At 51.5% G+C, this 57,521-nt stretch carries 53 protein-coding genes (1 of these 53 only partly in view); 31 read left to right on the top strand and 22 right to left on the bottom strand.

Features of this window, described 5'->3' with window-relative positions; all coding sequences use genetic code 11:
- Window positions 1-11 carry the beginning of a DUF4037 domain-containing protein gene (locus ACOQPM_RS05075; protein ID WP_420628145.1) on the bottom strand. 1,105 nt of this gene lie to the left of the window's left edge, so only the first 11 of its 1,116 coding nucleotides appear in the window; its start codon is at window positions 9-11; the stop codon falls past the left edge of the window.
- Window positions 12-143: 132 nt separating this feature from the next.
- Here ACOQPM_RS05075 and ACOQPM_RS05070 point away from each other — a divergent pair, with 132 nt between their 5' ends.
- From ACOQPM_RS05070 to ACOQPM_RS05055, 4 genes are read left to right on the top strand one after another with little or no spacing between them, the layout of a single operon-like run.
- Window positions 144-1,226, top strand: a complete 1,083-nt coding sequence (locus ACOQPM_RS05070; RefSeq protein WP_420628144.1) for a tetratricopeptide repeat protein — start codon at window positions 144-146, stop codon at window positions 1,224-1,226.
- 53 nt (window positions 1,227-1,279) lie between these two features.
- A complete protein-coding gene (locus ACOQPM_RS05065; RefSeq protein WP_420628143.1) occupies window positions 1,280-1,972 on the top strand; it encodes an HAD family hydrolase in 693 nt (230 codons plus the stop codon).
- Entirely contained in the window at window positions 1,959-2,420 is a 462-nt protein-coding gene (locus tag ACOQPM_RS05060) for a hypothetical protein (RefSeq protein ID WP_420628142.1), read from the top strand. Before ACOQPM_RS05065 ends, ACOQPM_RS05060 begins: the two co-directional genes overlap by 14 nt.
- Before the next feature lie 50 nt (window positions 2,421-2,470).
- Window positions 2,471-3,352: a DUF2785 domain-containing protein gene (locus tag ACOQPM_RS05055; RefSeq protein ID WP_420628141.1), complete on the top strand. Its 882-nt coding sequence runs from the start codon at window positions 2,471-2,473 to the stop codon at window positions 3,350-3,352.
- A gap of 156 nt (window positions 3,353-3,508) precedes the next feature.
- Here ACOQPM_RS05055 and ACOQPM_RS05050 read toward each other — a convergent pair whose 3' ends face one another.
- Both ACOQPM_RS05050 and yqeK read right to left on the bottom strand, forming a co-directional pair.
- Window positions 3,509-3,799: an antibiotic biosynthesis monooxygenase family protein gene (locus ACOQPM_RS05050; RefSeq protein WP_420628140.1), complete on the bottom strand. Its 291-nt coding sequence runs from the start codon at window positions 3,797-3,799 to the stop codon at window positions 3,509-3,511.
- On the bottom strand, window positions 3,744-4,421 hold the full coding sequence (gene yqeK / locus ACOQPM_RS05045; protein ID WP_420628139.1) for a bis(5'-nucleosyl)-tetraphosphatase (symmetrical) YqeK: 678 nt from the start codon (window positions 4,419-4,421) through the stop codon (window positions 3,744-3,746). The genes ACOQPM_RS05050 and yqeK overlap by 56 nt, the downstream gene beginning before the upstream one ends.
- A 107-nt stretch (window positions 4,422-4,528) precedes the next feature.
- Here yqeK and ACOQPM_RS05040 point away from each other — a divergent pair, with 107 nt between their 5' ends.
- On the top strand, window positions 4,529-5,572 hold the full coding sequence (locus ACOQPM_RS05040; RefSeq protein ID WP_420628138.1) for a hypothetical protein: 1,044 nt from the start codon (window positions 4,529-4,531) through the stop codon (window positions 5,570-5,572).
- Here ACOQPM_RS05040 and ACOQPM_RS05035 read toward each other — a convergent pair whose 3' ends face one another.
- Both ACOQPM_RS05035 and pckA read right to left on the bottom strand, forming a co-directional pair.
- Window positions 5,573-7,744 carry a hypothetical protein gene (locus ACOQPM_RS05035; protein WP_420628137.1) on the bottom strand — a complete coding sequence of 724 codons (2,172 nt, stop codon included), beginning with the start codon at window positions 7,742-7,744 and terminating at the stop codon, window positions 5,573-5,575.
- Between the two features lie 395 nt (window positions 7,745-8,139).
- A complete protein-coding gene (gene pckA, locus ACOQPM_RS05030; protein ID WP_420628136.1) occupies window positions 8,140-9,726 on the bottom strand; it encodes a phosphoenolpyruvate carboxykinase (ATP) in 1,587 nt (528 codons plus the stop codon).
- A gap of 258 nt (window positions 9,727-9,984) precedes the next feature.
- On the opposite strand from pckA, the gene coaBC reads away from it, so the two are divergent.
- Window positions 9,985-11,217, top strand: a complete 1,233-nt coding sequence (gene coaBC / locus ACOQPM_RS05025; RefSeq protein ID WP_420628135.1) for a bifunctional phosphopantothenoylcysteine decarboxylase/phosphopantothenate--cysteine ligase CoaBC — start codon at window positions 9,985-9,987, stop codon at window positions 11,215-11,217.
- Window positions 11,218-11,221: 4 nt separating this feature from the next.
- On the opposite strand, the gene ACOQPM_RS05020 is transcribed toward coaBC, so the two are convergent.
- Together ACOQPM_RS05020 and ACOQPM_RS05015 are read right to left on the bottom strand one after the other, a co-directional pair.
- A complete protein-coding gene (locus ACOQPM_RS05020; RefSeq protein ID WP_420628134.1) occupies window positions 11,222-11,803 on the bottom strand; it encodes a hypothetical protein in 582 nt (193 codons plus the stop codon).
- Window positions 11,803-12,372 (bottom strand): hypothetical protein, encoded by a 570-nt coding sequence (locus ACOQPM_RS05015; RefSeq protein WP_420628133.1) that lies wholly within the window; start codon window positions 12,370-12,372, stop codon window positions 11,803-11,805. Before ACOQPM_RS05015 ends, ACOQPM_RS05020 begins: the two co-directional genes overlap by 1 nt.
- Window positions 12,373-12,539: 167 nt before the next feature.
- Between ACOQPM_RS05015 and ACOQPM_RS05010 the strand changes: the two genes are divergently transcribed.
- Window positions 12,540-12,854: a hypothetical protein gene (locus ACOQPM_RS05010; RefSeq protein ID WP_420628132.1), complete on the top strand. Its 315-nt coding sequence runs from the start codon at window positions 12,540-12,542 to the stop codon at window positions 12,852-12,854.
- Between the two features lie 70 nt (window positions 12,855-12,924).
- On the opposite strand, the gene ACOQPM_RS05005 is transcribed toward ACOQPM_RS05010, so the two are convergent.
- Window positions 12,925-14,067 (bottom strand): hypothetical protein, encoded by a 1,143-nt coding sequence (locus tag ACOQPM_RS05005; RefSeq protein ID WP_420628131.1) that lies wholly within the window; start codon window positions 14,065-14,067, stop codon window positions 12,925-12,927.
- An 8-nt stretch (window positions 14,068-14,075) separates the two neighbouring features.
- Window positions 14,076-21,275 carry an RHS repeat-associated core domain-containing protein gene (locus ACOQPM_RS05000; protein ID WP_420628130.1) on the bottom strand — a complete coding sequence of 2,400 codons (7,200 nt, stop codon included), beginning with the start codon at window positions 21,273-21,275 and terminating at the stop codon, window positions 14,076-14,078.
- A gap of 290 nt (window positions 21,276-21,565) precedes the next feature.
- Between ACOQPM_RS05000 and ACOQPM_RS04995 the strand changes: the two genes are divergently transcribed.
- The 7 genes from ACOQPM_RS04995 to ACOQPM_RS04965 all read left to right on the top strand — a co-directional run bounded on the left by ACOQPM_RS04995 (window position 21,566) and on the right by ACOQPM_RS04965 (window position 26,474).
- Window positions 21,566-21,931 carry a hypothetical protein gene (locus tag ACOQPM_RS04995; RefSeq protein ID WP_420628129.1) on the top strand — a complete coding sequence of 122 codons (366 nt, stop codon included), beginning with the start codon at window positions 21,566-21,568 and terminating at the stop codon, window positions 21,929-21,931.
- Complete coding sequence (locus tag ACOQPM_RS04990) at window positions 21,924-22,298, top strand: DUF423 domain-containing protein (protein ID WP_420628128.1); 375 nt, start codon at window positions 21,924-21,926, stop codon at window positions 22,296-22,298. The genes ACOQPM_RS04995 and ACOQPM_RS04990 overlap by 8 nt, the downstream gene beginning before the upstream one ends.
- 1 nt (window position 22,299) lies before the next feature.
- Entirely contained in the window at window positions 22,300-22,656 is a 357-nt protein-coding gene (locus ACOQPM_RS04985; RefSeq protein ID WP_420628127.1) for a rhodanese-like domain-containing protein, read from the top strand.
- A 262-nt stretch (window positions 22,657-22,918) separates the two neighbouring features.
- Window positions 22,919-23,845 (top strand): hydroxymethylglutaryl-CoA lyase, encoded by a 927-nt coding sequence (locus tag ACOQPM_RS04980; RefSeq protein WP_420628126.1) that lies wholly within the window; start codon window positions 22,919-22,921, stop codon window positions 23,843-23,845.
- A 107-nt stretch (window positions 23,846-23,952) separates the two neighbouring features.
- Window positions 23,953-24,543 carry a leucyl/phenylalanyl-tRNA--protein transferase gene (aat, locus tag ACOQPM_RS04975; RefSeq protein ID WP_420628125.1) on the top strand — a complete coding sequence of 197 codons (591 nt, stop codon included), beginning with the start codon at window positions 23,953-23,955 and terminating at the stop codon, window positions 24,541-24,543.
- Between the two features lie 65 nt (window positions 24,544-24,608).
- Window positions 24,609-25,589 carry a ribose-phosphate diphosphokinase gene (locus ACOQPM_RS04970; protein WP_420628124.1) on the top strand — a complete coding sequence of 327 codons (981 nt, stop codon included), beginning with the start codon at window positions 24,609-24,611 and terminating at the stop codon, window positions 25,587-25,589.
- Window positions 25,590-25,661: 72 nt separating this feature from the next.
- Window positions 25,662-26,474: an alpha/beta fold hydrolase gene (locus tag ACOQPM_RS04965; RefSeq protein WP_420628123.1), complete on the top strand. Its 813-nt coding sequence runs from the start codon at window positions 25,662-25,664 to the stop codon at window positions 26,472-26,474.
- 497 nt (window positions 26,475-26,971) lie between these two features.
- Here the strand turns inward: ACOQPM_RS04965 and ACOQPM_RS04960 are convergent, their stop codons facing one another.
- Window positions 26,972-28,387: a peptidoglycan DD-metalloendopeptidase family protein gene (locus ACOQPM_RS04960; RefSeq protein WP_420628122.1), complete on the bottom strand. Its 1,416-nt coding sequence runs from the start codon at window positions 28,385-28,387 to the stop codon at window positions 26,972-26,974.
- 142 nt (window positions 28,388-28,529) lie between these two features.
- Here ACOQPM_RS04960 and folK point away from each other — a divergent pair, with 142 nt between their 5' ends.
- The 9 genes from folK (at window position 28,530) to ACOQPM_RS04915 (ending at window position 37,297) form a co-directional block, all read left to right on the top strand.
- On the top strand, window positions 28,530-29,033 hold the full coding sequence (folK, locus tag ACOQPM_RS04955) for a 2-amino-4-hydroxy-6-hydroxymethyldihydropteridine diphosphokinase (protein ID WP_420628121.1): 504 nt from the start codon (window positions 28,530-28,532) through the stop codon (window positions 29,031-29,033).
- 66 nt (window positions 29,034-29,099) lie between these two features.
- On the top strand, window positions 29,100-29,705 hold the full coding sequence (locus tag ACOQPM_RS04950; protein WP_420628120.1) for a TetR/AcrR family transcriptional regulator: 606 nt from the start codon (window positions 29,100-29,102) through the stop codon (window positions 29,703-29,705).
- Window positions 29,706-29,707: 2 nt separating this feature from the next.
- A complete protein-coding gene (gene folP, locus ACOQPM_RS04945) occupies window positions 29,708-30,556 on the top strand; it encodes a dihydropteroate synthase (RefSeq protein ID WP_420628119.1) in 849 nt (282 codons plus the stop codon).
- Between the two features lie 61 nt (window positions 30,557-30,617).
- A complete protein-coding gene (locus ACOQPM_RS04940; RefSeq protein ID WP_420628118.1) occupies window positions 30,618-31,709 on the top strand; it encodes an acyl-CoA dehydrogenase family protein in 1,092 nt (363 codons plus the stop codon).
- Between the two features lie 71 nt (window positions 31,710-31,780).
- Window positions 31,781-33,064 (top strand): acyl-CoA dehydrogenase family protein, encoded by a 1,284-nt coding sequence (locus ACOQPM_RS04935; protein WP_420628117.1) that lies wholly within the window; start codon window positions 31,781-31,783, stop codon window positions 33,062-33,064.
- A 96-nt stretch (window positions 33,065-33,160) separates the two neighbouring features.
- Window positions 33,161-33,421, top strand: a complete 261-nt coding sequence (locus tag ACOQPM_RS04930) for a type II toxin-antitoxin system prevent-host-death family antitoxin (protein ID WP_420628116.1) — start codon at window positions 33,161-33,163, stop codon at window positions 33,419-33,421.
- Window positions 33,418-33,675 carry a type II toxin-antitoxin system mRNA interferase toxin, RelE/StbE family gene (locus ACOQPM_RS04925; protein ID WP_420628115.1) on the top strand — a complete coding sequence of 86 codons (258 nt, stop codon included), beginning with the start codon at window positions 33,418-33,420 and terminating at the stop codon, window positions 33,673-33,675. The genes ACOQPM_RS04930 and ACOQPM_RS04925 overlap by 4 nt, the downstream gene beginning before the upstream one ends.
- Before the next feature lie 44 nt (window positions 33,676-33,719).
- Window positions 33,720-36,104 carry a 3-hydroxyacyl-CoA dehydrogenase/enoyl-CoA hydratase family protein gene (locus ACOQPM_RS04920; RefSeq protein ID WP_420628114.1) on the top strand — a complete coding sequence of 795 codons (2,385 nt, stop codon included), beginning with the start codon at window positions 33,720-33,722 and terminating at the stop codon, window positions 36,102-36,104.
- 11 nt (window positions 36,105-36,115) lie between these two features.
- Window positions 36,116-37,297, top strand: a complete 1,182-nt coding sequence (locus ACOQPM_RS04915) for an acetyl-CoA C-acyltransferase (protein WP_420628113.1) — start codon at window positions 36,116-36,118, stop codon at window positions 37,295-37,297.
- A gap of 100 nt (window positions 37,298-37,397) precedes the next feature.
- On the opposite strand, the gene ACOQPM_RS04910 is transcribed toward ACOQPM_RS04915, so the two are convergent.
- Window positions 37,398-38,066, bottom strand: a complete 669-nt coding sequence (locus ACOQPM_RS04910; RefSeq protein ID WP_420628112.1) for a sensor domain-containing protein — start codon at window positions 38,064-38,066, stop codon at window positions 37,398-37,400.
- Between the two features lie 155 nt (window positions 38,067-38,221).
- Between ACOQPM_RS04910 and thpR the strand changes: the two genes are divergently transcribed.
- The gene (thpR, locus tag ACOQPM_RS04905) at window positions 38,222-38,788 is read left to right on the top strand and encodes an RNA 2',3'-cyclic phosphodiesterase (RefSeq protein ID WP_420628111.1); all 567 of its coding nucleotides are present in this window, start codon (window positions 38,222-38,224) and stop codon (window positions 38,786-38,788) included.
- On the opposite strand, the gene ACOQPM_RS04900 is transcribed toward thpR, so the two are convergent.
- The gene (locus tag ACOQPM_RS04900) at window positions 38,772-39,512 is read right to left on the bottom strand and encodes a hypothetical protein (protein ID WP_420628110.1); all 741 of its coding nucleotides are present in this window, start codon (window positions 39,510-39,512) and stop codon (window positions 38,772-38,774) included. The two genes, thpR and ACOQPM_RS04900, sit on opposite strands and share 17 nt — an antisense overlap.
- 118 nt (window positions 39,513-39,630) lie before the next feature.
- Here ACOQPM_RS04900 and ACOQPM_RS04895 point away from each other — a divergent pair, with 118 nt between their 5' ends.
- Together ACOQPM_RS04895 and ACOQPM_RS04890 are read left to right on the top strand one after the other, a co-directional pair.
- Window positions 39,631-41,394 carry an ABC transporter ATP-binding protein gene (locus tag ACOQPM_RS04895; protein WP_420628109.1) on the top strand — a complete coding sequence of 588 codons (1,764 nt, stop codon included), beginning with the start codon at window positions 39,631-39,633 and terminating at the stop codon, window positions 41,392-41,394.
- A complete protein-coding gene (locus ACOQPM_RS04890) occupies window positions 41,391-41,618 on the top strand; it encodes a hypothetical protein (RefSeq protein ID WP_420628108.1) in 228 nt (75 codons plus the stop codon). Before ACOQPM_RS04895 ends, ACOQPM_RS04890 begins: the two co-directional genes overlap by 4 nt.
- A gap of 37 nt (window positions 41,619-41,655) precedes the next feature.
- On the opposite strand, the gene ACOQPM_RS04885 is transcribed toward ACOQPM_RS04890, so the two are convergent.
- From ACOQPM_RS04885 to ACOQPM_RS04860, 6 genes are all read right to left on the bottom strand, one after another.
- Window positions 41,656-43,884 (bottom strand): RelA/SpoT family protein, encoded by a 2,229-nt coding sequence (locus ACOQPM_RS04885; protein WP_420628107.1) that lies wholly within the window; start codon window positions 43,882-43,884, stop codon window positions 41,656-41,658.
- Between the two features lie 220 nt (window positions 43,885-44,104).
- Window positions 44,105-44,479, bottom strand: a complete 375-nt coding sequence (locus tag ACOQPM_RS04880; protein ID WP_420628106.1) for a YtxH domain-containing protein — start codon at window positions 44,477-44,479, stop codon at window positions 44,105-44,107.
- An 89-nt stretch (window positions 44,480-44,568) separates the two neighbouring features.
- Window positions 44,569-45,033, bottom strand: coding sequence for a hypothetical protein (locus ACOQPM_RS04875; protein WP_420628105.1), 465 nt, complete (start codon window positions 45,031-45,033; stop codon window positions 44,569-44,571).
- Between the two features lie 123 nt (window positions 45,034-45,156).
- Window positions 45,157-45,432: a hypothetical protein gene (locus ACOQPM_RS04870; RefSeq protein WP_420628104.1), complete on the bottom strand. Its 276-nt coding sequence runs from the start codon at window positions 45,430-45,432 to the stop codon at window positions 45,157-45,159.
- Entirely contained in the window at window positions 45,429-46,601 is a 1,173-nt protein-coding gene (gene mnmA / locus ACOQPM_RS04865; RefSeq protein WP_420628103.1) for a tRNA 2-thiouridine(34) synthase MnmA, read from the bottom strand. Before mnmA ends, ACOQPM_RS04870 begins: the two co-directional genes overlap by 4 nt.
- Before the next feature lie 26 nt (window positions 46,602-46,627).
- Complete coding sequence (locus ACOQPM_RS04860; RefSeq protein ID WP_420628102.1) at window positions 46,628-47,338, bottom strand: hypothetical protein; 711 nt, start codon at window positions 47,336-47,338, stop codon at window positions 46,628-46,630.
- Window positions 47,339-47,550: 212 nt separating this feature from the next.
- On the opposite strand from ACOQPM_RS04860, the gene ACOQPM_RS04855 reads away from it, so the two are divergent.
- The 3 genes from ACOQPM_RS04855 to ACOQPM_RS04845 are packed head-to-tail and all read left to right on the top strand — an operon-like array spanning window position 47,551 to window position 49,083.
- Window positions 47,551-47,832: a type II toxin-antitoxin system RelE/ParE family toxin gene (locus ACOQPM_RS04855; protein ID WP_420628101.1), complete on the top strand. Its 282-nt coding sequence runs from the start codon at window positions 47,551-47,553 to the stop codon at window positions 47,830-47,832.
- 9 nt (window positions 47,833-47,841) lie between these two features.
- Window positions 47,842-48,147, top strand: coding sequence for a HigA family addiction module antitoxin (locus tag ACOQPM_RS04850; RefSeq protein ID WP_420628252.1), 306 nt, complete (start codon window positions 47,842-47,844; stop codon window positions 48,145-48,147).
- 21 nt (window positions 48,148-48,168) lie between these two features.
- Window positions 48,169-49,083, top strand: coding sequence for a glutaminase (locus tag ACOQPM_RS04845; RefSeq protein WP_420628100.1), 915 nt, complete (start codon window positions 48,169-48,171; stop codon window positions 49,081-49,083).
- A gap of 43 nt (window positions 49,084-49,126) precedes the next feature.
- On the opposite strand, the gene ACOQPM_RS04840 is transcribed toward ACOQPM_RS04845, so the two are convergent.
- The 4 genes from ACOQPM_RS04840 to ACOQPM_RS04825 form a co-directional block, all read right to left on the bottom strand.
- On the bottom strand, window positions 49,127-50,431 hold the full coding sequence (locus ACOQPM_RS04840; RefSeq protein WP_420628099.1) for a sensor histidine kinase: 1,305 nt from the start codon (window positions 50,429-50,431) through the stop codon (window positions 49,127-49,129).
- Window positions 50,432-50,621: 190 nt separating this feature from the next.
- Window positions 50,622-51,800, bottom strand: coding sequence for a cysteine desulfurase family protein (locus ACOQPM_RS04835; RefSeq protein WP_420628098.1), 1,179 nt, complete (start codon window positions 51,798-51,800; stop codon window positions 50,622-50,624).
- A gap of 69 nt (window positions 51,801-51,869) precedes the next feature.
- A complete protein-coding gene (locus ACOQPM_RS04830) occupies window positions 51,870-53,957 on the bottom strand; it encodes an ATP-binding protein (protein WP_420628097.1) in 2,088 nt (695 codons plus the stop codon).
- Between the two features lie 125 nt (window positions 53,958-54,082).
- The gene (locus ACOQPM_RS04825; protein WP_420627395.1) at window positions 54,083-54,916 is read right to left on the bottom strand and encodes an IS982 family transposase; all 834 of its coding nucleotides are present in this window, start codon (window positions 54,914-54,916) and stop codon (window positions 54,083-54,085) included.
- A 361-nt stretch (window positions 54,917-55,277) separates the two neighbouring features.
- On the opposite strand from ACOQPM_RS04825, the gene eno reads away from it, so the two are divergent.
- A complete protein-coding gene (gene eno / locus ACOQPM_RS04820; RefSeq protein WP_420628096.1) occupies window positions 55,278-56,564 on the top strand; it encodes a phosphopyruvate hydratase in 1,287 nt (428 codons plus the stop codon).
- Between the two features lie 140 nt (window positions 56,565-56,704).
- Window positions 56,705-57,298, top strand: coding sequence for an ATP-dependent Clp protease proteolytic subunit (locus ACOQPM_RS04815; RefSeq protein WP_420628095.1), 594 nt, complete (start codon window positions 56,705-56,707; stop codon window positions 57,296-57,298).
- Window positions 57,299-57,521 lie beyond the last annotated feature (223 nt).

Raw genomic sequence — 57,521 nt, 5'->3', positions numbered from 1 at the left:
ATTTCGCTCATTTCCAATTCCTTAATCTAGATGAATCCTGCTATAATATTACCAAATTTGGTATATTATCTATGTAAATCTGTGTAAACCTGTACGCAATGTAGAGGCGGATAATTTACCAGAACCCCGGTGCGGAGATTCAAATGAGTAAGCAATATCCAGAATACGTTTTGCGGCTGTTGGCCCAGGCACGCAGTTTGCTACAAGAAGATGATTATGGCCAGATGGACGCGGCAGCGCTTTGCTTTGAAGTGCTGGCTGATTACCCAGAATTGGACGAAGCGGCCGATCTGGTGCTGGAAGCGTTTAGCGATCCGTGGCTCATTCGGGACAATCGCAAGGCAATTGGGCGGCATGTGGATGAGTGGGACGACCGCCCCTGGCAGCAGCGGCGGCGGCTGGCGCTTTCGTTTCGCTACACCAGCCGCTGGGAGGGACGCCACCAGCAATATGATGAATTTGTGGATATGGATGATGTGATGCCCGCCGACGTACGCGACATGCTAGATGAAGGGCGTGGCCAACTGCTGCAAGATTATTTGCTAGGGCAATCGCGCGGTAGCGAGATGGCTTGGCCTATCTTTCTGGAAGCGTTCAAGCGCACGGCCAAGCCACAGGCCGCCATGCTCTGGGTGGGGCTTCTGTATGCTGAACAGGGCTATTTTGCCGAGGCGGTGGACGTGTTGGAGATGTTGTTGGCGCAGTTTCCCAATTCGCAAGACGGCCGTCGCCTCTGGGCAGAGGTTCGCTGGTGGCGTAACTATCAAGATCGCATCCCCTGGATTCCACCGCGCACCAGTTCACACGGCCGTCGCTACCGCCAGATGATGTCTCAAATTGATCCAGAGCTTGCGGCCGAGCCAGATGTGTCTGACGAGCCGTTTGAGCATATTCCCCCCAATGTGGACAATTTACCAGACGATTTTGCCATGCCCAAGCCAGCACAGGTGGATTTGATTGCCCGGGTGGACGAGGTTTTGGCTGGGTTGCCGGAAGAACGGGGTTGGGAAACGGCCGTAGATTGGAGCTACCTAGACAAGCTAGAGAGCGGCGACATTGACACCAGCCAATTCCCCGAATGGGCGCAATATTTACTGCTCGAAATTGACGATCCGCAGCAAGAACTATTCCTCAAGCAATACCTGCTTAGTTACCTCTCCAACCCGCCCCTCTTTGATGACAGCGATGAAGAGGACTTGGATTTTCTCTCCGATTCGTCTACCTAATCTAATTTGCCACAGAGCTCACAGAGATTTTCTCATTTCTCTCTGTGTCCTCTGTGACCAAACCCAGTATAATCCCCGCCATGATTCACGCGATTATTTTTGATTTTGATGGTCTCATCTTCGACTCCGAAACCCCTGATTTCATTTCCTGGCAAGAGACGTATGGCGCCCACGGCGTAGAGCTTTCCCGCGAACTGTGGAATGCACATATCGGCACCATTACCTTTGATCCGTACTTGCACCTGGAAGAGCTGCTAGGACGGCCGATTGACCGGGATGCAGTCTGGGCCAAGCGCAAAGCGCGAGACAACGAGCTTTTGGCGGCCCAAACCATCATGCCTGGCGTGGAAGATTATTTGGCTGAAGTGAGGGAACTGGGGCTAAAATTTGCCATTGCCTCTAGCTCCAAGCACAGCTGGGTAGATAGACATCTGAAGCGGCTGGGCTTGTTTGAGCAGTTTGACCTTATTTTTTGCTCTGACGACGTGGGGAACGTGGGCAAGCCAGACCCGGCCGTGTACCAAGCCGCTATTGCGGCATTGGGCATTGCTCCACAAAATGGTTTGGCGTTGGAAGATTCGCCCAACGGGGTGACGGCCGCAAAGGGGGCTGGGTTGTGGTGTACGGCCGTACCCAACCGAATGACCCGCGACCTTAACTTTGATCACGCCGATTACCGTCTCAACGCCCTCACAGATATGCCCCTGAGCCAGCTCATCACCGAGGTTATGAATGGAACCAGCTAAGCTCTCCGCCCCCCAACCAGGGCTAACCAACGCCCAAAAAATTGTGGAATTTCATAATGCCGTGGGCGCACCCGTGCCAGAAAAACCGCGCGTGCCGCCGCTGGACATCTTGAAGCTGCGCCAAAAGCTGCTGCAGGAAGAGTTTGATGAGGCAAGTGAAGCGTTGGAACGGTTAACGGCCGTTCTCCAATCCAACAACCCCGCCCAGCCAACCGACGTGACCGATTGGGTGCATGAACTGGCTGACCTGCTCTATGTAACTTACGGTGCCATACTAGCCTGCGGCATCAATCCCGACCCCATTTTTGCCGAGGTACACCGCGCTAACCTGAGCAAAGCAGGCGGCCCCCGTCGCGCCGACGGCAAAATTCTCAAGCCCCCTGGTTGGCAGCCCGCCGACGTGCATGGCGTCATTGAGAATCAGGTGAATGGCGAAAATGGAGATTAGAGATTGGAGACTGGAGATTATGAGACCCAATCTCCAATCTCCAAAAAAATATGAAACTGAGTGAACGCGCCCTAAAAGACCAGCTTTATGACATTGCCGACAACGAGTTTGCTCTGCCAGATCAGGCCAAAGCAATGCCTCGCGCTCTAGAAATGTTGCCACACCTGGGTAGTCCGGATGCGGAACTGCGGGATGATTTAATTTACAGCACGCTGGCCACCTGGATTTTGGCCGACAAGTTTGAGGATGACGATCTCAAAGCGTTGTTGAAGCAATTAGTGGGTGAAGACCATCTTTTTTACAGGCTGGATGAATCTGGGACGGATTCAGTTTTTATGCGGAGCTTTTCTGTACTACTGGTACCGTTGATTTTGAGTCGGCATCGGGTACGGCCGTTCCTGATGCCCTATGAATTGCGCGAACTCAAAGTAAAATTGCTGGATTACCTGGAACGTGAGCAAGATTTGCGCGGCTTTGTGCTGGATGAAGATGAAGCGGGCGAGCCGAAAGGTTGGGCACATGCCGTAGCGCACACGGCCGATGCGCTGGACGAGCTGGTGCAGTGCAAAGATATGGGGAATGAGGAGCTTTTGGAAATTTTACAGGCAATCCGCCGCAAAGCTGCTGAGCCGACGGCGGTTTTTGTTCATGCCGAGGATGAGCGGCTGGTAACGCCCGTCATTGCTGCGTTGGGGCGCAAGGTGCTAAAGCCTGCTGACGTACAAAGTTGGTTAGATGGTTTTGTGTCGCTAGCCCAGCAAAAGGAGCCGTTCCCCGACTGCTACCGCCAGGCGCAGAATGTGAAGTGCTTCTTACGCAGCCTGTACTTCCGCGCCCGCAAGCCGGAAACGGCCGACCAAATTGGCGAAAACAGCGCCAATGCTCTGGCTGACCTGGTTGGCAAAACGCTACAGACCATTGCTCTATTTTAATAGTATAGGACTTACGCGCTTTTTGGGCTGTGGCCGGCGTCTCGCCGTGCCACTTAGCGTAGCTGCATAAGTCTTTTATGTCTTCAAGGTGCCAGGCACAGGCTGAAATTATTTGATTTGGCAGATCGCGCTTGCCCGTGCCCGGCACCAAGACCGCTAAAGAACCGCCTCGTAATGCTCTACCGTGGGGAATGGATCGTAAAAGTGGTGTAGCAGTGCTTTCCATGCTTGATATTCGGCCGATTGGCGAAAGCCGGTGGTATGATCTTCCAGCGTTTGCCAGCGCACGAGCAAAATGTACTGGTTTGGCTGTTCAATACATTTTTGCAATTCGTGGTTCACGTACCCGCCCATCCCCGCAATGATTGTTTGGGCTTGAGCAAAGGCAGCTTCAAAAGCGGCCGTTTCTCCCGCCTTTACGTTCAAAATTGCTACTTCCAAAATCATGTTCTTCTCCTCTAATACTCAGCAGCTCAGCGCGGGAATCCAAGAACCAGGGATGGGCAAAGCGGAGGCTGTCTCGCTGCTGCCAGAGATAATCATGGTAAACCAGGCAAGCGTCATCTATGTCGTGGGCAACGGCCGTTTCCAAAGCATCTAAATACGGCGGCTCACCCGGCTGGTCCCACTTGATCTTGTCCGCAATGAAGACGATTTTGTCTAACAAGCTGGCGACGGGCTTGAGGGTGGTGTGGCAGCCAATGGCGCTAAGAACGGCTGGTTCCACCACGCCAAAAACCTCATGCGCCACCACGACACTTAGCTTCTGGTGCAAAATCATGGGGAAACCTGCTTCACCAGGCAGGACGGAAACGCTAAATGCTTGGCACATCTCTACGCGCACCCGATTGGGAATGATGGCGCTGATGTCGTGTAGCCACCCGGCTGTCTCAGCCCCAACTGGGTCTGCACCAAATTGTAATGCCAATCGCCTGGCCTCTCGCGCGACGCGGTTAACGTGTCCGGCTACTTTAGGAAATTGATGGTGGGTGAGAACGGCCGTTACGTCCTGTGCCAAATTGCCCGAAAAAACAATGTTCTCAAAGTAAGGTTTCAATAACGCATTCACGCCGCAAGCTTACCACAAATCGTAGGTTGACCTGTTAGAATATTTAGCCAGACTTATACCAGTATTTAGTAATCGGTGTTCGGTTATCAGTAATTGTGGAGATGGAAATGAGTCAAATGAAAAAAATCGCTGCCTGGCTATTGGTTTTACTTTTATTAACGAGTTGCGGCATTTTGGAGAGTGATGATGCTGAAAACGGCGAAGATGCCGCTGCTGAAACCAACACAGCGGTGGCCGAAGCGGAGTTGGAATACGATGGCGATCCGCCAGCCGAGGGCAAAGGCAACGTTTTTGGCGAAATTCGCTGGAACGGCCGTGGCGCAGAAGGGTATGAAGTAAAGTTGTGCCAGGATTTTTCATCTTTCAGCGGGTGCGGTGGGGAAGAGCTTATTAGGGAAACTGACTCCGACGGTCAATATCTTTTTGAAGACATCGCGCCAGGCATTTACGCGCTTTCGGTAAAGGTGGATAATGAAAACTGGCTCTATGTCTCAAGTGGCATTCTCAGTTCGGCCGAATTTGAGGTAGAAGCCGGCAAAACGTTGACCATCGGCATTCAGGACATCTTTAAGCTGAACGTGAAGCTGGAAGAACCGCGCAATGGCAGCAAAGTAGCGGGTGAAGAAGTGCTGCTCAATTGGCAAGATTATCCCGACGCCGATTATTACAAAGTGACGATGTACCCAGATGAGGGGGATGCGATTCTGATAGATAAGCGCGCCAACGAATCTTCCATGCGAGCCGATTTGCTGCCGGTAAGCTGCGGCTATCGCTGGAGCGTAGAAGTGTTTAACAGTGACCGGATCAAGATTGCAGAAACGGCCGAAGATTTCGACTTTGTGGTAGATAGTTTGGATGGCTCTTGCCAACTGATTATTCAGGAACCAAGCGACGGTGCCGAAATTCGTGGGGATGACATTGTTTTGGATTGGGAAGACAGCCCGGTGGCCGTCACCTACAAAATCCTGATGTGGAACGATGATGATCCTGACCGAACCAACGTGCTGGATTTTGTGGAGGTAAATGAATCCAGCTACCGATTTGACATAACGCTAGAACCGGCCCGCTACGTCTGGTCTGTCACAGCCTACGACGAAAGCGGCGACAAAATCGGCGGCACGGAGATTTTTGACTTTACGGTACGGCCGTAACTACTCATTCTCTTCATACGGCCGTTTCCAAAGCAAAAACAGCGTTAGCAGCAGCACCAGGCCAATCAGGATGAGCTGCACCGTGACAGAAGTGGCATCAATCCCGGCGATCCCTGCGCCACCTGATTTAGCTGCGGGGACATTTTTGTTGAAGACGGCCGTTCCCGCCTCCCCAATTACCGTTGGATTTTCAGCCACATCAGCGCCATCCAGCACCAGCAAATAATCCACAATGGCCTCAATTTGCGCCTCCATGAGCCGCTGACCATAATCTTGCGGCATGATGTTGGGCAGGCAAGGCCCATTGGGGCAAACCGGAGCCAGCGCAAAGTTGGGTTCCACGATGGATTGGCGCAAATATTCTTCCGCCGACATGCCCGGAATGCGCCCCGTCGCCTCATAGCCAATCGTAGACAGGTCTGACCCCACTTTGCGCCCCTCACCAATGGAGCCGATAGTGTGGCAGGCACCGCAGCCTGCATTCAGCATCACTTCCTCGACGGTATCGCCCTGCACCGGGCGCGGCGTGGGGGTGGGTGCAGGCGTGGGCGTCGGCTCGGTGGATTCTGGCGTGGCGGTGGCGGTCATTTCTGCTAGCTCTTCGGCGGTGGGTTGGGGCAGTTTGGCCGTAATTTGGGCGCGTAAAATCGCTTCGCACTGGTTGATGTTCGGTTCCGGGTCTGGCATACACCAGAGCGGCTCCGTTTTGCGCGTTTTTAGCAGCGGCACATACCACAGCACAATATTCTCACCAGACAGTGGTTCATCGTTTAGCCATTGGCGGGGCGGCTGAAAGGTATCGCCGGGGCCAGGCGCAAGCGGCTGTTCACCTTCCAGCTCGTTTTCTTGCAGCACAAAAAAGTAGGCTTCATCAAGCCCTAGTGGGTCGGTGGCCTGCATTGTCCAGCGGTAAAGTAGATCATCGCTGCCGGTCGCCAGCTTATAGCCATCTGGCCCCAAATTGTTGATGAAGGGGTACAGCTCAGTTTCATTTTCCAGTTCCGCCCATTCGCTTTCTTGCCATTGCCAAACCTGGTGTGATTCTGCACCTTCTAAATCGAGATCAATGCGCCAAAATGGGCGATAAATTGACAAATCATCGCAGCCGGGGCCGTGGGAGACAAAGCGGGGCTCAAAGCTGCCGTCGGCGAAGAAGCGGATGATTTGCTCGTAGCGGTAGCAGCAGATGCAGTTGGGCCAGCGGGTAAATTCGGTGAATAGCTGGCGCACCTCAAAGCCATCGTCTAACTCGTTCACGATGGTGTCGCCAAAGGGCGGCACGGAGGCAGAAAAGCCAATTTCGTCCCGATAGCCGCCGGGCCAGCTAGGGTACCAGGCTTCAATTTGGGTGATTTTGATGCTGCTGAAGATGGGGGTTTCGTTGTAGGTAGCGTCGCGGAAGAGGATGCCGTCGTGGGCGGTCATCTCCCAGCAAACGTTCCAGCCGTCTTGCTCGTGGCAGCCGTCTGTGAAGGCGGCGCGTTGTGAGGCGGGGGCCGCAACATCCAGGTCTGGCCGGGCGCGGGTGTAAAAGGTGCGGGCGACGGTTTGCTGACTCATGTTGACGAAGACGTGGTAAATACGGCCGTCTCCATTGGGACTATGAAATGTTAAATCCACACACCAGTCGTCCCGGCAAGCGTCGTCGGCTAGCCAGGCAGACATGGGAATCATGGCGGGGTCTCCTGCGCCGATGTCACCGAGAACGGCCGTTACTTCCGGATCATTCGCCGCAATTTTAATCGCGTCTTCAGCCACGAAGCGGCTACCACCGGGGCGGCTTAGGGCATCGTGCCATTCGGCCAGGATGGTGTCGTCTGTGAGGTGCAAAATTTGGTTGACGGTACGGCCGTTGGCCGGATCAAAGTAGGTGAGGTGAACACAGCTGTTGGCGGTGCAGCCCTGCGCTTGCCAGGGGCGGGCTTCGGCCAGCGTGAGCGGCAGCGCATCTACAAAAGTGAGATTGGATACGGCCGTGTCCAGACTGTTCAATGTGGCACTGTCTAAGCCCACGGACTGGCCATCGGCCGTTTGGTAAAGCTGCTGCCCTTTGGCAATAGCCAGATTGATAGCTGCTTGCTGCTGCCACAAAGTCCTGATCAGATTCCCAATCAGCAAGATTAGCAGGACAAAACAGATACGCAGGACAATACGGTGCAGCTTTGGTTTCAACGGAACACTCCCGGATATTTGTAACACTATCTTTGCAGGTACAACCTAGCCAATGGTCGTGTCATACCCGCGTAGGCGGGTATCCATCCTATTTGCCTGCGTGGATTCCCGCATTCGTGGGAATGACAATCAAAAGTGCAAATATAGTGGTGTGGATAGATGAGATGGGATTATAACGAAATACGGCCGTTTGGCAGGGAAGTAAGCCACTTTCTCATCTGCTTTTTTGGGCCGATAGCTGGTACTTTTACAACCACGAATGCCACAAATAGACAAATAGCACGAATATTTCAAAAAAAATACGTGTTTATTCTGGCGGAAATAAAAACGCCCTGCCTTTTCCAGCAGAGCGTTTTAAAAATAGCCGAGGGTTGAATCCCTCAGGAAATTATAAATTACAGTTTCGGCCCAGCGTTGATGATGGCCTCGCTGCTACCTTCTTTGTAAGCTTCAAAGTTGTCAATGAACAAATTGGCCAATTTTTCTGCCTGTTTATCGTAAGCGGCTGCGTCGCTCCAGGTGTTCTTGGGGATGAGCAAGTTATCGGGCACGTTGGGGCAGCTTGTGGGTACAGCCAAGCCAAAAATTGGATCAGTTACATAGTCAACATTGTCTAAATCGCCATTGTGGATGGCATCTATGATGGCACGGGTATAGGGCAAATTGATGCGGGAGCCTATGCCAAACGGGCCACCAGTCCAGCCAGTGTTGACCAGCCAGGCAGATGCACCATGTTCTTCCATTTTTTCGGCCAGCAGTTCTGCATATTTACTAGGATGCCACACCATGAAGGCTGCACCGAAGCAGGCGGAGAAGGTGGCTTGTGGTTCAGTAACGCCCATTTCAGTACCGGCAACTTTGGCGGTGTAGCCGCTAATGAAGTGGTACATCGCTTGCTCTGGCGTGAGCTTGCTCACTGGCGGCAGCACACCAAAGGCATCGGCCGTGAGCAGGATGATATTCTTGGGATGCCCACCTACGCACGGAATCTTGGCGTTAGGAATGTATTCGATGGGGTACGATGCGCGCGTATTTTGGGTGTAAGTCGTGTCAGAATAATCTACAGCGTGCGTGTAATCGTCGTACACGACGTTTTCCAAAACGGTGCCGAATTTGATAGCTGCGTAGATTTCTGGCTCTTTTTCAGCAGAGAGATCAATCGCTTTGGCGTAGCAGCCGCCTTCGATGTTGAAAACGCCATCATCTGTCCAGCAATGCTCATCGTCACCAATAAGCTTGCGCCGGGCATCGGCGGAGAGGGTGGTTTTGCCAGTGCCGGACAGCCCGAAGAAGATGGAAACATCGCCATCATCCCCTTCGTTGGCGGAGCAGTGCATGGAAAGGACGCCTTTTTTGGGCATGATGTAATTCATCACGGTGAAGATGCCTTTTTTCATTTCCCCAGCGTATTCTGTGCCTAAAATGACCACTTCTTGCTCTTCAAAGGAGAGGTCTACGCTGGTTTTTGAGGTCATGCCCATGGTGTACCGATTGGCGGGGAATTGCCCGGCGTTGAAGACGACGTAATCTGGATCACCAAACTCTGCTAGCTGCTCTGGTGTGGGGCGGATGAGCATATTCCACATGAACAGAGCATGATACGGCCGTGTGCAAATAATCCGCACCTTAATCCGCTCGTTTTCATCCCAGCCACCAAATCCATCTACGACATATAGCTTGTCTTTGGTATTCAGGTAATCAATGGCTCGTTCCCGGTTAATTTCAAACGTGTGTTCGTCTACGGCGACGTTGACCGACCCCCACCAAACATCCTGTTCTGAATCTGGGTGTTTGACAATGCGCTTGTCGCTGGGGCTGCGCCCTGTTTTCTCGCCAGAGCGCACCATAATTGCGCCAGAATCGGCAATGGCGGCCTCTGGTTCATAAGCCAGAGCTTCCTGATAGAGTTTGGCAGGTCTGGCGTTGCGTACAATGTTGGTAACTTCAATATTATGCTGTTGGAGCGTGAAACTGTTCGTCAAGAGGAACCTCCCTTTGTGAATTGAACGAGTTGATTTTTTTGGAAATTTAGGGTTTCTGGTTGGGTAAAATGATGCAAGGTATTGTTGTGCCAGAAAGATCGCTGCAATTATAACAAAAAATCTGGCGTTATTATTGCTAAAAGTAATGTGAATCATAAACAAAACTCATGAACAATCGTTATTTTGCGTTTTGAGGCGAGGGCTCATTCCTCAGATTTCTCTTTGCCTCTGTGGCTTTTTCAGATAGATTCTAGGTTTATGAGCAAAATCAATTTATTGACGGGAAAACGAATTTTATTGGGCGTTACGGGGTCAATTGCCTGTTACAAGGCAGTTGACTTGGCCTCGAAGCTGACGCAGGCTGGGGCTGAAGTAGACGTCATTTTGACGGAGGGGGCGCAGCGATTTGTGATGCCGCTTACGTTTCGGTCTGTGACGGGACGGCCGTCTTACACTGATATGTGGAGCTTAGACGACCATGTGCGGCATGTGGGGCTGGGTGAAACGGCCGATCTCTTTGTGATTGCCCCCGCCACGGCCCACACCATGGCAAAATTGGCAACTGGCCTGGCAGATAACCTGCTCACGGTGACAGCGCTGGCGGCGCGCTGCCCCATCCTCATTGCTCCGGCAATGGACGGCGGCATGTACGGGCATCCCGCCACGCAGGCAAATGTGGCCACGCTCCGAGAGCGGGGCGTGCAGTTTGCAGGCCCCGCCGTTGGGCGCATGGCCTCTGGCCTGGCCGGGCTGGGGCGCATGGTGGAACCAGCGGAGTTGCTGGGATTCATTCGGCAGGCGGTGGCGCAGGGCGGCCCACTGGCTGGGCGCAAGGTAGTGGTTTCTACCGGCCCCACGCGCGAGCCGCTAGACCCGGTGCGCTTCATCAGCAATCGCTCCACGGGCAAGCAGGGGCTGGCAGTGGCTCAGGCGGCTTTGGATGCAGGCGCAGACGTAACGGTGGTGCATGGACCCATTTCTGAACCGATTCCGTTTGGGGCAACGGCCGTTCCCGTGCAAACCACAGAGCAAATGGGCGAGGCGGTTTTATCTGCTGCCAAAGACGCGGATGTGCTTTTCATGGTGGCGGCGGTGGCCGATTTTCGGCCAAACACCCAATCAGACAAAAAAATCAAGAAGACAGATGAGCAGTGGGGGCTGGCCATTGGTCTGGAAGTAACGCTGGATATTTTAACGGCCGTCAAAACAGAGCGGGACAAAAGTGGCTACCCACGGATCGTGCTTGGTTTTGCAGCAGAAACCCACAACGCATTTGAATACGGCCGTGACAAACTCCTCCGCAAAGGGCTCAACTTTATCGCCGTGAACGATGTGACCGACCAGGGCGCTGGCTTTGCCGTGGACACCAACAAAGTGCTGCTGCTCAGTTCAGCCGGGGTGGTGGAAGAGATGCCCATGCAAAGCAAAACGGCCGTTGCCGAGCGCCTGGTGCATCATGTGGCCAATAGTTTGAACGGGTCAGCCCATTAACAATTCATAATTGCAACGGCCGTTGGTTCCCTTCCCATAGCGAGCGCCACACGCCTAGTAACCCTAACTGAGCAGCAGCAACATCTATCCTGGCCTGCTCTAGCTTCTTGCTCTGGAGGCGAATAATCGAGGCGATGTCATCTAGATGGCGGGTTGATTCACTGCTTTCATAAGCCCGCAACTTTGCCACGATGATAGAGGTGGGGGTCATGTAAGCCGCCCGGCGCATTTCATCAAAGGGTAGCATGACCCGATCGGTCAGCATAGCCAGCAGCTCCGGCTCCGTCGGCACGTAAAAATCCGTTTTGATGTGATATCCCAGGTGAATGACGTTGAAAAAACCGCCCCCTAACGCCTGATTGACTGCAATCTCATCCACATGGTAATGGGTTTCCTGCAGTCGTCGTACAAACAGCGACGCAGAAAACTGCTTGGGACTCAGCACAATGTCCATATCTTGCGTAAAGCGTGGCTCACCGTAAGCCACCACGGCCAGGCCACCCCAAATGGCGTAGGTTGCCCCAATCGCTTCTAGCACATCAATGATGCTGCCAAAGGCCTGCCCTTGTTCGTAAGCTGTGCTCATCAGGCAACCTCATTTTCTCCAAACACTAGGCGACGTGCTGCTTGCTCTACGTCGGCGTCAGGCCAACCTGGATGGGTCTCAGCAAGCAGCAGTTTCTTCTGCTGCAGGGCAAAATCGGCAGCGGCAAAGGTGCGTTTGTTTTTCTCTGGGACAGACAACTCCCCGACGGCCTCAATGAGTTGCCAGTTGGTGGCTTCATATGGGGGGGAAGACGGCCGTTCCAACCGCGGATATTGCAAATAATAGCCAGCAATTTCTGGACGGCGGGCATAGGCAATCCGAATGCCCCCCTGCCTCAAGGCAGCCAAATCTCGTGCCAGGGCTTCCTGAGGCACCTTGCCCCAGCAATCAGCATCGAGCTGCGAGGCAACGGTTTCCCAGATTTCTTCGCGCGTGTGTGGACGGCCGTCGGCGAGGAGATCGATGAGGGCGGCACGTCGGGCAGCAATTTTATCAATCTGCATATGCCCGGCCATAGCGGCCAGGCGCAGTCTCGTAGGTGCTGTTTTCTCGGCTTGTTTAGCGGCTAGTTGCCATTGGGCGGCTGGATGCGTGGAGATAGATTTCATGCCGCTATTATAAGTAAACATGTATCAAAACACAATCTTGCCAAAAGTCATCCGGTAGATTTTTTGCTTTCCTGTTGTGGAGCAGTCTCCGGCCAGCGCAAAACCTCACCCGGCTGCGGCGTGGCGTCTCGCCACGCCGCCTACTTCGTCTTGCTGGATATTTTCATTTGAGCATAAGTATGGTGGCAACGGCCGTTTCCTACACAGCAGCATCAGGTACAAGGCAAACGGCCGTTCTCTATACAAACTATTCCCGCTCCATTACATTCCATGCAGGCAAAAAAAGTGGCGAGGCGGGACGCCTGTCCACAGCACAGAGAGAAGACCTGTCCGGAGCGCGAGCATATGCCCAGCCATGGCAGCCAGACGCAGTCAGGTACAAGGCAAACGGCCGTTTCCCATCCAAACTATTCCCGCTCCATTACATTCCATGCAGGCAAAAAAAGTGGCGCGGCGAGACGCCGTGCCACAGCCTACCGTGAAGACCCGTCCCCAGCAAGGGGACGCCGGCCACAGCCACCGTGAAGACCCGTCCAGAGCAGAGGATTAGTTTCAAGAGGGTCTAAGCATTCCTAACAAATAATAATAATTGGAGGGCAAGTTTAATGGGATGGGTACTAAATCATTCATATGAATTACAAATAGTTCTCCATCCTGTGCAAAAAGAATTTGTAAACTGTCCGGTAGCCAAATCGGTTTTTCTATTGGCATCCACATCTCATATTCTCTCGGTGCAACTAACAGAGGTTGCATAGATTCTAGATTTAAAACAAACAAACCGCTTTCTTGATTTTGCCGATTAAAACCATAAAAGGCTATGAATTGCCCATCAGGCGACCAAGCTGGACGACCAGCTTCAATATTTTCTGTAACTTGTTGTAAGTTATTCCCATCAATATCGATGATAAAAATATCCCCGTGTGCACCTTCAGGAAACAATCTGATGAAGGCCATTCGAGAACCGTCAGGCGACCAAGCTGGCCAAACACCCTTTGTTAAAAACTGAACATTGTTCTCTTCCACATCCAGGATATGGATTAAGTATTCCCCAGCTTCCGGCTGTGAAAAAGCAATTTTTGTCCCATCTGGGGACCATGCTGGAGATAGCCTGTTAGCTTCACCAACCACAGGAGGGTCTAATTTTAAAACATCTGTTCCATCACTATTCACAAGGAACAATTCTTCAATAAGAGTATTTCGATTCATTGCAGAAAACACTAAACGTCTGCCATCCGGTGACCAATTTACACTTGATACATCCTCATATAACAAAATACTTTCCTGGGTCGTTAGGTTAATAATACGGAGGTCACCGTTAATACTAAATTGTGGATGACGTCGATCTGTTGTTAATATCGCTAAATTGCCTTGAATTATTGGAATGGGCGTGGCAGATGGAACCGGAGTGGGTGGTGTGGTTGATGAAGGGTGCGGGGTTGAAGTAAAAGTTGGTACTGTTATTGGAGAGGGTGTATGTGCGGAAAGATCGGTAGTATTATCCTCTGAATTTGTTGAGGAAATTGGAGTCAATGGAGTAACAGAAACTGAGAGAGCTTCTATCTCACCCATATTAGTGTCGTTTACTGATACTTGTTTGCAGCCAGTTATAAAAATACTTAGTATTGTAAAAAATACTGCGCCCAATTTCTTTGCAGAAGGCCAGTTAATAGTCAAAACTTTGTTAGTAAACATCATATCCGTCCTTAATAAGGTTGAGGCGCTAAACTATTGGGCGGTGCCGATAATTTTGGAACTGCAACCCAAAAATATACATTTGCTGATGCTCCACCATGAATGTTATAAGATGGGAAATTAGTAAGAGGGTCTCTAGCTAGAATATCAATTTGTAATGGGTTACATCCTGGGCACTCATCGCGTGTCTCGACAACGATAGCAAAGTCTTTGCCATCATTTATTTGAACCAAGACAATGTTTCCTTGCCCCATAGGAATCGCACTGCTATTGTTAACGGCACCAGTTGTTGGATGTTGATAAGGATCTTCCCCATTTATCTGGGAGCTAAATTGATACGGAGTAACACATTGAGTTGCTGATACAAAGCCACCTTGACAGACGGACTGACCTGTGTTTTGCGTCCAGCGATTTTCATCAACTCTATAATTCCAAGCTTGACCATTTAACATGACAGACCCCTGAACTTGATAGTAATTGTAATCGCCTATTCCTTCTCGATAGGGCAATTGATCTGGATGGGTAATGTTTGGATCATTTATTATTGGATAATCATACCAACTTACTCTTCCATTCCCGCCTGGAGTCATAAGAGCCCATTCATAACCTTGCGGAGGAGCAAAAGCAGGGCTAGGTGCTGGCCTCGATCGCCCATGCTGCTTTGCAGCGGGATCAATTGTTGCTGGATCATCTGAACAAATAGATCCATCAGAATTGCAAACAGGGTTATGGCCAGATGGGTCTGAATAATTTATGGGATTGTTGTAGGCGTAGGAAAATCTGTTGAAGCTTTGCGGGTTGGCCGGATCGGGTACAATCGTATCCGCACTGGCAAAGCGGTTAAGAGTTGGCACGTAAAATCGGGCGTTCATGTATATCAACCCAATATCCAAGTTCTCCTTGTGACCAGTGTACCCTCTATCCGTCAAATCCTGTGTTCCGGCACCTCCCCTATACCCTCCAAATGGCAAATACCGCACCAGACTATCGCCACGGATATACCCATCACTATCTTTCGTTAGCACAACCGTGCTGCCCAGATGGTCTGTAAAGATATAGAAGATGCCATTATTCGTGCTCGTCGGGTCGCCATCAACCTTTACCGCAATTGGCTGGCCGGCAAACATAAACGTCAACCGCTGAATCGTCACCTCTGTTGGCGGTGGTGTCGTTGGCGTGGGTGACGGGGTGGGCGTTGGCCCCACACTCGTCGCCGTCGGCGTTGGGGTATTGGTTGGCGTATTCGTCGCTGTTGGCGTAGCGGTAGACCCACCACTGCCAGAAACCGAGACATTGTCAAACGTCCCCGTCGCCAGCGTCGTGGTGCTGTTGCCTGTCACCGCCATCCCCATGTAAATCGTCGTTCCCATCGTAATCGTTCGGGTCTGCATCACCGTCCAGCTGCTGCCGTCATTCGAGCGCGACAAAGTAAAGGTGTTGCCACTGCGCTCAATCCGCAACCATTCCGGCGCACCCTGAGAGTGTCCCTGTACATCGGTGGTGCTGCCGCCCGTGGTGGCTCTGTCCAGCACCCGAATCCGGTTGCCCTGCACCACGGCTGAGACATGGGCTGAATTGTCAGCCAGGCTCTCCCGCATCATCAAACCCGCTCTGGGGGTGCTGCCCCCACCCGTCAGGGAAGCCACATTGGCCGTAATCGTGCCGTCCCCACTCAGGCTCTGATAGACAAAGTGGAAGGCATCCACGGTGCCAGCAATGTTAGCCCCGGCGCCATCTAATGTAAAGGTCCCACTTGTTTCATCGGCTGAGCCAGCCACCCCCACAGTGCCAATGTCGGCACTCACCCACGGGGACTGCACAGCACCGTACATTGGGCTTTGTGGGTCACTCAATTCACCGTTTGTTGCTTGAACAGAGTGGGTCAGACCCAAGCTGGCAATGACAATGGTCAGAATAAATAACCCTGCCAAAGTTCGCCACGCTAGATGTACCTGACGGGGAGAAAGCATCTGTCTTTGGGTTAAAACGTAAATGCCAACCAAGAAAAGTGAAGCAAAGAAGACAAATAGCAAAGGCAGCGTCTCGTCCAGTTGAGAGAGGTGTGCGCTTGTTGTGCCATTGCCGTTGGCAGTTGTGCTGGTATCCTGGCCTGCTGCCGGGACAGCAACCAGGGTGCCATCAGATTCAAGACCAGATTGTCCGCTTGGCTGCACTTCTTCTTCATAGAAGGGGAAGGGGGTGTAAATTACGGTGCCATCGGGCTCCACAGTCTTGACCCTAAAGCCGCTGGCATCGTAGCTGAAGGTTGTTGTATCTCCACTGGCAACAACGCTCGTCAGGCGATTTTGCACGTCGAAGTTTTGGGTATAAGTCACCCCGCCTTCAGTGCGGGAAGTCATGTTGCCGTTATCATCGTAGGCATAGGTATTTGAGCCAACAGTTGTCACCGCATGAATATGATCTGCATCTCCGTAGGTGTAGGTGTCCCCATTGAACGAGGTGATATTCCCCAATATATCGTAGGCATAGGTGTGGTTATAGTGACCGTTACTGGAACCGGTCGTGCAATTACTCCCACTTAAGGTACAAGCAGATGTTAACCGATTGAGACTATCGTAGGTGAAGGATTGCACATCTGTGCCGTAATAGCTTGCTGAGACCGTGTTGGTGATGGTGGTAATGTTGCCAATGTTGTCGTAGGCAAATTCAAAATCTGGCCGATTATCCCCAGCGGTGCCGTGGGCAATTTTCTCAAGCCGGAAATTGTTAGTTGCGGAGCCGTAGGTGTAGGTGGTATCGGGATCGGTATTGGGAATGTCGTTGCTGCGGTCAATATGTACCATCTGGCCAAAGGCGTTGAAGGTAATATCTTCAACCAACACCGTATCATCACCGGGCAGGGTGAGCGTTAGCGTGTTTTCCCCCTCCCTATCGTAGCCAATCGTGACTTCGTCCCCATTGGGATACACCATTGTGAGTGGCCGATTGAGCGTATCAAAGCTGGTTGTGGCCATTGTATAGAGCCGGTTATCAATCCACCTGTCTTGCTGTGTCACCCGTCCCAGGCTATCGTAGGTAAACTCATCCTTGTTTTGGGTGGGGTCTGGTCCCCAGCTTACAGAATCAATTTGACCTGCACCATTGCCCGAGGTGTTGTAATCGTAGCTGACAATATGGTATTGACCACTCGTCGGCGGGGTTGTGGGACAGGCACTTCCAGGAGAGCTGTCCTCAACCTGGCGCGTCAGGCGGTTCATCTCATCGTAGTAGAAGCAAAGCACATCGCCGTTGGCATCTATCTGTCGCGTCAGATTGCCTGCGGCATCATACTCATAGCTCCAATCCCCCATATCCGGGTCTTCCATGCCTGTTTTGCGGCCAAAATTGTCGTAGGTCATGGTGACTTCCCGCAAAAAGGTGCCAGGGTTTGAGTTTTGAGACCCACTGGTCCCTACAGTCACTAAATTACCCAGTAAGTCGTAACTGTACCGGGTATCGGCATACCAGCCATTGGTCTCGTTTAGTTCGCGCACCAGCACCAATTCCCCTCTGGCGTTAGAGAAGCGGCGGATGCCCTGGCCATTGCCATCTATCGTTTCTACTTTGCTAAGTATGTTGTAGCTATCTACGGTAACGGTGTCGAGGACGCTATAGCTGTTGGTTGTTGTCGTTCCATCTGGGGCTGTGATGATCAACGGGCGTCCCAGAGCATCGTAGGTGGTGGTTGTGCGGTCTTTGCTGCTACAGCTATCTGTGACCGTACCGGCTGAGGTGGACACATAAAATGGCACACTGGTGCAGCTAACCTGTCCCAGAGCATTGTACTCGTTGACAACAACTACATCTCGCTCGCCGACCCCTGCTACATTCACGTACCGCTGCCTGACCTGAATTTCACGCCCTAACCCATCGTAGTAATGGATAGTGGCATGTTTGGAATCATTGGTGTCTGGGCCTGGATAGTCATCGGGCCTTTCTTCAATCGTTACCGCAAATGGATCTAGCGTTGTCCACGAATCATTCCAGGTGGTATCCCAATAACGATACCGGTTGAGCGGATTGCCATCCCAACGATTGGTATTGCCAAATCCTGTTGTGTCAGAAGAATCATAGACGGCAAACAGACGGCCAAAGGGATCATATTCATAATCTACTGTGGCGCCATTGGGACTCACCACCCGTTTGAGCAAGCCAGCATGAGATTGAAAACCAGATAAGCTGACTATACTCCCATAAGAGTTCTTAAAGCCATAGATGGCAAATCTGGTGATTTGATTAGCAGGATCGGTGACCATGACGGGATACAGATTGTAATCTGCTTCGTAATCAATATCTGTAGTTTGTAGGATACCTGAAGGTGGTACGTCTCGCAGGGTGTAATCTGTGTCAGGTGAGCCTGGCGTATTGAGCGTATCTTGGGTTTGGTAGCCATAATCCGAATAGGAGCTCTGACTGGTGACGTTGCCATACGCATCGTAGGCAAAGGTTTGCTCGGAAGTTAAATACGCCGTATCGCAAACATACCCACCCCCACTGCCATCACCACCGGGCACATCGCTGCAGGAAATCTCGCCCGGTAGAAGATTGCGAGTTCGGGTCAAGGCACCTTGCGTTAACTCACCGCCATGATCTGTTAAATTGTCATAGTAGTTCCAGGTGGAATGAATTTGATTCCAAGAGTTCGTTTCGTAAACACCTATAGACGTATTACGAATAACCCAACGCTCATTTTTACTGTTGGCGCGGTACCATTGTCGGGTTGTACGGAATGGGGTTGAGGTGGAGGCACTATCAAATTCTTCGATATGAGTGACTTGCCCCAATTGTCTACTAACGGGTTCAGAGGGGCTGCCGTCATAGATGTTTTGGTAACTGGCATTGTACGCATACCTCACCTTGCTTGAAATGTCGGTTGAGTTACTGCCGCTATGGTAGTGCTTTGTTGATTCTTCATAGGTGTAGGTAAATTGAACGTTGTACGATGAGTAGGTGCTGACCGTGTAGACGTACTCATTTCGCGTCAGGAGTACGCTATTGCCGTCCATGATGTCAGTTTGTTCGGGACGGCCGTATTTATTGGCTTCCTGATGATAATACGTCTTGCGGATGAGCAACGGGGTTGTGCCATCGTAATCATAGGTTGTGACCGTAACTTCGCCAAAGCCTCCCATGCTACCCCGCGTTGTGGTCGTGTCCGGTTGCGGGCAGATAGGCTCATTTTGATGCACTTGCGTCTGGTCATAACAAATATCCTGATAGTTGTAGTTTGTGATGACGGGGTCAGGATTTTGTCCGTCATATACTTTGACCTGGGTAATCCAATAGTTGCGCCCCTGGGATGGCAAGACAGCTGGATCGCATTGGGCACTCCCCCGACAGTTATCATAATCGCCAACCTGACGGCCGTTGGTGCCATAGGTAAATTCTACCTCACCACCATACCCATTTTCATAGGATGTCATATATTTGTACTGAAAACAGGCAGCGTTATTTGCCAGCGTATGTGTGTAATGATGGTAGAAGGTATAAGAAAATGTCGTCGCGGGTAAGGCAATCCATTGGCTGCTGATAACATCGTACCCTTGTTCTTCAATTGAGTTAATGACTCGTGTCCACGTTTTTGACGTCGTATATTGGCCAGCCCCTCCGCCATAAGTATCGCAATTTAATGGGTTGTTTTTAACCTCGTTTGTGGCGTTAATGAGGTATTTCCGAATCGGCAAGCTGCCGTCCCCATGATATATCTTAATTTCGGTTAGGCGTTGGTCTGAAGAGCCGTAAACCACATGAATATGCGTGGCGTAGGTGGCTGTGCCGGAATCTATTTTGCGGTTGACATTGTGGGCAGATGGGGAACTGGTGATGCGCTCATCAAAGTTATAATAGATGTGTGCGACTTGGCTATTGTAAGTCCAAACTTCCCAAGAGCAGTTGCCTCCCCAGGGACACCAAAATCCCCAATTGTCGTAGCGCGCAGGGCGATTATATGTATAGTTAATCTGGTTGCCGAACGCATCTGTTACGGTGTCCACATGCCAAGCCGTAATCTCCCTATCGATCCCCCCATTATTAAGTTCTGTATCCTGGAGTGAATAGGAGTCCTCCGTATAGCCCAAGCGGTAGGTGACACCGCTGCCATCCCGAACAATCCAATAGGTATTGCCGCTAACCTCTTGATCCCATTTACGTCCACCATAGTTCAGCACTTGAATATGGGGCATGTCTTCGACGTAAAAGGTGGTGACGCCACTTGTGGTGTCCCCTTTTACGAGCCGTCCGCCAGTGCCGTTGATGGTGAGCCGGAAAGTGTCGGGATATGTCCAAGCTGATTCGCCATTTTTAATACCTGTTCGGGTAATGCTAATGTCACTTAGCGACCAACCAGTGGCCACTGAGCCATACGCTACTTGCCTGACTGCTCCCCGCAAGGATGCGCTGTTGTAAGAAAGTGCCACGGTTGGCTGTAAACCTGCTCGTCCTGCGGGGATGTTGAATGGATATTGATAACGGGCAGTGCCCGTAAACTCATTAACGGTAGGGGGTCGCCATTCCAACGCCCATGCTTCAGGTCGCCAGCCAGATTGCCAGTTGGAAAAGTGGGCAACCTCAGCACTGATGAGCCCGGTCTTGCCATAGGAATCTGTAGGAACTTCTATCCAGGTGCCGGGGTTGTTTTCATCTTCGTAGGCGAGGTAGAAGTAGCCGCCAACTTCTTCCAGGTCAATCCCAAAATGGCGCATATCCACAACAATGCGCGACATGCGCTCAAACTGTTGCACCTCATCGGTTTTGAGTTGATCTACCGTTTCAACGTGAAACTGGATGGTGTAGGAGGGGTCTGGCTTGACTTCTGCGTCGGCTTCTTTAGAGATGGTGGTTGAGTCGGTGGACTCTTTAAACTCCAGAAGGGTTCCATTAGGAATTGTCCCTGCTTCCATGATGATACCGATGTGATCACTGTTAAAAGCAATGGCATTCCCTTTATCTGAGTCTAGTGTGTAGGCACTATCTTCGCCTTTGGCGACATCGTATCTGACCAGCTCCACTCCTGGAGGCACAAAGTCTTCGATTTTGTCTGCATCTGATGGGGGTTGAAACGCCATGCTAGGGAGTGTGGTATCTGCAACAGGTGCTGGGCCAGGGTCAATGGTTTGGGCTGCTACAGTAATGAGGGCTGGCAGTTGCAGGACAAAGAGAGTCAACAGTAAGAAACAGAAAGCGCGGACACAAAGACGAGCAAAACGACGCATGGGAACCCTCCTGAAAGCGTTCTTGTGAAGGTGAAAAATTTTTGAAAAGAGAATCTTTGCAATACAAAGTTGATGCAGTGCTGGCTAGAGAGTTTGAGAGCTATTCAGAGCGACAAGACCTGAACAACCTGTGCCAACTTTACTTTGGAGGGGGTCTTTACAGAAGTGCAACTAGGCCACAATGGAGGGTGACAAATGTCATGTTCAGGGAAATGGCTTGCTCGTCTGCCTACACAAAAAACCAAGTTGTGTTCTTTAATATTGCCGGAAGTCAGGGTAGAATGGACAGCATGGATAGATTTAGGCTGCGGGATGATTTGGTTACGGTGTTTAACCTGGAAGAGATTCAGGCATTGTGTAGGCGGTTGGGTGTGGCGTATGACCAATTGCGGGGGAAGACGCAGCGTGATAAAGCTGGGTTGTTGATTGGCACGATGGAGCGAAACGGCCGTCTTCCTGAGTTAGTGCAAGAAGTGGTGCGAGAACGGCCGCATCTGGAAGAAACGTACGCCGCCTACATCGCCATCGAAACGGCCGCGCCTGAAGACCCACTGAGCTGGCTAGACCGCCTGGCTCAGGGGGAAGGCCCCGCTATTGAGGAGCCACCCACCATGCGCTGGCAAACTGAAATTAACGAGGAAGAAGAGGATGAGTAAGATTTTTGTGATTTTAGGATCACTATTCATGATACTGGGTGTTGGAGCTGGTGCATTTGGCGCACACGGACTTAGCAGCTATTTTGAGAAGTTTCCAAATCTGGCGGGGACGTATGATACGGCCGTTCGCTATCACGTCTATCACGCCCTGGGCCTCTTTGCCGCCGCTTGGCTAGCCGATAAATATCCCGTAAGCCTCACTACCTGGGGTGGCTATCTGCTGCTGGCTGGCATACTCATTTTTTCTGGCAGCTTGTACCTGTTGGTATTCACTCGGCAAAGTTGGCTAGGTGCCATCACCCCCATCGGTGGTGTGGCATTTATTGCAGGCTGGGGGTGTTTGTTGCTAGCGGCCTGGAGAGCGTGATATGAACCCTTACGGCGTCCCCGGCCTTTCTGTGCAGGAAGTGGCCCAAAAACGAGAAAATGGCGACAATTTTATTCTGCTAGATGTGCGTGAGCCAAACGAACTGCTTTACGCAAATTTAGGCAGTGGCGTATTGACTGCCCCCTTGAGTAAATTGGCTCGGCAAGGCCCCGAATCCCTCCCAGAAGCCGTGCTGGCAGACAAAGACGCTGAAATTGTGGTGCTGTGCCATCATGGAAACCGTAGCGCCCAGGTAACGGCCTGGCTGCGCCAGCAGGGGTGGACCAATGTGTTAAACATGGATGGCGGCATTGATGCCTACGCCATCGCTGTTGATCCCTCCGTGGGTAGGTACTAAGGCTAACGCCTTGTTGGGCAAATGGGTACTAATCTACTTGCTACTACCCACTAAATCTATACCGATGTATGGTAAAATTGGCATAACTATTTCCCACAGGCCATTCCCCATTGCGGCCTGTGCAAGTCAATTTATGTAATCGGCAAGAAGTTCTTGAAATTAGCGAGCCGTGATTTTGGCCGATTACCTGAGTAAGCCGCAGAGCAATGGCTTCTTTTTCATCCGAAAACTTTCTGCGGTTTACTTAACGGTATGGATATTTATGCCCGAATCTCTAAAAATTTATGAGGTTGGCCCCCGCGATGGTCTGCAAAATGAAGTCCAGCTAATTGATACCGCGCAAAAAAAAGCGTTGGTGGCTGGTTTGGTGGCGGCTGGCTTACACCACATTGAGTTGACCAGCTTTGTGCATCCCAAAGCGGTGCCACAAATGGCCGATGCAGATGAGTTGATGGCCTACGGCCGTACCACATACCCCCAAACAGATTTCATCGGACTCGTGTTCAACCAGCGTGGCTATGACCGTGCTTTGGCCTCAGGCTGCCGCTCGATGGCCTTTGGCGTCTCTGTAACCGAAACGTTTAGCCAAAAAAACACCCGCATGTCGTCGCAGCGGGCTTACGAAATTACCCGAGACCTCATGACACAGGCGCGACGGGATGGCATCTGGACGCGGATTTACGTGATGACCGCCTGGGTCTGCCCCTTTGAGGGCAATACACCGCCGCAGCGCACCATTGCGATGGCCGAAAAGCTGTGGCAGCTAGCGCCAGATGAGCTAGCCATTGCCGACACCATCGGCCACGCCAATCCGCTGGATGTGGGGCGGCTGATGGAAAATTTGGGGCGACGGCTAGGCATGGAGAAGCTGGCGGTGCATCTGCACGACACGCAAGCGATTGGGCTGGCTAACGCAACCACTGCGCTGCAAGCTGGTGTCCGCATTTTTGATAGCAGCGTGGGGGGCTTGGGCGGCTGCCCGTTTGCTCCGGGCGCGGCTGGTAATTTGGCAACTGAGGATCTAATCTTTTTGGCGTATAAGATGGGTTTGGGAACCGGTGTAGATTTTGCCCGCCTGTGGGATGTAGTCTACCAGATTGAGGGGTACGTGGGACGGCCGATTGGTGGTCGGATTCGGCAATGGTGGGAAAGCCAATGTGCCCAGGAGCCAGCGTTGACGTTTGGATAGTACAGTCCGGCAAAAATCCGAAAAAGGTTATATGATAAGTTTGCCGGACTGTTTAACTATTGCGTCGCCGTTATTAATCTTATGCGAACTTTGGGGGCGCAATAGTAGTGGATAGCTTTCTTTCTCCTCAGGTTTTGCTCTCGGCGTATTGCCAGGGCGTGTTCCCGATGGCGCATGAAGACGGCCGTATTTACTGGTACGATCCTGACCCTAGAGCTATCATTCCCCTGGATCGTTTCCATATTTCTCGCTCTCTCCGTCGCACGATTCGCAAGCAGCAGTTTGAAATTCGTATAGACAGTGCATTTACGGCCGTCATACAAGCCTGTGCTGCCCCCACACTGGGTCGGGAAGATACCTGGATTAGCGAAGAGATCGTGCAGGCCTACGTCCGGCTGCACCAGTTAGGCTTTGCCCACAGCGTGGAGGCGTGGCAGCAGGGCGAACTGGTTGGTGGTTTGTACGGTGTGGCCATCAGCGGCTTTTTTGCTGGAGAGAGCATGTTTAGCAGTGTGCGAGACAGCAGTAAGGTGGCACTTGCCTTTTTGGTAGCGCACCTGAATGAGCGTCAGTTTAGCTTGCTAGACATTCAATTCATGACCGAGCATTTACGCACGTTTGGCGCAGTCGAGATACCGACAGCAGCCTACAAACTCAAACTCAGCCGGGCGTTGCTGCTACCAACCACCTTTCGTTGAGAATGCACCCTATTGCGTATTCCGTTTTTTACGCAATACGCAATACGCTCTATTTGGAGGAGAAGATGACCCGAAATTTAGACCCAGATGATGTGCGGCTGTTTAGCGGCCGTTCCAATGTGCCACTGGCGCAAAAAATTGGTGAGCATTTGCAGATTCCACTTGAGGAGACCAAATTTTCCAGATTTAGTAACGACAATTTGTTTGTACAGCTAGGCGCCAGCGTACGCGGACGCATTGTGTACATTGTGCAATCTTTAACCCCGCCGGTGAGCGACCATTTGGTAGAATTGCTGATGATGCTGGATATTGCCAAAAGTGCGGCTGCACGGGAGATACATGCCATCATTCCATATTTTTCCTATGCGCGTTCAGACAAAAAAGATGCGCCGCGCATTTCCATAACGGCTCGACTCATTGCTGACCTGCTGCGCTCATCTGGGGCGACGCATGTGATGACGATGACGCTACATTCGCCCCAGGTGCACGGCTTTTTTAGCATTCCTGCCGATCCGCTGACGGCGCGGATGACGTTGGAGCAATTTATTCGGCAACGGCCGTTAGACCCAAACCGGGATGTGGTGGTTGCGCCAGACATGGGCCGCGCCAAGCCTGCGGCCCGCTTTGCGGCGGGGCTGGGCTTGCCCATCGCCTCTGCCGATAAAACGCGCGTTTCAGACACCGAGGTGAAAATCGGCGGCCTGATTCGGCGGCAGGTGCAGGGGTTCAAACATGCCTATGTGTACGATGATGAGATTGCCACGGCTGGTTCTGTAGTCGAACTGAGCGAGGTTTTGGTGGAGAGTGGGGTTGAGCAAATCTCTCTCATTTGCACCCACGGGCTGTTTTTGGGGCCGGCAGTGACACGCATCAACTCCATCCCCCAAATCCAGGAAATTATCACCACAGACACGGTGGAAAGGCCGCCTGACCGCCAGCCGCCCAATCTCAAAGTACTCTCCGTTGGCAACGTCTTTGCGGAAGCCATTCGCCAAAATTACCTGCGCCGTTCCATTGGCGAACTGTTTGAGGGCATGGAAACATAAAAATTGTGGCTAGCTACGAGTGATTCGTTATTAGCAACCAGCCACTAACGACGAACAAAGTTGAGGACAAAAATGAGTGAAAATGATAACGATTTTGTAATGGCGTTTCAGGATTCTTGCGACAAGCCAGCTTTGCTGCTAATTCACGGCTTCCCGTTGAGCAGCAGCATGTGGACACCCCAAATTGAGGATTTGGGTGACTATGCCAGGGTCATCGCGCCTGATTTACGCGGCTTTGGCAATACCGACAGCGTGCCGGGCCCATATTCCATCACCCAATTGGCAGATGATTGTGCCGACTTGTTGGGGCATCTCAACGTGGCGACACCGTTTGTGGTGTGTGGCCTCTCGATGGGCGGGTACATCGCCCTGGAATTTTATCGTCGCTACCCAGAGCATGTGTCTGGGCTGATTTTGGCGGCTACCCGCGCTGGTGCCGATTCGCCAGAGGGCAAGGCAGGCCGAGACAAAGCGGCAGAGCTGGCCAAAAATGAGGGGGCAACGGCCGTTTCCGCTGGCATGCTGCCCAAAATGATGGCCGCCAAAACGTATGAAAATGACCCGGAACTGGTGGGCTTTGCCCAGGAAATCATGAGTAGCGCTTCGCTCAACGGGGTGGTGGGTGCGCTGGCGGCCATGCGCGACCGCATAGATTCTACCCCCACGCTAGGCGACATTGACGTGCCGGTTCTAATCATTCATGGCGCGGACGATACGCTCATTCCGCCCACGGAAGCGGAGGCGATGCACAAAGCGATCCCCAATTCTGAACTGGTTCTCGTGCCAGATGCAGGCCATCTGCCCAACTTGGAGCAGCCAGACATCTTCAATGATGCTGTGATTGACTTTCTTGAAGATTTGTTTGGTGATGTTGACGAAGAGTAAATGCTGAATTTTTGGATTTAGTTTGGGTGGGAAACGGCCGTTTCCCACCCAAGCAGCTGTCGCTTACCTCAAAATCCATGCTGGAAAAATAAGTGGCGAGGCGGGACGCCTGCCATAGCTCGCCATAGGGACTGCACCGCAGCAAGGGATTAGAAAATAGTAATGTTCAAAAAAAGAAGGTACCAAGGAAAAGAAAGTACGCTAAGAAAATATGCTATGCGACGAAGGCGTAAACGGGATTCACCGCGCAAACTAGCGATTAAAGCAAATGCAAGAGCAATAGCACATGCAATTCCTAATAAAATAGGTGAATAGATAATCAAAGCATCCCCCAAAAAGCTATGGCTACCTCTGGGTACTAATAAAACAATCCACACATAGATTCCCCAAGCAATAAAGTTACCGCCACCACTAAATGCTAATGATGCAAATGTAAATATCGGTTTTCGTGTAATGTTAACCTCCGCGTTTCAACAAATAACTCAATATTTTTCTTATCATTCACACGGCCGTTTCAACCCTGCCAAAATCCAGCAGGCCATGTCTTGTTCCAGCCAGGCTTCGGCATCCACCCAAACGGCATCCACCAATAAATCCCAGTGGAGATGATTGCCGGTTGACAGCCCGGTTGTCCCCACTTCGCCAATGATTTGGCCGGGCGTGACCAGATCGCCAGGCGCAACGGCCAGGCTAGATAGGTGATAGTAGCCGGAATAAATGCCCAGGCCATGATCAATGATGACCGCACCGCCGCGCACGTACAAAAATTCGGCGACGACGACCGTGCCGCTAGCGGGGGCCAGCACGGGCGTACCGCCGTAGGCTGCAAAATCCACCCCCTCGTGGTAGCTGCGGTACGGCCCGCCGTTGTAAGAGCGGCGTACCCCAAAGACGCTGCTAATTTCCAGATAGTTGTTGATGGGTAGCTGGAACGAATTTTGCCATTGGGCGGGGCCACTGTTTTGCTCCCAAATGGCAAACAGCCGCTCCCGCTCTTCAGCGATGAATTGCTGATCAATTTGTGCGGCCGTTCCCGTGAGCGTCAGTTGTTGATATTCCCAGGCGTCGGGGTCGCGGAACTGCCAGGGTTGCCGCCAGGGGGGTGCGTTACCAACTTGTATCGTCAGTTCTGGCTGTTGTGTGCCAAAAAATGCACCCGTGCCGGTTAGCCCCACCAGGTAACGGCCGTTCGCAAAAACATCCAGCGCATTGTTGTCTAGAACGGCCGTCACCGTCTGCTGCTCTACCATTTCTGCCCGAAACCCAATGGCTTGCCCCGGTATGCCAACCAGTTGAGACAGTTCCAGCGTGGAAAAACCAATCGGCAGTTCGCGTGGGGTGATGTTTAGCGCAGACACAAAAATGGGTTGGTAGGGGGCCGGATGGTGCGGGGATGGCCGATTGTTGCGTATAGCGATTAACCAGGGTGAAATATTGTGGGCAACGGCCGTTGCTAGCAAACCCCCCTGCTGCCGCAAAAAATGGCCTGATTGCTCAACGGCCGTTTCTGGCAAAATTAGCTCCGTACCGATAGTGGGCTGGCGGGTTGGGTTTATGTGGGGATTGAGTTGGCGCAGCGTTGCTGCATTCACCTGAAAGCGCACGGCCAGTGCCGCCCAGCTGTCTCCTGGCTGCACCAACAGGCGAGATGACACTGTTTGAGCTGTGGTGCGCTGCGTCATTAAACCCAGCAGCACAAATGCCAGAATTGAGAGAATAAGTCCGCGTTTCATCCAAATGATTGTATCCAGACTGGTCATTTTGGCACGATTGCGCGATCTGAAGGAGATTTTCCAGCTAAGAAACCATATTTCTGGGGTGCCTACCAGAGTAAATGGCGTTGATTTAAGGCATACGATTTCTGAATCATTCAGCCAGCCCGCGCGTGTGAGGGACGGCCGTTTACAGGGCATCTGCGGCGCCTCCATTAGTTTTTGTTATGGAACAGCCTAAGAAAAAGATTGACATAGATGACGCGCTGTGTTATAAATTTTGCCATATGACGCAGGGCATCATTTTGGTCATTTTGACCGAACTTGGTTAACAACGACGCACATGCAGACGATTTATCTAGGTTTAGGCACAAATTTGGGTGACCGCGCCGCCAATTTGCAGGCAGCCATTGAGGCATTGGCTGAGGCAATGGTGATTACGGCCGTTTCTCCCATTTACCAAACGCCGCCCTGGGGCGTTACCAACCAGCCCGACTTTTTGAACCTGTGCCTGGCTGCCCAAACCAATTTGCCACCTGTTGATCTCCTTACCTTTGTCAAAAATTTGGAAATTGAACTGGGGCGGGAGCCTGCCGAGCGTTGGGGGCCGCGCCTCATTGATATTGATCTTCTTTTTTACGCCAACCAAATTATCGAAACTGAGCAATTAACCATTCCGCATCCGCGACTGCACGAGCGCGCTTTTGTGCTACGGCCATTGGCAGACATCGCGCCAGAGTTTGTGCATCCACGGCTAGGCAGCACCATTGCACAGCTTGCTACCGCGGTGGATGGTGAGGGGATACGGCCGTTTGACCACACACCTGAACCAATAAATCTGAATTAGCCTCTTTTTTTGACGATAAAATGAGTCGTCACTCATTTTTGAGTGATGACTCAAAAAGAAAAACTTATGCTAAAAACCAAACTCCCTACTCGCCGTGAACGCCGCATTGCCGCCCGCAAAGCGCAGCTTTTGGATGCCGCCGCCCACGTTTTTAGCCACAAAGGGTATGAAAAAGCGACAGCCAAAGAGATTGCCGAAGTTGCCGATGTCTCCGAAGGTACTTTGTTTAACTACTTTGCCACCAAACGGGAGCTTCTCATCGGTGTCGCCAAAGCCTATGCCGATGAAGTGGCCGCCGATATTGAATCGGTGCAGGGAGAGACGTTTGAGGACATGCTCGCCCAGCTCATGGCCAATCGCTTCCGGCGCGGGCGCGAAAGGCGGCTGTTCATGCTTTTTTTGTATGAATCGCGCCTGAACGCTGACGTACATCAATATTATGTGCAAGAAGCGCTGCATCGCATCATCGCTGCCACCGAGCAGCGATTGACGGCCTTAATTGAATCTGGCGTGATGCGCCCGGTGGATCCGGCTATTGCCGCCCGCATGATGAGCGCCACCATCATGGGTTTTGCCGCTCTGTTTGAGCTAGGGGTGCCCATTGACAGCGATTCACCAGAGAAGTTGGGTACGGCCGTAACAGATATTTACTTGAATGGATTGCGGAATTAACCATGTTTGATTGGGGCAAAAAGACATACGTGATGGGTATTCTAAATGTCACGCCCGACAGCTTTTCGGGAGATGGTGTCTTGCAGCGGGAAGATGAAATTGCCGCTGCGGTGGCCCAGGCACAGCAATTTGCCGCCGACGGCGCGGACATCATTGACATTGGTGGCGAAAGTACGCGCCCCGGCAGCACGCCCGTGACGGAGGCAGAAGAGTTGGCGCGGGTCATTCCGGTGATTGAAGCGGTGAGAACGGCCGTTTCCCTCCCAATCTCCATAGACACCTACCGCGCCAACGTAGCTGAAGCTGCTTTGGCGGCGGGGGCAAATTGGGTGAATGACGTCTCGGGGTTTCGGATGGATTCGCAAATGGCGCAGGTTGTAGCCACAGCTAACTGCCCCGTTGTGCTGATGCACAATCGTAGCAAGCCAAAAAACGTGGCGCAGGAAGAACGGCTCGGTGGCCGCTATGTTGGCGTGGAATACGACGATCTCATCAGCGACATCAAGAAAGAGTTGGGTGAAAGCGTGGAAATTGCAATAAAAGCGGGCGTGTCAGAAAGCAATATTATCCTTGATCCAGGGGTGGGATTTGGCAAAACGGTTGCTCAGAATTTGCAGATTGTTAACCAACTGGATCAGTTCAAAACGATGGGATTTCCCATCTTGTTAGGCACTTCGCGTAAATCATTTATTGGCTACACGCTCGATTTGCCGCCGGAGGAGCGGCTGGAAGGTACGGCCGCAACCGTCGCCATCGGTATTGAGCGGGGGGCAGACGTGGTGCGGGTCCATGATGTGAAACCAATTGTGCGGCTGGCAAAAATGACAGACGCGCTTGTTCGTTCAGTTTAACCGGGGGTTAGCCCCAAATTTTTAGCCTGGGGCTTCAGCCCCCGGAAAGGGAGCATAAATTATGTTAGATTTTCGTTTAGATGAAGAGCAGCAGATGCTGACCGAGGCGATTGCGCGTTACGCCAGTGAACGGATGCGGAAGGTGTTTCGGGATGCGGAGGAAGACGGCCGTATTCCTCCAGAAGTGGTGCAGGCAGGTTGGGAATTGGGCATTTTGCCCACCGGATTGCCAGAAGCCTACGGTGGCTTTGGCGAATACACTGCCCTCACTGGCGTGCTGGCCAGCGAAGAGCTGGCCTGGGGCGACCTGGCCATTGCCCTCAACGTGATGGTGCCCAATTTGGTTGCCATTCCGGTAATGTTGACTGGCACCGAGGCGCAAAAAGAGGCGTACCTGCCCCAATTTTGCGATGAAGCGATGCCTGCCATGACGGCTGCCCTCACGGAGCCAGTTGTGAAATTTGACCCGTACAAACTCATGACAACGGCCGTTCGTGACGGCGATGATTACGTGCTGAATGGGACAAAAACGGCCGTTCCGCTGGCAGAAACGGCCGAACTCATCCTGGTTTATGCTAACGAAGACGGCCAAACCCAGGCGTTCCTGGTACCCACCGACGCCCCTGGCCTGACGATTGATAAGAAAGCCAAGCTCATGGGCATCAAAGGGTTGCCCACTAGCCTGGTGACGCTGGCAGATTGTCGCATTCCGGCTGCGAACAAACTGGGCGGTGAGGATGGCATTAACTTTGGCTTGATTTTGAACCACAGCCGGGTGGCGCTGGGCGCAGCGGCCGTGGGCGTTGCCCGTGCCGGGTATGAATACGCCCTCGATTACGCCAAGCAGCGCGTCCAGTTCGGCGAACCAATTGCCCACAAGCAAAGTATCGCTTTCATGCTGGCAGACATGGCCACGGATATTGACGAAGCCCGCCTGCTGGTGTGGGAAACTGCCTGGCAGATGGATCGCGGCGAAGACGTGACCCGTGACGCTGCCCTGATGAAGCAGCGGGTAGACGATGTGGTGGTGCAGGTGGCCGACCGTGCTCTGCAAATTTTGGGCGGCTACGGCTACATCCGTGAATACCCGGTGGAACTGTGGCTGCGGAATGCGCGTGGGTTTGTATCGTTTGATGGATTGGCAATTGTGTAATTTATGATTTACGATTTTAGATTGACGATTTGAAAGGATTCGTCAATTGTCAATCGTTAATGGAGCTACTGATGATTAGTTTTGAAATTCCTGAAATGATTTTGAACCAAAGCCAAATGACCAAAATGGTGGCTGAACAAGCGATGCGACCGTATTCGCGGGAACTGGATGAGCATGAGCACGAGCGGCCAGAGGCGTTTGTGAATATGACCTGGCCTTTTGCCCAGCAGATGATGAAGTCATCGCTACGGAGCATTGAGAAAAAGGTAAACGGTAATGGCAGCAACGGAACCAATGGCAGCAATGGTCATAGCAAACCCAAAGGGCCAGATTTCTCGATTTTGGGCTTTATCATGATGGTAGAGCAAATGAGCTGGGGCGACACAGGCCAATATCTGTGTTTGCCACATCCAATGCTCGGTGGGTCGGCGGTGCAGGCGGCTGGTACGCCAGAGCAGCAGCTTCGCTTTCTCAAGAAGTTCACCGAGGGCGATCCCAAGTGGGGGGCAATGGCCATCACGGAACCCGGTGCTGGCTCTGACAACAGTTCGATGCGGACAACGGCCGTACTCGACCCCGACACCAACGAATGGATTCTCAACGGTGAGAAAATCTTTATTACCAACGGTAAATTGGCACTTGAAGAGTCCGACGGCTTATGCGTCGTATGGGCGACGATTGATCCCACTGCCGGACGTGCCGGAATTAAGTCCTTTGTGGTAGAAGGCAACACGCCTGGCGTTTCCATTGCCAAGCAAGAGCATAAGTTAGGCATCCGCGCCAGCGATACGGTTTCCCTGCACTTTGACAATGTGCGACTGCCGTTTGACAATATGTTGGGGACGCTGGATGCTAAGCAGAAATCCGCTACCAAAGGGTTTAAGGGTGCGATGAAAACGTTCGATGCTTCGCGCCCGGCAGTGGCTGCTAGCGCGGTGGGCATTGCTCGCGCCGCGTTGGAGTTCACCCGTGACAAATTGGCGGAAGAAGGCATTGTGCTGGATTACACCAAACCGCGCCATGAATTAACGGCCGTTGAACGCGATCTGATGGAGATGGAAGCAAGACACAAAGGTGCCTGGCTACTCACCCTTCGCGCTGTGGGCATGATGGCGCACGGTGAGAGCAACCGCCTGGCGGCCAGCATGTGTAAATTTCGCGCTGGCGAGGCCGTTACCTGGATTACCCAGAAATCGGTAGAACTGCTCGGCCCCATGGGCTACTCACGCGAGTGGTTGGCCGAAAAATGGATGCGCGATGCCAAAATCAACGACATCTACGAAGGCACGAAGCAGATTAACCAGCTAATCATTGCCCGGAGCATTTTGGGCTATTCGCGGAGGGAGCTGAAGTAATCAGTGAGCAGTAATCAGTTTGGCTTGGTGATGGTACACTTGCGCCAGGCTGATTACTAACCGCTGATTTACTGATTACTGGCAAGGAGGCTTGAAATGATGCAGACAATTACAGCCACAAATGCAAAAAATGAGTTGCTAGATTTGTTACGGGCAACTATCCGGGAGCACAAGCAATATCGTATTGCCTCTGAAGAAGGCGGCGCGGTTCTTCTTTCTGAGGAAGAATATGAGAGCCTTCTGGAAACAGTCGAATTGCTTTCTCAGCCGGGCTTATATGAAAGCATCAAACAAGCTGATTTGGAAATTAAAGATGGCGATACCCTCAGCATGGACGATGTTTTCGGTGAAGAATGAGTGACTATCAAATACGCATCACCAAGCAAGCCCAAAAAGACATTGGAAAACTGACACCTAAGTTACGTAAGAAGTTGAAAACGATTTTGATTGAAGTGATTGCACAACGGCCGTACGAAGGCAAAAAGCTTTTGGGTGATTTGGCTGGTAATTACTCATATCGTCTCAGTTATCAAGACAGAATTGTTTACAGTGTTGATGAGGAAAATCGCATTATCTACATCAAAAGGGCACGATCCCATTATGGTGAATAGTTAGCCAATTGGGAACCCTGCCAGAGATTAGGAGAAGTGAATAGATGACATTTTCGATACGAAAAGCGGCCGTTATCGGGGCCGGTACGATGGGTGGGGGCATTGCGGCACACCTGGCTAACATCGGTATCCCGGTTGTGCTGCTGGACATAGTTCCCCCCAATCTTAGCGACGAGGAAAAGAACAACCCAAAGGCACGCAACAAAATTGTGCAAAGTTTGTATACCCGGATGGCCAAAGCACGTCCAGCCAATTTGGCGCGTAAAGACCGAGGCGATCTCATCACATTGGGCAATTTGGAGGATGATTTTGACCTCCTGGCTGATTGTGACTGGATTGTAGAAGTGATCATTGAGCAGTTAGCCCCCAAGCAGGCGTTGATGGAGCGCATCGAGGCGGTGCGGAAGCTGGGCAGCATCATCAGCAGCAACACCTCTGGCATTCCGATCAATGAGATTGCAGACGGCCGTTCCGACGACTTCAAAGCACATTTTCTGGGAACCCACTTTTTCAACCCACCGCGCTACCTCAAGCTGCTGGAGGTTATCCCCACGCCAGACACCGCGCCAGAGGTTCTAGACTTTATGGTGCAGTTTGGTGGGAAGACGCTGGGCAAAGGCGTGGTGGTTTGTAAAGATACCCCCAACTTCATCGCCAACCGCTTCATTGCCATAGCCGGTTCTTACGTGGCGGAGTATGCGCTGGAAAATGGCTACACCATCACCGAAGTGGACACGATTACCGGGCCGCTGGTGGGGCATCCCAAAACCGCCACCTTCCGCCTTACCGATTTGGTAGGGCTGGACATTATGATGCACGTCAACAGCAATCTCTATCCGGCAATCCCCCATGATCCCTACCGTGAGATTTTGAAAGCACCTAAGAGTACGCTGCTGAATGAAAAAATGGCCGCCAACAAATGGTTGGGCAACAAGACAGGCCAGGGCTTTTACAAAAAAGTCATGATAAATGGCAAGCGAGAGTTCCATACCATTAACCCGGACACGATGGAATATTTCAATCCGCCGAAGGCTCGCTTTGATTCTGTGGGCGCAGTCCGCAAAATTGAAGATATGGGTGAACGGCTGCGGAAGCTGCTGGAATTTGATGACCGGGCTGCCAACTTTGTGCGAGATACCACGTACTATATGCTGGCCTACGCGGCCTACGTAACGCCAGAGATTGCCCACTCCATTGCCGATGTAGACAACGCCAACCGCTGGGGCTTTGCTCACGAAGCTGGGCCATTCGAGATTTGGGACATGCTGGGCGTAGCTGAAACCATTGAAAAGATGGAAGCGGCTGGTCTGGAAGTGGCCGACTGGGTGAAGGAGATGGTGGCGGCTGGGCATGAGCGTTTTTATGTAGACGGCCGTTTCTACGACTTCACAACCAAGCAATACAGCCCTGTACCCATTGACGAGAAAAATATCACCATAGCTGGACTGCATGAGGCGAGTAAAGAAGTGGCACGAAATGACAGTGCCAGCCTACTAGACATGGGCGACGGCGTGCTGCTGTTTGAGTTCCATGCCAAGATGAACGCCATTGATGATCAGATTATTGCGCTGGGTCACGAAGCGTTGGCTCGGCTAGACAGCGATTTTGACGCAATGGTCATCGGCAACGATGCTGATAACTTTTGTGTAGGTGCCAACCTGTTTGCGGTAGGCGTAGCAGCCGCCAGCGGCATGTGGGATGATCTGAACAAAATGATTCGCGGCCTGCAATCGCTGACCTTTAACCTGCAACACGCGCCGAAGCCAGTGGTAACGACCGTTCAAGGCATGGCGCTTGGCGGCGGTGTAGAAATGGCTTTGGCCGGTTGGGAAACCATCGCCGCGCATGAAAGCTACATGGGTCTCGTGGAAGTCGGCGTGGGGCTGATTCCGGCGGGTGGCGGTTGTAAAGAGCTACTGCGCCACCGGATCAATCCCGTCATGAAAACCGCCAACGCCGATGTGCTGCCCGTCCTGCAAGATGTATTCACCCAGGTGGCTACTGCCAAAGTTGGCGAATCTGCCTGGCAAAACAAGGAACTAGGCTACCTGCGCGAAAGTGACATGATTGTGATGAACGCTGATCACCGATTGGCGCAGGCCAAGGTGCGCGCTTTACAACTTGCAGCCCTTGGAGCCAAGCCACCTGAAGCAGAAAAAATCTATGCAGCTGGCCGTGACGCACTTTATGCACTCAAACTGGGTGTGCAAGGCTTCGTTTGGGGCAACTATGCTAGCAAACACGATCAACTTATTAGCAACAAACTGGCACATGTACTCACCGGTGGTGAGCTCAGCACCGGAACCTGGGTAGACCCCTGGTACATCCTCGATTTGGAGCGGGAGGCGTTCCTTTCCCTGCTGGGCGAAGAAAAAACCCGCGAGCGCATGACGCACATGCTGACAACCGGAAAACCGTTGCGGAACTAAGGAGAATTCTTATGACACGAGAAGCAGTAATCGTTGCGGCCAGCCGAACGGCCGTAGGCAAAGGAAAACGAGGCACCACCCGCAACTGGCGATCCGACGAGATGGCAGCAGCGGTTGTAGCCGAGGTGATGAAGCAAGCTGAGGGGTTAGACCCCAATGAGATTGATGATGTGATTATGGGCTGCGCCATGCCGGAAGGGGCACAAGGGTTAAACTTTGCCCGTACCATTGCTCTCCGCGCCGGGCTACCAGTAGACGTACCGGGGATGACGGTTAATCGGTTTTGCTCCAGCGGTTTGCAAACCATCGCCTTGGCCGCCGAACGCATTATTGCCAATGGGGCCGATGCCATCATTGCTGGCGGTGCAGAGACGATGAGCCTGGTGCCCATGACCGGATTCCGGGTGAACCCGAACCCGCACATGGTAGAAAATGCGCCAGAAGTGTACATGGGCATGGGGCTCACAGCCGAACAGGTGGCTGATGAGTTTGAGGTGAGCCGCCAAGCACAGGATGAGTTTGCGCTACGCAGCCATCAGCGAGCCATGGCCGCTTACGCAAAAGATCTGTTCAAAGACGAGATTTTGCCAGTTGAGATTGAAGAAGTGACGGTAGGGCCAGATGGATCGCAACGGCAAACAATCGTTTTTGATAAAGATGAGCATATTCGGCCAAGCACCACGTTGGAGGGGCTGGCCAAGCTGCGCCCAGTGTTTAAGCAAGGCGGCACGGTGACGGCTGGCAATGCCTCGCCATTGAGTGATGGGGCAGCGGCCGTTTTAGTCATGGAGCGTAGCAGGGCAGAAGCGTTGGGGCTGACTCCACTGGTGAAATTTGTTGGTTTCAATGTTGGTGGGGTGCGCCCGGAGATTATGGGTGTGGGGCCGATTTCGGCCGTTCCGCGCCTGCTCAAGCGCACGGGCATGAGCCTAGACGACATTGACCTGGTTGAGTTGAATGAGGCCTTCGCTGCCCAAGCTGTGGCCGTCATTCGGGAACTTGGTCTCGATGAGGAGATAACCAATGTCAACGGTGGTGCAATTGCTTTGGGTCACCCGCTGGGCTGTACCGGGGCCAAGCTAACGGTGCAAATCATCAACGAGATGAAGCGGCGCGGCAATCAGTTTGGTATGGTGACGATGTGCATCGGTGGCGGCATGGGTGCTGCTGGCATCTTTGAGAATGTGAATTAACTGTAGGTGACAGGCACTTCTAAAGTGCCTGCCACCTTTCTGAAAAAAGACGGCTCGTCGGCGCAATTTATGCTAACGAGCCGTTTTTTTAAGTAAAAAGCTATACCATCATGTTGATTAGGTCTTCAGGGCCTTTTTCTTTAATAACAGGCTCGCCATTACTCAACATGAAGCGGGCAAACTGCCCTGATAGTTCAGCAGCCTTGTTTAGTAGCTGAATGGCATATGGGGTAATTAGCAGGCCAAAACCAGTCGCCAGCAGGGCTTCAAAAAGGGTGTCAATTCGCCAGGCGAAGACAGAAATGTTGCCAGTTTGGTAAATGAAAGGGGCAAAGATTAATGTCCCACAGACGGAAACGGCCGTTATCGTCACCACGAACGAAGCAATACCTACTGGGAACTTGAGAAGCAGGTAAAGGGCACTTTTCCAGGTGACGGCGTCGGTGAAGTGAGCCTTCGTGCGTTCCCATAGGTTGCCTTTGTTACTGATGGGGCTATTCATTGGCGCAATCTCTTCACCAAGTAAATGGATGGCAAGCAACCGCTCCATTGCGGCCAAGCCCCACCAGCCTGCAAACAAAGCCAGTAAGACGAACAGTCCCACCCAGATAATGAGCAGCCCGATCCCAAGACTAAGCCCCGTGACCGAAATGACGAAGTAGGCAATGCCCAGGGGGAAAGCCAGCAACAGGTAAATCAGGTTAAAATAGGTTTGTTTTTCGCCTAAAATGGCAAAATGATCGGCTAATTGTGAAGTTGAGGATTTCATTTGGTTACTCTCCTTTTCCAAGTTGCCCCCTATTACGCAGTGAGCGCACATAAGTTTCAGATAGAATTGTTTGATTCTATGGAAAGAGAGATTTTAGCGGTGGGCAACTTGGCTATTCCGCGGCGCGGCCAAGCAAGTGAGGACGGTTAGCAGAGATGACGATTCGTTTGTTTGTAGCGATTGAGCTGCCGGATGTGGTGAAAGATGTGTTGGCGGAAACGGTCGTTTACCTGAACCACAATTTGCCAAAACGGGCGGTGCGCTGGGTACGGCGGGAGCAAATGCACCTGACGCTGCGCTTTTTGGGGGATACGGCCGTATCCCAACTCCCCACTTTGCAACAGAAACTAACGCAGCTTGCAGCCCGACACCAACCGTTTTGGCTGCGCTTAAATGACGTGGGCGCGTTTCCCAACCGGAAACGGCCGCGTGTGCTGTGGGCGGGTCTGGCCGGCGATTTGGTTCCATTACAAAAAATGCAGGCTGAATTGGAAGAGCGGGTAGTGGCGTTGGGCTGGATGCGTGAGAAACGGCCGTTCAATCCGCATCTCACGTTGGGGCGCGTAAAAGACGTGGGGCGGGTGCGCGATTTCAATTGGGATGTTCAAGTGGATGAGGTGGCTTTCGGGGTAACGGCCGTGCGGCTCATGCAGAGCGAATTACGGCCGTCCGGGGCTGTGTACACGATACAGCATGAAGCAAAGCTTACTCCAACTCCATAGGCAGGTGGGCTATTTGTGGGGAGGAGATTGGCTGACGGCCGTTCAAAAGATTCAGTGTTGGAAAATCCAGTGGCGCATTGATGAAATTATTCACGTCCTGGGTTGTTTTTAGCAGCACGATACGCTTATCGTTTGCACTACTGTTTAGCTGCTGCATAACAAATGGTTTGGCTCGGTCTGGGTAGTTGAGTACGTGTTGCACAAACTGGAAGAGCTGGGGATCCAATAAAGGCTCTTTGCATCCTTCAGCAATATCTGGGCGAGGGCGTTTGCGGTATTGAATACGCCGCTTGATGGCACGTAGCGCACAGATCCAGGGAGGCAAATCCAGGAAAACCACAGAGTCAGCCGCTTGCAAACGAATATTGAGCGTTCCCCGATAATTGCCATCCATAATCCACGCATCCCGCCGCACCAGCCGACAAACCGTTTTACGCCACTCATCGGCAGGTGTGCCTACCCAGCCAGCGTGCCAATAATGGCGATCCAAATGAATAACAGGCAACTCTAATGTAGCCCCAAGCTGGCGGGCCAGCGTGGATTTGCCAGAGCCACTTGAACCAATGATAAGTACGCGCTTCATGCCGATGTTACCTTCCGACGGGCGAATGAATTTGGCGGGATGCTCAAACGTTTGCTGTGTGCGATAATGGTTTTTGACAGATTTGGGAGCCAAAGGCGTTGCCCAACAAATTTCATGACTTAAAAAGTTTTGGATGCTCATAGAACTACCAGTAAATGAACAGGGTGGTTGTCGTCGTTGCTGGAATGCAAGGCTGTGTTTTTAGACAATGTAAAAGCTAATAAAATATGCAGTCATCCTAAAGCATAGAGAAAAAGTTTTGAGTGAATTTGACGTTAATAGATCGCAACAGACTGACAAAAGTACCACCGTTCGCTGGGTGTTGTCCCATCTTTCACATCATAAACTGTTGATTTTGGCTATGTTGGCTGGTGCTTTTGGCAATGCAGCTTTGGCGGCTGTTGTGCCTGTACTTATTGGTATGGCTTTTGATGCGGCTCTGGAAACGCCCGCCAATTTGCAAATGATTGGTTGGATGGCCCTGGGGGTAATTGCAAGCCAATCTACGCGGGCTGTATTGCAGCTTGGGCGCAACTTTTCTAGTGCCGTGATGGGAGAACGGCTAGAGCGGGATATGCGCGAGGAGCTGTATGTTAGCTTGCTGGGTAAAAGTACAACTTTCCACGATTCTCAACCGGTTGGCGACACAATGGCACGGGCTACCAACGATGTGCATGAAGTAAATTTGCTTATGAACCCCGGTGTGAATTTGGTGGCTGGCTCGGCTAATTTTATGATCATGCCGCTGCTGGTGGCACCGACTTATCACCCGCAGTTAGCGGCTGCACCACTGTTTTTTATTGTGACCTACATTTTGGCCGTGACGCGCTATTTGCGGGTGCTGCAAGGGATAGCAGACCGGGTGCGGCGGGCGTTTGGGATGTTAAACGGCCGTTTGGCAGAAGCGATTGATGGTATTGAACTGGTAAAAGGCACGGCACAGGAAGTGCAGGAAATTGGCTTGTTCAACAATAATGCCACCCGCTACCGGGACGCGGCCGTGGAACAAGGCAAAATTGAGGCGCGGTTTTTGCCGCTGCTGCTGCTGGGCGTAACGCAAGGAATTGGCTTTACCCACGCGCTTTATCTTTTTAATCTAGAACAGATTGCCGTAGGGGATGTAGTGGGCTACATGGGCTTGCTGGCGCTGTTTGGCTTTCCCACCTTTATCTCGCTCCTGGCCTATTCACGGGTGTCTTTAGGGCTGGCGGGGGCGCGGCGCATTTTGGAACTAATGAATGCCCAAACGCTGCTGGATGAAAACGCAGCGGGCCACCAGGCAGAGATCGTCGGCGGGGTTACGTTTGAGGATGTGACTTTTAACTATGTGGATGGTGCGCCAGTGTTGCAAGCGATTGATTTTTCCATTGAGCCAGGCCAAACAGTAGCTGTTGTGGGCCAGACGGGCGCTGGTAAGAGTACGCTAGCCAAGCTGATTAACCGAACCTATGATGTGGAAAACGGCCGTCTCCTGGTAGACGACATTGACGTGCGAACGTGGAACCTGGCAGCCTTGCGACGGCAAATCTCTATTATTGAGCAAGACATCTTCCTGTTTTCGCGCACGGTTGGCGAAAACATAGCCTTTGGCTGCCCCGATGCTTCGCGAGAAATGATTATCGAGGCAGCCAAAGCAGCCCAGGCGCACGACTTCATTCTCAATTTTAAGGATGGCTACGAGACGGTGATTGGCGAGCGGGGCGTGACGCTCTCTGGTGGGCAGCGACAGCGGTTGGCACTGGCGCGGGCTTTTCTCACGCGGCCGCGCATCCTCATTTTGGACGATTCTACCAGCGCGGTAGACAGTGCTACCGAAGACCAAATTCAGCAGGCGATTGTGCAGGCAGCAGCCAACCAGACAACCATTTTGATCACCCATCGGCTGTCGCAGATTCGCTGGGCGGACAAAGTCGTGGTGATGCGGAAGGGTCGCATGGAGGCGGTAGGCAGCCACGAGGAGCTCATGGGCAGTTCGCCAGCTTACCGCCGCATTTTTGAACAGTACGAGGCAATTGAAGAATGAAACCATTAGTGTATTATTGCCGCTGGCACGATGCCAGTTTGAGGTTGAGAGGGCGGGATGACACGGCCGTTTGGGGCCACCTGGTCTACAAAGCCAACACCACTGAAGAGTGGATGCAGGAGTTCCGCTTTGCGCTCAAAACACGGCAGATCACGCTCAAAACCCCAGACGGTGAAGAAACCCTTCAGCTTGATGAAATGGGCACTGTCCAATCAGAAGATTAGCATGACAATTAATGATCACCGATTACTGAATACTGGTTTACCAACGTTGTCTGTGTGCCTCAAGTACGTTGGGCAGCAATTCTAGCTTTTGCAGCAGCCAGTTTAGCTGTTCTAGGCTTTTTACTTCTACCACCAGCGAAATGGTCATGATGTTGCCAACCGAAGTGGTTTTTGTTTTGGGAGTGTTGATCCTTTGCCCGCGCAGGATAGCCACAATTTCCTCAATGATGTTGGGGCGGCGGTATGCTTTTAGCACGATGGGGATAGGGTAAACAGCCGTATCATCCCCCCAGGCCACCTCAATCAACCGCTCCGGCTCCGATGTGTTTTGCACCTGCTTGCAGTCGGCACGGTGAATGGTGACGCCCTGGCCGCGCGTGATGAAGCCTGTGATTGGCTCTGGAGGGATGGGCTGGCAGCATTTGGCCATGCGGGTGTGCAGCCCTGCCACGCCGGTGATAGTGAGACCTTGTTTTTTGGCGGGCGTTTTTAGCAGCAACGGCCGTAGCTCATCATCCGGGTGCAGCGTTTTTTCCATGAGGGCAATCGCACCGCTAATTTGCCGGCTTTGAATATCGCCAAAGCCCACTTTGGCCAGAAATTGCTCCTCATCCTCAAACTTGAGCGATTTGGCAATGTCAGAGACGGTGTACGTTTCGGTTAGCCCCAGCCGGCGTAGTTCGCGCTCTACTACCTCGCGCCCTTGCAACACGTTTTGCTCCCGCTCCTGGTTGCGGAACCATTGGCGGATTTTGCTGCGGGTGCGGGCACTGCCCGTGTAGCCCAGGCTGCCATTCATCCAGTCGCGGCTGGGGCCACCCCGGTTGGTGGTAAGGATTGAAACGCGCTCGCCCGATTTGAGGACATAATCCAGACTAACCATCTTGCCATTCACTCGCGCCCCTCGGCAGCGGTGGCCAACCTCGGTGTGGATAGCGTAAGCAAAATCAATGGGAGTTGATCCTGAAGGCAAATCAATGACATCGCCGTTGGGCGTGAAAACGTAGATACGCTCTGCTAGAATTTCATTTTCCAGCAGCGTATCATCATCTTCTTCATAATTTTCGTCTTGCAAGCTGGCCAGCAGTTCGCGCAGGTTTTCGATGCGCTTTTTAACTGAGCTAGCCACTTTGCCGCCATCTTCTTTGTATGCCCAATGGGCGGCGACTCCTTTTTCGGCTTCATTGTGCATGCGGCGGGTGCGGATTTGTACTTCTAAGTTTTCGCCGGTTTTTGTGTCTATGACGGCCGTATGCAGCGATTGATACCCGTTGGCTTTGGGCGCGGCGATGTAATCGTCAAATTCACGGGGGATGGGTTGCCACAGGCTGTGTACCAAACCGAGGGCTTGATAGCACAAGTGGCGATCTTCCTCTTCTTTTTCCTTATTGGTTTTTTGGTCATAGGCGGCTTTGTCCGATGGATCTAAAATGACGCGCAATGCCTGGATATCGAAAATATGGTCAAAATCGAGCCGCTTACGCTCCATTTTGCGGTAAATGGAGTAAATATGCTTGGAACGGCCGTTTACCGAGCCTTTCATTCCATGTTCCCGGATAATTTGCTCTAGCTTCTCAACTGCTTGCTCAATATTTACCATCCGTTCGGCACGGCGGGCGGCTAGCTGACTAGCAATTTCTTTATACTTTTCTGGTTCCAAATAGCGAAAAGCCAAATCCTCCAGCTCCCATTTAAGCTGCCAAATGCCTAGGCGGTTGGCCAGCGGCGCGTAAATGTGCATGGCTTCGTTGGCGATAATGCGTCGCTGTTCTGGTGGTAGGTTGCTGGCTTTGCGTAAATCTTGCAGGCAGTCGGCCAAGCGAATAAGAATGACGCGAATATCCCCTTCAATAATGGCCAAAACAGCCCGGCGAACGCCTTCTAATGTTTTGCGGTCGGCTTCGGGGTCGCGGTGTTTTTGGTATTGGGCTTCGCTGGCGTAGACGTAAAGTTGTTCTAGCCCTTTTATAAGGGCGGCGGGCTCTTCGCCAAAATATTTTTCGATGCTTTCAACGGTTTGGCCTGTGTGGGGCAGCAGGCTGTCGTGGAGCATACTGGCGATGAGAGTAGGCGGGTCTACGCCAAGCTGGTTCATGATGTGGGTGACGGCTAAGTCGTGATCAATATATTTTTCACCCGATTGGCGCTGACGGCCGTTATGAATTTGGCGGGCGAATTCATAGGCGCGTTTTACTTGCTGGACAATACGGCCGTTTGGGAGTTGGTTCAACAGTTCATCAAGGGTGATGATGGATATTTGGGTCATGTGGGTTGTTGGGTGCCAATTGAAAGCATGTTTGGGTTCTGCTTCCTTTGGCTTTTTACATGCAAAAAGGCGACTCCGGTTGGGAGACGCCTGTCTGCAAATGGGTAGCAACTTCTGTTGCTAGAGCCAAACGTTATGCGGTTACAGACTCAGTTGTTTCGTGAATGGTAAGGAAATTTGAGTGGCTGCGACGAAGGCTGTTTTGTCTGGGAACGGCCGTTTACGCGTCGCTCCCGTTGGCTTCAGAATTGTCACCACGGTTGGTTATCTGCGTAGCCTGTTCTTTTCCTTTGTCCAGCACAATCCGCGCCTGTTCCTGCACACGTCCCCCAACATCTTTCACCTGTTGGCGGGTGCTGGTAAGCGCGGAGCCAGCCCGATCAAGATAATCTTGGCTGTAGCTGCCGGCAGATTCCCGCACTTGCTGTACGCGGGCAGTTCCGGATTGAAGTAATTCATTGCTCTTGCTGGCAATCTGACTGCGGGTGTCTTGGCCCGATTGCGGTGCCAAGATGATGGCTGTGGCGGCACCAACAAGGCCGCCGATAACAAATCCTGCTAAAAATGCGCCGAGGTCATTTGAATTATCACTCATTGAATCTCTCTCCTTCGAAAATAGCTTCACCACAGAGAGCACAGAGAATAATCTGTCGAATCTGCGAAATCTGCTGATTTTCATCCATGCTAATGCGGTGCGTTGTCAATATTGTCGCGGGGGTTGCCAAACAAAGTTTTAATGGCTCGCCGAATGCCTGCTACATGAACACGCGCTTCGGTGACCGGCTTGACAACGTTTTTGCTAACAAATGTGGTGGTTCCGCGAATGGTTCCCACGGTTTCGTTTGTTTTTTCTAAAATGGGTTTGATTTCAAACTCCAACATGTTTACCAGTCTGATAATCATGAGCAACATGAAGAGTAGCACAATGCCGAACAGACAAGATTCCAGGGCGAGGGCGATGAGCAATACGTCTCGTACTGCCTCGATGGCGGCGGCCTGGGTTCTGGCTAGCCAGATAATGCCCCATACAGCACCGCCAAGCAGGGCGATGACCAGTATCACAGCGAGGGCGATGTAAATAGGTTTTACAGAAATGAGTTTCTTTTGTTCTGGCACTGAGCCAGTTGTGTTTACCAGATTACTATCCACGGGTGGATGTTTTGCTCCTGATTTAAGGTTTGTTGGAACTTCAAAGGCAAGTATAGCATTAAAGCGGGGCGGCTTCAAAGCAATGCCAGACGGGTGCGGAGGGGAACATGCCTGGTTTGAGGGTTATTGGCGAACGGCCGTATCTCCCACCAGCCACCAACTCAAAATGAGTGCTATCCAAGCTCCCACACTGGCGCTAAAGAGTTGCAATGCACCCAGCCGCAGCCAGTTGAGGTTGATTAGATCACCCACGACGTGGCCGAGGGCAAAGCCAATCCAGGCGACGACAAGGTAAAGAATAATGCGCCTGGCTGGGCCGCCGAGTAAAAAATGGAAGCCTGCGCCATAGGCAGTGGCCAGCAAAAATCCGAGAATGAGTCCAGAGGCAGCAGTGGTCATGAAAGCACCTGAATGTTGGCTAGTTGGAGGCTGGGAGCAGTTTGAAGGGAAGCGGCCGTTTCCTCCAAATCATTTACCCCATCGGCAATAATACCCCCACCCAGGCAAACATCGCCATCATAAAAGACAGCTCCTTGCCCAGCCGTGACGCCAAATACGGGTTCGTGGAAGGTGACTTTGGAACGGCCGCTTCCCAAATCCACTACCTCACCCTGTATACCTTTGGCTTTGTACCGAATTTTGATCTGCGCGGAGATGGGTGTTTGTGGTGGCTGCCCACTTAGCCAGTTCACGTCGCGGGCAATTAGCGTTTGCTGCCCCAATTCCGACTTTGGCCCTACGATAAGCGCATTTTGCGCTACAACCTTTCGCAACACAAACAGCGGCACGCTGGCCGAGATGCCCAGCCCCTTGCGTTGCCCAATCGTGTAAAACGGCAGCCCGTTGTGCTGCCCCAGCTCTTCACCGTTGCAGGTGAGGATGGGGCCGGGCTGGCTCGCTTTTTGGCTGTATTCTTGCAAAAAGCGACGGTAGTTGCCGTCTCCCAAAAAGCATAAATCCTGGCTCTCGCTCTTGCTGACGACGGGCAGGCCAAACTTCTGCGCCAGTTCGCGCACCTCCGCTTTAGTGTAGCCCCCGATGGGGAATAGCACTTGGCCTAGTTTTTCCTGATCCAAAACGTGCAGAACGTAGGATTGGTCTTTGTTGGGGTCCAGTCCTTTGAGCAATTGGTAGCCGCTGGGCGTGTGGCGCACCTGGGCATAATGCCCTGTTGCCAAATAGTCGGCGTCCAAAGCCAGGGCGCGTTCTAGCAGGTAGGTAAAGCGAATTTGGCGATTGCACTCGATACAGGGGTTGGGGGTACGGCCGTATTCGTGCTCATCAATAAAAAATTGCACAACCGTCTGCCGGAAATGGTCTTGCACATCCACTACGTAGAATGGAATGCCTAGCAAGCCCGCTACACGCCGCGCATCGGCCATCTGGTCTGGGGTGCAGCAGCGATTGGCAGGCGCAGATGCTCCAATGCCCGGTTCGCTCCACAGGCGCATCATCATCCCCACGACGTCATAGCCCTGCTCCACCAGCAGTGCCGCCGCTACGGAGCTATCCACCCCGCCGCTCATCGCTACCACAACACGCCTTTTGGCTACAGATTCAGTATTCACGAAACCATAATATCAGAAAGTTAATTTTAGGGGAGCCTAGCACGAAATTCATTAAGAATAAACACACGATCGGGAGGTGTTTCTGCATTCAGAATATTTGCTCCGACCCACAGAATAAAAATCAATGCTTCGTCACCTGGTTCTAGCTCATCTTTCATGAACGGAACTAAAACTTCCTGAACAGGAATCCAATATTCATTCTCGACTTCAACCACCAAGACTTCCTGTTGAAAAGCACCTTTTATGCTTTCGCCAACCTCAGGTGAAATCGTTCCTCCCCAGGTCTCAATCAAAAATTGTTTGACAGGATCAATTTCTCGAAACTCACCAGTGTAAATCACCTCGACTTGAGATGGGTATTGATAATCTGGGGATACTTCGATGTAAAGGGTCGGGTATTGATCAGTAACCAGGAGTTCGTTAGTCACTTCAATCATATCGGCAATTGTTCTTGGCGTATATCGATCCCAGGTGCTTGTTGTGGCTGTGGCAGTGGGTCGTGGGGTATTTGTAGGTTTTGGTGAGGGTGTTTCTGTTGGCGTAGATGTGGCAGTAGGTGTAAAGGTTGCCGTGTTTGTGGGTGTGCTGGTGGGTGTTATTGTCAAAGTTGAAGTTGGTTGTGGTGTACTTGTGGCTGACGATGTTGGTTGCAGTACGGCCGTTTCAGTTGAAGAGCTTGTGCAAGCATTTTGCAGCACTAAAATAACTATCAGAATTCCAAAAAGTTGCTTTCTCATCTAGTAGTATTCCTGTTTAAAAGATATAGAGAAATAGAAGGCGAAAGAACCGAAAACATCCTCGGATGTTGGTCAATTTTGACTATTATGATCACAACCAATTATACACTCTAATTTTAAAAAGCTTGCTAATTTCCCTTACCTTTTTTTCGCTATGGAGTGAAGCTGTTATAATTGTTGCCATTTAACGCGAGACGTTATATGCTTCGCGTATGATTCAGTCGTTTAAGGACAAAGAAGCAGAAAAGATTTTTAGGCGGCAGCGATCCCGAAAATTGCCGGGAGACATTCAGCAGATGGCTCTCCGCAAACTTAGAATGCTTAATCGAGCCTCCAACCTTACCGACTTGCGAATGCCACCAGCAAATCGACTGGAAAAGCTCAAAGGGGATCGCAAAAATCAGTACAGTATTCGCATTAACAATCAGTGGCGAATTTGTTTTAGGTGGCAAAGTGGCGACGCTTACGATGTTGAGATTGTAGATTACCATTGAGGTGGAATGATGGAAAATGAAAAGCTAAATCCTGTGCATCCAGGAGAAGTATTGTTAGAGGAGTTTTTGAAGCCGATGGGGTTAAGCCAAAATCGGTTGGCGTTGGATATTCGCGTTCCGGCACGACGGATTAATGAAATTGTGCAGGGCAAGCGGCGCGTTACGGCCGATACCGCTTTGCGCTTGGCGCGTTACTTTGGCATGACACCACAATTCTGGCTGGGCCTGCAAATGGATTACGATTTAGATGTGGCTTCTGACCAGCTATTGAGCCGAATTGAGAGGGAAGTTATCGTTCGCTCTGTTGCTGGCTAAAGTTACCCCACTTCGCATCCCATGAATTACCCACAAATATTAGACGAAATTTATGAGCATGTTCAGCCGCTTTTGGGGCAGGGGAAGGTAGCTGATTACATACCTGAGCTAGCACACATTTCCCCCCACAAGTTTGGTATGGCGGTGCAGATGGTAGACGGCCGTTCCTTCCACATTGGCGACGCAAACGAACCATTTTCCATCCAGAGCATGTCAAAAATCTTTACCCTCACGTTGGCGATGCAGCTAGCAGGGGACACGATTTGGCAGCGCATCGGGCGTGAGCCGTCCGGAACCCCATTCAACTCATTGGTACAGTTGGAATATGAGAATGGCATTCCGCGCAATCCGTTCATCAATGCCGGGGCACTGGTGGTGACAGACATTATCCTGTCCCATTTGAACGATGCGCGGCAAACGGTTCTGGACTTTGTGCGGATGCTGGCCGACAATCCCGCCATTCACTTTGATGATGCGGTTGCCTGTTCCGAAGCTGAGACAGGCTTTCGCAATGTGGCTTTGGCCAATTTCATCAAGAGCTTTGGCAACATGCACAACGAGCCTGACATTGTGCTGGACGCCTATTTTCATCACTGTTCACTGGCAATGAGCTGTGTGGATGCGGCGCGGGCCGGGCTCTTTTTGGCGAATGAAGGGCGGCTGCTTAATTCGAATGAATCAGTTATCACCCACCGGCAGGCGAAGTATATTAAATCGCTCATGCTTACGTGCGGTTTGTATGATGCTGTGGGGGATTTTGCCTATCGGGTTGGGCTACCGGGGAAAAGTGGGGTAGGCGGCGGCATTTTGGCCGTGATGCCAGGTCATTTTTCCGTTTGCGTCTGGTCGCCCGGCTTAAACGAAAGCGGAAATTCTTTGGCAGGAACGGCCGCATTGGAGTTATTCACCACCTTAACTGGTATCTCAATTTTTTGAGAGGTGGCATGCTTTAAATGGCAAAACGGAATTGCGTAATGGACTAGGCTAGAGGCAACAGAATTTCTACGCATGTTCCCTCGTTTACCTCGCTATTTATTGATATGGTACCTTCATGTTGGCTGACAATTAACTTTACAAGAGGTAGCCCTAAGCCAGAACCCGTTTGCCATGAGGTGCGTGCTTGGTCACCCTTGAAATAATAGTCAAATATTTTTGGTAATTGATTGGCCGGAACGCCAGGACCTGAATCGCGAATTGTTAATGAAATTTGCCCCATTTTGTTAGTTGCGTGAACAGAAATGTCCACTTTTTCACCTGAATGAACACACGCATTCTCTAAAAGTTCTTTGATGCTCGTTGTCAATTTCATTTCGTCCCCAAAGCAAAAGAGTGGCGTTGCTGATAAATTTAACTGAATCGGTTTGGCTGTCGTATATTTTTCAGAGAATGCGCTTGCCTCTGTCCTGATAGCTTCATTTATGTCAACTAGCTTCCAGGTTTCCTTTTTTACTTCGTCAAACTTATCGAACAAGTTCATTTCATTGATGAGAAATGTAATGCGATCAACTGCTTCAGTTATTGATCGAGTGTATTCTGATGCCTGCTCGGAAAATTTCATCTCAAGTATTGCGGATTTTAACTTGATGATAGTTAGCGGAGTTTTCAAGTCGTGTGAGATGCTTGTTATTGCATTGGTATGAAATTCTGTTTGGTATTGTTGTAATAAGAGTTGTTGTCTTTCAGCTTCTTTGGTAATGATCTGTTGCGCTTGCCTATGAATTTTATTTACATGATTTTCGTTACGAACATTAAATAGCGTTAACGAAATGAGAAGAACCGATGAGGAAAACATATAAAATCCTAGCTGAACGGCCGTATAGTCATAACGAAAATATAAGGTGCCTGCCACAAAAGTAATTAGGAAGAGGGAAAGGATCACTGTCTCTTTTGCCCTTAAGAGGAAAGCTGCTGCTACAATACAGATTACAATTAATTGCGAATTGATTGCCGCTCGGAAAAAGATGCCATAGTAGCTCCGAAGGAATATTCCGCCCAGGATAAAAATGTAGCTACCTAGATAATGCTTGGAGGTGCGGCTTAGAAAATAAGCCATGGCAAGGCTAATTAAGGAGATTGCCCTGATTGCGAGAATAAGCAGGTTTTGCTGAAAATTGTCGGAGAAAAGGAAAAAGAAATAAGAAATAAATGATATAGGAATGCTAAGCACAGTAGCCACTTTTAGTAGGTCTGCTGGGTGAATCTCACTCCCGTGTTTAAAAAAATTTACAATTTCAACGAAAATACCCCAGAAGGTACCTACCTTATCCTGAAAATTTTGGTACATGATGGTTGTCTCAATGATGTCAATTTTGCTCAATACAAATTGATGGATTGTAATATTGATTGTAGTAAGAGGCTATCCCCAAAAAGTAACCGCTACAGGCAGAACCAAGCAAGTTAGGTAGCACCATTGGCTTGTTTAGCATGTTTCTGGCTCCCCAAATTTTTTATAGCTGATAATTTGGGCGCGTTTTTTAGATAGCGAATAACTGGCTTATTTTTTTAACTTTTTCTACGACGGTAGGCATCGCTTGGATGAGGTGTTCGATCTGGTCTGGGGTGTTTTGGCTGCCGACGGTGAAGCGAAGGCCGCCTTTTGTCCAGGCGGGGTCGAGGCCGATAGTTTCAAGAATGGGTGACGGTTTGGGGTCGCCTGTTTTGCAGGCGGAGCCGCTGCTGGCGCAGATGCCCGCCATGTCCAGGTGAATAAGCAGATCGTTGCCGCTCATATTTTTGAGGGCAAAGCTGGCGTGGTGAGGGAGTCGCTCGGTGGGATGGCCGGTGAGGATGATTTCGTTAGCGGGTACGGCCGTCATGACACCCGCAATGAGCTGGTCGCGCAGGTTGGTGTAGTGGGTGACTTGCGCCTCAAGGTTATCCTGGGCTAATTTGAACGCCTCGGCCGCACCCACGGCAAAAGCCACATTAACCGTGCCGGAACGACGGCCGTCTTCCTGCCCGCCCCCCGTTAACGAAGACACCAATTCAACCCCCTCCCGCACGTACAAAATCCCGACGCCTTTGGGGCCGTAAAATTTGTGCGGCGCGAAGCTGATCAAATCGAGGGGCATCGTTTGCATGTCCCAGCGGGTGGTGGCGGCAGCTTGCACGGCATCGGAATGGAACAGGATGCCATGTTCGCGGGCCAGCGCGCCAATTTGCTGGATGGGCTGCATGGTGCCAATCTCGTTGTTGGCGGCCATGACGGAGATGAGTGCCGTGTCTGGCCGGATGGCGGCGGCAACATCGTCCACGGAGACACGGCCGTATTCATCTACCCCTAAAATCGTTACGTCAAAGTTAAAATGGTCGCGAAGCTGAACTGCCGTTTCCAACACAGCCTCATGCTCAATCACACTGGTAATGAGATGGTTGCCAGAACCATGTTGCCTTGCAGCCCACATCACCCCGCGTACCGCCAAATTGTCGCTTTCTGAGCCGCAGCCAGTGAAAACAATCTCTTTAGGCTGGGCGTTCATCAGGCCCGCGACGGTACGGCGGGCTTCACCCAGGGCAAAATTGGCAGAACGGCCGTGTGCGTGCGACGAGGAGGGATTGCCGTAATGTTCCGTCCAAAATGGGAGCATTTTTTCAATAACCTGGGGGTGAACCGGCGTGGATGCGCCGTGATCGAGGTAGATGTGATTTGACATAATTAGGTAATATGTAATCGGTAACTGGGCAATTACTAAATTACAAATTACCAATTACCAATTGCGCTATTAAACTTCGGTGATGGGCAGCTTCACGGTAAACGTTGTGCCCTTACCAGCCGTGCTTTTGACATCAATGGTGCCATTATAATTCTCGACGGCGACTTTGACCATGTAAAGTCCTAGTCCTGTACCGGCAATGCCGCGCTCAACGGCCGTTTGCGCGCGGAAAAAACGGCCGAATAAATTGGGCATCGCCTGCTTGGGGATGCCAATACCATCGTCCCGCACCTCCACTACAATTTGGCTATCTTGGGCATACGCCTCCACCCGCACTGTGCCAGACAGAGTGAACTTGACCGCATTATCAATGAGGTTTTTGAAGATGAGGTGGTACGTTTCCTGGTTGCCCAATACGGGCGACATAGCCGGGGCGATGCGCTGGCGGAAGGTGAGTCCTTTTTCGGTGGCGCGGTCGGCCAGCGGCGGCAAAATTTCATCAAACAGATCGTTCAAATTGACCAGATCATTGCTGCGCTGGAATTCGCTGGCTTCCATCTTTACCACTTCCAGCATCTGGCGCACCATCTTTTGTAGCCGGTCGCTTTCCCGCTCGATAACGCCCAGGAAGCGGTCGGCCTTCTCTTTTTGCTGCGCTTTGCCTTCGCGCAGCAGGCGGGCGTACATGAGAATAGTGGCTAGCGGAGTGCGTAGCTCGTGGATAATGCCGTGGAAAAAGTCGTCCCGCAGCCGCTCCACTTCCCGAATCTGGCTCAGATCGCTAAAAACAAAAATCATTTCCGTTACAGCACCATTTTCATCCCGGATGGGTGCGCCACTGAGCAAGATGGGTACAGTGCCGCCACCGTGCTGGCTCATGTCGGTTGCCAGTTGGGGGTATTCATCGGTGGCGATGACGGTGCGCTCCATAAAATCGTTTAGGCTGCCGCTGGTGAGGCGGATCATATCGTTAGCTTTTTGGCCGAGCAACGAAGGCAAGTCGCGGAACAGGAGCGTGAGCAGGGAGTCGTTGGCGTGGGTGATTAACCCGTCGGCATCTACTGTCATGATGCCTTCGGACATGTTGGCAAAGATGGTTTCGATGCGGCGCTTTTCGGCAAGAACGGCCGTATGCAAACTCGCATTCTCAATGGCCGCCGCCAACGGCCCGCCAATCGCTTGCAGCAACCGCAAATCATTTTCGTTGAAATCACCGTTTTGCTTGTTAATCGCCTGCAAAATGCCGATGACGCGATCCTCAATTTGTAGCGGAATGCAGATCATGTTCTCTGTCTGGAACCCAGATTGGCGATCGACGCGGGAATAAAAGCGTTTGTCCGAATAAACGTCGTTGATGATGACCGATTGGCGATTCTCTGACACCCAGCCGGCAATACCCTGTCCTTTTTTCAGGCGAATGGTGGGCAAATCCTTGAACAGATCGCCCATCAAAATATCCACAAAAATAATGTCGCCAGAGGATTGCTCGATGAGGCCGACGGAGACAGAGCCGACGTTGAGGGTACGGCGCACGGGTTCCATGAGTTGGCGGTAAATATTTTGCAAACTCAAGGTAGACGTGAGAGCGTAGCTAATTTCGGAAACGACGGCAAATTCAATATCTTGCCGATCAACCGTTTGGCGCAGGTAGGCGCGATCTAAAGCGGTGGTGACGTGGGTGGCTAAAGCAGACAGGTTTTGTGGTTCAATGATCGGTAAGTTTTCATCGGGATCAAGGAAGCAGAGGATGCCGGGCGGCGTGACAGGTGCGTAGCGGCCCGGTGCGGGCAAGGGCACGGCCATGATGCGTTCGCGGGGCAGCTGCCATAGCTCGCTGCGAATGAGTTCGGCGGGCGGCTGGTTGAATTTTTCCTGCATGGTGGGCTTGCCTGCGGCTAAAAAGCTGGCAAAGGAGGCATGTTCTTTGTTCCAGCGGGTTTGCTGGATACGGCCGTCCTTATCACAAACCCATACGTCAAAATATTTATTCTGGGGATCGCTAACGCCGACAACGGTGGTGGTTTGGGCGAATACGGCCGTTTCATTCGCCACAACCGCGCAAACACCGTGAGCATCAAAAATATTCAAAAGCTCTTCAGCTAATTTTTGCCACAAATTGTGAATCTGGTTGGAATCAATAGATAACGTGTCGCTCATGTGTGCCTATTTGAAAAGTTTAGTGGGATTTTAAGCAGTTGCGTCATTTGATGAAATTTATAACCGTGAGCAATCATCTTGGCAAGGGGACAAAGGGTACAAAACAACCCCCAGATAGTATTAACTCAAGTTGCTACCTTAAAAATATGGCTGACACTCTCAGCCAGAACAAATAATGCGATTTTCAGCTCAAAGCCTGCGGCTGTGACTGCATGAATGCTCCTCGGCATCCTGCGTGCAATGGATGACCCTGTCGTCTCCACAATCTTGCGATGCAGTTTTATCCAATAAGTGCGCCACGGTGGATACGGCCGTTTGCTGTTTTTCTTGCGTACAGGACATAGTTTCACCTGTCTTGTCTCATTGATTAAGTCTTCCATGGTGTAATCATTGTAGATTTTGTCTGCATAGATTTCTGAACCCGTCGGTAGGTCAAACTGAAAGGAGCGCAGGTGAGTCACATCGCTTTCAGAACCCGGTGTTAGGAAGAACTCAACTGGTTGACCCTGACTGGTGACCATCAAATGTAGTTTGAGTCCATAGAAGTAGCGGCGTTTGCTCGCAATCTTGCCGCGATACTTCTCTTCTCGATAGAGACGACAGCGGCGAATGCGCCAATTGTCACACACCACAATAGGAAAGGTATCGATCACGTAAATCGAATCGCTACTGACCCCTTTCCAGTGGGCGCCCAACATCTCGATAAAGGTCACGATGTAATGGCTCACTCGATGCAGACGACGTGAATACCGACTTTTGCTCAACATGGTTGGTATGTAGCCGCCTTGATGCAAGAAGGCACGGGCAAGTTCATAATTGCCGCTAAAAAACAGAGCAGCCACGATTGCTGTGGTGATGACCTCGGAATCGTTCATGCGGCATTGACTGTTTTCATGATGACCTAAACCAAGCAAAAGGTCGTTAACCAGCGTGTAAATCGCTACAATTTGTTCGTCCATGATTGTCCTCGTAAAAATGGTTTGGTGGTTCAAACCCACTTTACTTGGCTTTCATGGACTTCACCATTTTTGACTGTTAAGGTAGCAACTTAGGTTAGTATTATGAAAAACGAAGCGCGATTTCTCTGTGGTTTGCACAAATCCAGACAGCCTATCCGCTTTACATGTGACATTTGGCTATAGAATTCCAGTCGTTTGCGTTTGCCCGAACCTTGCAGCTTCTGTATAGTTTCCACTGGTGCTTGATGAGTCAGTCTAAACTGCAAAGTAAGGCTGCGCGCCAACCACAAAACCCACTGTACCTGTAAAAGCACAAATTAACAATTCCAGGAAGAAATCCTAATTTAATGAAGGAGTGAATATGTCTTACATAGAATCAGTTCGCGGACGTGAGGTCTTGGATTCGCGCGGAAATCCAACGGTAGAAGTTGAAATTCAGCTTTTTGACGGTAGCTTTGGCCGCGCCATTGTGCCTTCTGGTGCCTCCACCGGTGTGCATGAAGCGTGGGAAAAGCGTGACGGTGACAAGAGCCGTTATGTTGGTAAGGGTGTGCAGGCGGCGGTTACAGCCGTAAACGAAGACATCGCCGAAGCCATCGTGGGTTGGGACGCCACCGATCAGGTAGGCATAGATTTGGCCATGCTAGAGTTAGATGGCAGTGACAACAAGAAAAATCTCGGCGCGAACGCTATTTTGGGCGTTTCCCTTGCCGTCGCTCACGCTGCCGCCGACAGCCAGGAATTGCCGCTTTACCGCTACCTGGGCGGCGTCTATGCGCGCACGCTGCCTGTGCCAATGATGAACATCATGAATGGCGGCAAGCATGCTGCCGGAGCCACCGACCTGCAAGAATTTATGGTGATGCCCGTTGGCGCAGAAACCTTCGCCGAAGCGCTCCGCTGGGGGGCTGAGATTTACCACAACCTGAAGAAGGTGTTGGGCAGCAAAGGCTACCGCACCACCACTGGGGATGAAGGCGGATTTGCCCCCAAAGTATCGGCCAACAGTGAAGCATTCGACTTGATTTTGGAAGCGATTGAGAAAGCGGGCTACAAGCCAGGCGAGCAGATTTTGCTGGCAATGGATGCGGCCGCTTCCGAATTTTACCAAGATGGCAAATACCACCTCCAAACTGAAAACAAAGTTCTCACTGGCCCAGAAATGGTAGATTTCTATGCCAACTGGTGTGAAAAATACCCCATCGTTTCCATTGAAGATGGTTTGCATGAAGATGATTGGGAAAGCTGGACATTGATGATGGAGCGGCTGGGTGATAAAGTGCAAATTGTGGGGGATGATCTGCTGGTGACCAACGTCAAACGCATTCAGACAGGCTTCGAGCGCAAGGCGGCCAACAGCCTGCTGTGCAAGGTAAACCAGATTGGCACGCTAACCGAAGCGATTCAATCGGTAGAGATGGTGCAAAGACATGGATGGACGGCCGTTGTTTCCCATCGCTCTGGTGAAAGTGAAGATGCTACCATCGCCGACCTTGCAGTGGCGTTAAACGCAGGCCAGATCAAAACTGGCGCACCCGCCCGCAGCGACCGCGTCGCCAAATACAACCAGCTCCTCCGCATCGAGGACGATTTGGGTGACTCCGCCATCTATCCCGGATTGAAAGCATTTACAAACTTGCGCCGGTAGGTAGTAATCGGTATTCAGCATTCGGTAATCAGTTGAATACCGATTACTGAATACTGTTAACTGAACACCGTTTACCTGAATCTAATAATTTCGCGGTACACTCTGCCCACTTTGTAAAAATCCATGATAAGGACACGAGCATGATTCGATTTGAAGACGAACAAGAAACGGCCGAAGCCAACGGAAAACCCCGCAAAAGTATGCTGGATCGGCTGTTAGAAACGCGCACCATCACCATTTTTGGTGAAATCAACATGAAGCTGGCGCAGGAAGTGACCGAAAAGCTCATGCTGCTGGCGGCCGATTCCGACGATGACATCAAAATTTTCATCAACTCCCCCGGTGGCCATGTAGAATCTGGCGACACCATTTTTGACATGATTCGCTTTGTAAAGCCCACTGTAAAAATTGTGGGGACTGGCTGGGTTGCCAGTGCTGGTGCACTCATTTATGCGGCTGCAGATAAGGAAAACCGGTACAGCTTGCCAAATACGCGCTTTTTGCTGCACCAGCCAATGGGCGGCGTGCGTGGTCAGGCACAAGACATCAAAATTGAAGCCGAGGAAATCATCAAGATGCGCGAGCGTTTGAATCGCACCTTCTCGGAACAAACTGGTCAGCCAATGGAAAAAGTGTCTAAGGACACAGAACGCAACTTCTGGATGACAGCACAAGAAGCAATTGAGTATGGCCTGGTAGGGAAGATCATCAACTCCGCCGACGAAGTTAAATAAAACGGACAGCTATCGTTTGTCATTAGTATGATAAAGCAAAGACGAAAGGCCGACTGTCATTAGGTGCAAGAAACCGTGCGGGAGATGTGGCCCATCGTGAAAAAGATAAAACAAGCAGCCAAAAAAGCGACCATTTGTTAGGATTGCTCCAGCTTGGTAGGCCGATGTCATTGGCAACCAGCCGCGCAGGAGCGCAGGTCACCGAGCCAAGAGATTCAGCGAG

It is taken from the genome of Candidatus Leptofilum sp., assembly GCF_965223525.1.
In the GTDB taxonomy this organism is placed as follows: Bacteria; Chloroflexota; Anaerolineae; order Promineifilales; family Promineifilaceae; genus Leptofilum.
The sequence above is the reverse complement of the archived record's forward strand: the minus strand, read 5'-3'. Positions and strand labels throughout refer to the sequence as shown.

Bases quoted from the DNA above. Each gene is read 5' to 3' on its own strand.
- ACOQPM_RS04940 (WP_420628118.1), top strand. From the start codon at position 30,618: ATGTTAGATTTTCGTTTAGATGAAGAGCAGCAGATGCTGACCGAGGCG.
- ACOQPM_RS04880 (WP_420628106.1), bottom strand. From the start codon at position 44,479: ATGAGTGATAATTCAAATGACCTCGGCGCATTTTTAGCAGGATTTGTT.
- ACOQPM_RS04915 (WP_420628113.1), top strand. From the start codon at position 36,116: ATGACACGAGAAGCAGTAATCGTTGCGGCCAGCCGAACGGCCGTAGGC.
- ACOQPM_RS04995 (WP_420628129.1), top strand. From the start codon at position 21,566: ATGGATAGATTTAGGCTGCGGGATGATTTGGTTACGGTGTTTAACCTG.
- ACOQPM_RS04815 (WP_420628095.1), top strand. From the start codon at position 56,705: ATGATTCGATTTGAAGACGAACAAGAAACGGCCGAAGCCAACGGAAAA.
- ACOQPM_RS04985 (WP_420628127.1), top strand. From the start codon at position 22,300: ATGAACCCTTACGGCGTCCCCGGCCTTTCTGTGCAGGAAGTGGCCCAA.
- ACOQPM_RS04850 (WP_420628252.1), top strand. From the start codon at position 47,842: ATGGAAAATGAAAAGCTAAATCCTGTGCATCCAGGAGAAGTATTGTTA.
- ACOQPM_RS05050 (WP_420628140.1), bottom strand. From the start codon at position 3,799: ATGATTTTGGAAGTAGCAATTTTGAACGTAAAGGCGGGAGAAACGGCC.
- ACOQPM_RS04870 (WP_420628104.1), bottom strand. From the start codon at position 45,432: ATGACCACTGCTGCCTCTGGACTCATTCTCGGATTTTTGCTGGCCACT.
- ACOQPM_RS04950 (WP_420628120.1), top strand. From the start codon at position 29,100: ATGCTAAAAACCAAACTCCCTACTCGCCGTGAACGCCGCATTGCCGCC.
- folK (WP_420628121.1), top strand. From the start codon at position 28,530: ATGCAGACGATTTATCTAGGTTTAGGCACAAATTTGGGTGACCGCGCC.
- ACOQPM_RS04845 (WP_420628100.1), top strand. From the start codon at position 48,169: ATGAATTACCCACAAATATTAGACGAAATTTATGAGCATGTTCAGCCG.
- ACOQPM_RS05070 (WP_420628144.1), top strand. From the start codon at position 144: ATGAGTAAGCAATATCCAGAATACGTTTTGCGGCTGTTGGCCCAGGCA.
- ACOQPM_RS04835 (WP_420628098.1), bottom strand. From the start codon at position 51,800: ATGTCAAATCACATCTACCTCGATCACGGCGCATCCACGCCGGTTCAC.
- ACOQPM_RS04965 (WP_420628123.1), top strand. From the start codon at position 25,662: ATGAGTGAAAATGATAACGATTTTGTAATGGCGTTTCAGGATTCTTGC.
- ACOQPM_RS04825 (WP_420627395.1), bottom strand. From the start codon at position 54,916: ATGGACGAACAAATTGTAGCGATTTACACGCTGGTTAACGACCTTTTG.
- ACOQPM_RS04840 (WP_420628099.1), bottom strand. From the start codon at position 50,431: ATGTACCAAAATTTTCAGGATAAGGTAGGTACCTTCTGGGGTATTTTC.
- eno (WP_420628096.1), top strand. From the start codon at position 55,278: ATGTCTTACATAGAATCAGTTCGCGGACGTGAGGTCTTGGATTCGCGC.
- ACOQPM_RS05055 (WP_420628141.1), top strand. From the start codon at position 2,471: ATGAAACTGAGTGAACGCGCCCTAAAAGACCAGCTTTATGACATTGCC.
- ACOQPM_RS05020 (WP_420628134.1), bottom strand. From the start codon at position 11,803: ATGAGCACAGCTTACGAACAAGGGCAGGCCTTTGGCAGCATCATTGAT.
- ACOQPM_RS05015 (WP_420628133.1), bottom strand. From the start codon at position 12,372: ATGAAATCTATCTCCACGCATCCAGCCGCCCAATGGCAACTAGCCGCT.
- ACOQPM_RS04930 (WP_420628116.1), top strand. From the start codon at position 33,161: ATGATGCAGACAATTACAGCCACAAATGCAAAAAATGAGTTGCTAGAT.
- ACOQPM_RS05060 (WP_420628142.1), top strand. From the start codon at position 1,959: ATGGAACCAGCTAAGCTCTCCGCCCCCCAACCAGGGCTAACCAACGCC.
- ACOQPM_RS04890 (WP_420628108.1), top strand. From the start codon at position 41,391: ATGAAACCATTAGTGTATTATTGCCGCTGGCACGATGCCAGTTTGAGG.
- ACOQPM_RS04830 (WP_420628097.1), bottom strand. From the start codon at position 53,957: ATGAGCGACACGTTATCTATTGATTCCAACCAGATTCACAATTTGTGG.
- ACOQPM_RS04980 (WP_420628126.1), top strand. From the start codon at position 22,919: ATGCCCGAATCTCTAAAAATTTATGAGGTTGGCCCCCGCGATGGTCTG.
- thpR (WP_420628111.1), top strand. From the start codon at position 38,222: ATGACGATTCGTTTGTTTGTAGCGATTGAGCTGCCGGATGTGGTGAAA.
- ACOQPM_RS04860 (WP_420628102.1), bottom strand. From the start codon at position 47,338: ATGAGAAAGCAACTTTTTGGAATTCTGATAGTTATTTTAGTGCTGCAA.
- ACOQPM_RS04900 (WP_420628110.1), bottom strand. From the start codon at position 39,512: ATGAGCATCCAAAACTTTTTAAGTCATGAAATTTGTTGGGCAACGCCT.
- ACOQPM_RS04970 (WP_420628124.1), top strand. From the start codon at position 24,609: ATGACCCGAAATTTAGACCCAGATGATGTGCGGCTGTTTAGCGGCCGT.
- ACOQPM_RS05040 (WP_420628138.1), top strand. From the start codon at position 4,529: ATGAGTCAAATGAAAAAAATCGCTGCCTGGCTATTGGTTTTACTTTTA.
- folP (WP_420628119.1), top strand. From the start codon at position 29,708: ATGTTTGATTGGGGCAAAAAGACATACGTGATGGGTATTCTAAATGTC.
- ACOQPM_RS05000 (WP_420628130.1), bottom strand. From the start codon at position 21,275: ATGCGTCGTTTTGCTCGTCTTTGTGTCCGCGCTTTCTGTTTCTTACTG.
- ACOQPM_RS05005 (WP_420628131.1), bottom strand. From the start codon at position 14,067: ATGATGTTTACTAACAAAGTTTTGACTATTAACTGGCCTTCTGCAAAG.
- ACOQPM_RS04920 (WP_420628114.1), top strand. From the start codon at position 33,720: ATGACATTTTCGATACGAAAAGCGGCCGTTATCGGGGCCGGTACGATG.
- coaBC (WP_420628135.1), top strand. From the start codon at position 9,985: ATGAGCAAAATCAATTTATTGACGGGAAAACGAATTTTATTGGGCGTT.
- ACOQPM_RS04910 (WP_420628112.1), bottom strand. From the start codon at position 38,066: ATGAAATCCTCAACTTCACAATTAGCCGATCATTTTGCCATTTTAGGC.
- ACOQPM_RS04960 (WP_420628122.1), bottom strand. From the start codon at position 28,387: ATGCCCTGTAAACGGCCGTCCCTCACACGCGCGGGCTGGCTGAATGAT.
- ACOQPM_RS04925 (WP_420628115.1), top strand. From the start codon at position 33,418: ATGAGTGACTATCAAATACGCATCACCAAGCAAGCCCAAAAAGACATT.
- ACOQPM_RS04855 (WP_420628101.1), top strand. From the start codon at position 47,551: ATGATTCAGTCGTTTAAGGACAAAGAAGCAGAAAAGATTTTTAGGCGG.
- ACOQPM_RS04885 (WP_420628107.1), bottom strand. From the start codon at position 43,884: ATGACCCAAATATCCATCATCACCCTTGATGAACTGTTGAACCAACTC.
- ACOQPM_RS04990 (WP_420628128.1), top strand. From the start codon at position 21,924: ATGAGTAAGATTTTTGTGATTTTAGGATCACTATTCATGATACTGGGT.
- ACOQPM_RS04935 (WP_420628117.1), top strand. From the start codon at position 31,781: ATGATTAGTTTTGAAATTCCTGAAATGATTTTGAACCAAAGCCAAATG.